57 protein-coding genes and 5 pseudogenes (2 of these 62 only partly in view) are annotated in these 57671 nt (G+C 45.6%); 43 read left to right on the top strand and 19 right to left on the bottom strand.

The window, feature by feature from the left end:
* The 5 genes in view from OVA33_RS00885 to OVA33_RS00865 are tightly spaced (at most 36 nt apart) and all read left to right on the top strand, a layout consistent with a single transcriptional unit that may run on beyond the window.
* A protein-coding gene (locus OVA33_RS00885; RefSeq protein WP_017419044.1) for a beta-ketoacyl-[acyl-carrier-protein] synthase family protein crosses the window boundary here: on the top strand, positions 1 to 294 show its 3' portion. The gene continues 906 nt to the left of window position 1, outside the view; only the last 294 of its 1200 coding nucleotides appear in the window; the start codon falls outside the window, past its left edge; it ends in the stop codon at positions 292 to 294.
* Between the two features lie 18 nt (positions 295 to 312).
* Positions 313 to 1263, top strand: coding sequence for a beta-ketoacyl synthase N-terminal-like domain-containing protein (locus tag OVA33_RS00880; RefSeq protein WP_017419045.1), 951 nt, complete (start codon positions 313 to 315; stop codon positions 1261 to 1263).
* 10 nt (positions 1264 to 1273) lie between these two features.
* Positions 1274 to 1987 carry an SDR family oxidoreductase gene (locus OVA33_RS00875; protein ID WP_017419046.1) on the top strand — a complete coding sequence of 238 codons (714 nt, stop codon included), beginning with the start codon at positions 1274 to 1276 and terminating at the stop codon, positions 1985 to 1987.
* 36 nt (positions 1988 to 2023) lie between these two features.
* Positions 2024 to 2977, top strand: a complete 954-nt coding sequence (locus OVA33_RS00870; RefSeq protein WP_025649904.1) for an ABC transporter ATP-binding protein — start codon at positions 2024 to 2026, stop codon at positions 2975 to 2977.
* Positions 2978 to 3853, top strand: a complete 876-nt coding sequence (locus tag OVA33_RS00865) for an ABC transporter permease (RefSeq protein WP_025649905.1) — start codon at positions 2978 to 2980, stop codon at positions 3851 to 3853. It abuts the gene before it with no gap.
* A 67-nt stretch (positions 3854 to 3920) separates the two neighbouring features.
* Here the strand turns inward: OVA33_RS00865 and OVA33_RS00860 are convergent.
* The 9 genes and pseudogenes from OVA33_RS00860 to OVA33_RS00820 all read right to left on the bottom strand — a co-directional run.
* Positions 3921 to 4180, bottom strand: a pseudogene (locus tag OVA33_RS00860) (TIGR01741 family protein); the annotation flags it as partial.
* A gap of 91 nt (positions 4181 to 4271) precedes the next feature.
* Positions 4272 to 4741, bottom strand: a pseudogene (locus OVA33_RS00855) (antitoxin YezG family protein).
* Positions 4742 to 4765: 24 nt separating this feature from the next.
* On the bottom strand, positions 4766 to 5236 hold the full coding sequence (locus tag OVA33_RS00850) for an immunity protein YezG family protein (RefSeq protein WP_063637017.1): 471 nt from the start codon (positions 5234 to 5236) through the stop codon (positions 4766 to 4768).
* Positions 5237 to 5269: 33 nt separating this feature from the next.
* Complete coding sequence (locus OVA33_RS00845; protein ID WP_031304524.1) at positions 5270 to 5731, bottom strand: antitoxin YezG family protein; 462 nt, start codon at positions 5729 to 5731, stop codon at positions 5270 to 5272.
* A 16-nt stretch (positions 5732 to 5747) separates the two neighbouring features.
* Entirely contained in the window at positions 5748 to 6236 is a 489-nt protein-coding gene (locus OVA33_RS00840) for an immunity protein YezG family protein (protein WP_063637039.1), read from the bottom strand.
* Positions 6237 to 6320: 84 nt separating this feature from the next.
* Positions 6321 to 6797, bottom strand: a complete 477-nt coding sequence (locus OVA33_RS00835; protein WP_032872498.1) for an antitoxin YezG family protein — start codon at positions 6795 to 6797, stop codon at positions 6321 to 6323.
* Between the two features lies 1 nt (position 6798).
* Positions 6799 to 8805, bottom strand: coding sequence for a T7SS effector LXG polymorphic toxin (locus tag OVA33_RS00830; protein ID WP_071181620.1), 2007 nt, complete (start codon positions 8803 to 8805; stop codon positions 6799 to 6801).
* A 91-nt stretch (positions 8806 to 8896) separates the two neighbouring features.
* Entirely contained in the window at positions 8897 to 9196 is a 300-nt protein-coding gene (locus OVA33_RS00825; protein ID WP_017419055.1) for a contact-dependent growth inhibition system immunity protein, read from the bottom strand.
* A 5-nt stretch (positions 9197 to 9201) separates the two neighbouring features.
* Complete coding sequence (locus OVA33_RS00820; protein WP_063637038.1) at positions 9202 to 11082, bottom strand: ribonuclease YeeF family protein; 1881 nt, start codon at positions 11080 to 11082, stop codon at positions 9202 to 9204.
* A gap of 298 nt (positions 11083 to 11380) precedes the next feature.
* On the opposite strand from OVA33_RS00820, the gene OVA33_RS00815 reads away from it, so the two are divergent.
* From OVA33_RS00815 to OVA33_RS00775, 9 genes and pseudogenes are all read left to right on the top strand, one after another.
* A complete protein-coding gene (locus OVA33_RS00815; protein ID WP_003155709.1) occupies positions 11381 to 12100 on the top strand; it encodes a YebC/PmpR family DNA-binding transcriptional regulator in 720 nt (239 codons plus the stop codon).
* A gap of 179 nt (positions 12101 to 12279) precedes the next feature.
* Positions 12280 to 12573: a hypothetical protein gene (locus tag OVA33_RS20645; protein ID WP_017419058.1), complete on the top strand. Its 294-nt coding sequence runs from the start codon at positions 12280 to 12282 to the stop codon at positions 12571 to 12573.
* A 197-nt stretch (positions 12574 to 12770) separates the two neighbouring features.
* Positions 12771 to 13640, top strand: a pseudogene (gene ant(6), locus OVA33_RS00805) (aminoglycoside 6-adenylyltransferase).
* Between the two features lie 133 nt (positions 13641 to 13773).
* Positions 13774 to 14022, top strand: coding sequence for a spore coat-associated protein CotJA (cotJA, locus tag OVA33_RS00800; RefSeq protein ID WP_003155704.1), 249 nt, complete (start codon positions 13774 to 13776; stop codon positions 14020 to 14022).
* Positions 14006 to 14269, top strand: coding sequence for a spore coat protein CotJB (gene cotJB, locus OVA33_RS00795; RefSeq protein WP_007408934.1), 264 nt, complete (start codon positions 14006 to 14008; stop codon positions 14267 to 14269). The genes cotJA and cotJB overlap by 17 nt, the downstream gene beginning before the upstream one ends.
* Positions 14270 to 14283: 14 nt before the next feature.
* Positions 14284 to 14853 carry a spore coat protein CotJC gene (gene cotJC, locus OVA33_RS00790; protein ID WP_003155700.1) on the top strand — a complete coding sequence of 190 codons (570 nt, stop codon included), beginning with the start codon at positions 14284 to 14286 and terminating at the stop codon, positions 14851 to 14853.
* 88 nt (positions 14854 to 14941) lie between these two features.
* On the top strand, positions 14942 to 15475 hold the full coding sequence (locus tag OVA33_RS00785) for a GNAT family N-acetyltransferase (RefSeq protein ID WP_063637015.1): 534 nt from the start codon (positions 14942 to 14944) through the stop codon (positions 15473 to 15475).
* A 30-nt stretch (positions 15476 to 15505) separates the two neighbouring features.
* Entirely contained in the window at positions 15506 to 15784 is a 279-nt protein-coding gene (locus OVA33_RS00780) for a YesK-like family protein (protein WP_017419062.1), read from the top strand.
* 113 nt (positions 15785 to 15897) lie between these two features.
* On the top strand, positions 15898 to 16587 hold the full coding sequence (locus OVA33_RS00775; protein WP_017419063.1) for a YetF domain-containing protein: 690 nt from the start codon (positions 15898 to 15900) through the stop codon (positions 16585 to 16587).
* Between the two features lie 32 nt (positions 16588 to 16619).
* On the opposite strand, the gene hmoA is transcribed toward OVA33_RS00775, so the two are convergent.
* Together hmoA and OVA33_RS00765 are read right to left on the bottom strand one after the other, a co-directional pair.
* Positions 16620 to 16946 (bottom strand): heme-degrading oxygenase HmoA, encoded by a 327-nt coding sequence (gene hmoA, locus OVA33_RS00770; RefSeq protein ID WP_003155696.1) that lies wholly within the window; start codon positions 16944 to 16946, stop codon positions 16620 to 16622.
* An 84-nt stretch (positions 16947 to 17030) separates the two neighbouring features.
* Positions 17031 to 17393 carry a VOC family protein gene (locus OVA33_RS00765; RefSeq protein WP_007408938.1) on the bottom strand — a complete coding sequence of 121 codons (363 nt, stop codon included), beginning with the start codon at positions 17391 to 17393 and terminating at the stop codon, positions 17031 to 17033.
* Between the two features lie 160 nt (positions 17394 to 17553).
* Here OVA33_RS00765 and OVA33_RS00760 point away from each other — a divergent pair, with 160 nt between their 5' ends.
* The 8 genes from OVA33_RS00760 to OVA33_RS00725 all read left to right on the top strand — a co-directional run bounded on the left by OVA33_RS00760 (position 17554) and on the right by OVA33_RS00725 (position 23899).
* Positions 17554 to 18420 carry an STAS domain-containing protein gene (locus OVA33_RS00760; RefSeq protein ID WP_017419064.1) on the top strand — a complete coding sequence of 289 codons (867 nt, stop codon included), beginning with the start codon at positions 17554 to 17556 and terminating at the stop codon, positions 18418 to 18420.
* Between the two features lie 281 nt (positions 18421 to 18701).
* Complete coding sequence (locus OVA33_RS00755; RefSeq protein WP_031304522.1) at positions 18702 to 19730, top strand: sulfate ABC transporter substrate-binding protein; 1029 nt, start codon at positions 18702 to 18704, stop codon at positions 19728 to 19730.
* A 15-nt stretch (positions 19731 to 19745) separates the two neighbouring features.
* Positions 19746 to 20582 (top strand): sulfate ABC transporter permease subunit CysT, encoded by an 837-nt coding sequence (gene cysT, locus OVA33_RS00750; RefSeq protein ID WP_060674487.1) that lies wholly within the window; start codon positions 19746 to 19748, stop codon positions 20580 to 20582.
* Positions 20583 to 20592: 10 nt separating this feature from the next.
* Positions 20593 to 21456 carry a sulfate ABC transporter permease subunit CysW gene (gene cysW / locus OVA33_RS00745; RefSeq protein ID WP_063637014.1) on the top strand — a complete coding sequence of 288 codons (864 nt, stop codon included), beginning with the start codon at positions 20593 to 20595 and terminating at the stop codon, positions 21454 to 21456.
* A gap of 13 nt (positions 21457 to 21469) precedes the next feature.
* Positions 21470 to 22540 carry a sulfate/molybdate ABC transporter ATP-binding protein gene (locus tag OVA33_RS00740; protein WP_021495152.1) on the top strand — a complete coding sequence of 357 codons (1071 nt, stop codon included), beginning with the start codon at positions 21470 to 21472 and terminating at the stop codon, positions 22538 to 22540.
* Between the two features lie 118 nt (positions 22541 to 22658).
* Positions 22659 to 22832: a YezD family protein gene (locus tag OVA33_RS00735; protein ID WP_003155693.1), complete on the top strand. Its 174-nt coding sequence runs from the start codon at positions 22659 to 22661 to the stop codon at positions 22830 to 22832.
* Between the two features lie 29 nt (positions 22833 to 22861).
* Positions 22862 to 23164, top strand: a complete 303-nt coding sequence (locus tag OVA33_RS00730; protein ID WP_017419069.1) for an FMN riboswitch-binding regulator RibR — start codon at positions 22862 to 22864, stop codon at positions 23162 to 23164.
* Positions 23165 to 23254: 90 nt separating this feature from the next.
* Positions 23255 to 23899, top strand: a complete 645-nt coding sequence (locus OVA33_RS00725; RefSeq protein WP_007408941.1) for a Bax inhibitor-1/YccA family protein — start codon at positions 23255 to 23257, stop codon at positions 23897 to 23899.
* 38 nt (positions 23900 to 23937) lie between these two features.
* Here the strand turns inward: OVA33_RS00725 and OVA33_RS00720 are convergent, their stop codons facing one another.
* Positions 23938 to 24450 (bottom strand): MarR family winged helix-turn-helix transcriptional regulator, encoded by a 513-nt coding sequence (locus tag OVA33_RS00720; RefSeq protein WP_017419070.1) that lies wholly within the window; start codon positions 24448 to 24450, stop codon positions 23938 to 23940.
* Positions 24451 to 24600: 150 nt separating this feature from the next.
* Between OVA33_RS00720 and OVA33_RS00715 the strand changes: the two genes are divergently transcribed.
* Positions 24601 to 25716 carry an FAD-dependent oxidoreductase gene (locus tag OVA33_RS00715; RefSeq protein ID WP_063637013.1) on the top strand — a complete coding sequence of 372 codons (1116 nt, stop codon included), beginning with the start codon at positions 24601 to 24603 and terminating at the stop codon, positions 25714 to 25716.
* 36 nt (positions 25717 to 25752) lie between these two features.
* On the opposite strand, the gene OVA33_RS00710 is transcribed toward OVA33_RS00715, so the two are convergent.
* Positions 25753 to 26823, bottom strand: a complete 1071-nt coding sequence (locus OVA33_RS00710; RefSeq protein WP_017419072.1) for a DUF3900 domain-containing protein — start codon at positions 26821 to 26823, stop codon at positions 25753 to 25755.
* Between the two features lie 164 nt (positions 26824 to 26987).
* Between OVA33_RS00710 and OVA33_RS00705 the strand changes: the two genes are divergently transcribed.
* From OVA33_RS00705 to OVA33_RS00655, 11 genes are all read left to right on the top strand, one after another.
* On the top strand, positions 26988 to 30170 hold the full coding sequence (locus OVA33_RS00705; protein WP_063637012.1) for a bifunctional cytochrome P450/NADPH--P450 reductase: 3183 nt from the start codon (positions 26988 to 26990) through the stop codon (positions 30168 to 30170).
* Between the two features lie 479 nt (positions 30171 to 30649).
* Positions 30650 to 31243, top strand: a complete 594-nt coding sequence (locus OVA33_RS00700; RefSeq protein WP_014417145.1) for a hypothetical protein — start codon at positions 30650 to 30652, stop codon at positions 31241 to 31243.
* Complete coding sequence (locus tag OVA33_RS00695) at positions 31236 to 31547, top strand: winged helix-turn-helix domain-containing protein (protein ID WP_014417146.1); 312 nt, start codon at positions 31236 to 31238, stop codon at positions 31545 to 31547. Before OVA33_RS00700 ends, OVA33_RS00695 begins: the two co-directional genes overlap by 8 nt.
* Positions 31548 to 32438 carry an ABC transporter ATP-binding protein gene (locus OVA33_RS00690; protein WP_014417147.1) on the top strand — a complete coding sequence of 297 codons (891 nt, stop codon included), beginning with the start codon at positions 31548 to 31550 and terminating at the stop codon, positions 32436 to 32438.
* Between the two features lie 14 nt (positions 32439 to 32452).
* A complete protein-coding gene (locus OVA33_RS00685; RefSeq protein WP_063637011.1) occupies positions 32453 to 33193 on the top strand; it encodes an ABC transporter permease in 741 nt (246 codons plus the stop codon).
* Between the two features lie 757 nt (positions 33194 to 33950).
* Positions 33951 to 35879: a lipoteichoic acid synthase gene (locus tag OVA33_RS00680; protein ID WP_014417149.1), complete on the top strand. Its 1929-nt coding sequence runs from the start codon at positions 33951 to 33953 to the stop codon at positions 35877 to 35879.
* A 215-nt stretch (positions 35880 to 36094) separates the two neighbouring features.
* A complete protein-coding gene (gene rfbF, locus OVA33_RS00675) occupies positions 36095 to 36859 on the top strand; it encodes a glucose-1-phosphate cytidylyltransferase (protein ID WP_052827163.1) in 765 nt (254 codons plus the stop codon).
* A gap of 6 nt (positions 36860 to 36865) precedes the next feature.
* Complete coding sequence (locus tag OVA33_RS00670) at positions 36866 to 37768, top strand: GDP-mannose 4,6-dehydratase (protein ID WP_128974194.1); 903 nt, start codon at positions 36866 to 36868, stop codon at positions 37766 to 37768.
* Between the two features lie 24 nt (positions 37769 to 37792).
* The gene (locus OVA33_RS00665; RefSeq protein ID WP_014417151.1) at positions 37793 to 38704 is read left to right on the top strand and encodes a putative nucleotide-diphospho-sugar transferase; all 912 of its coding nucleotides are present in this window, start codon (positions 37793 to 37795) and stop codon (positions 38702 to 38704) included.
* Between the two features lie 28 nt (positions 38705 to 38732).
* Positions 38733 to 39893, top strand: coding sequence for a glycosyltransferase family 2 protein (locus tag OVA33_RS00660; RefSeq protein ID WP_063637009.1), 1161 nt, complete (start codon positions 38733 to 38735; stop codon positions 39891 to 39893).
* Between the two features lie 15 nt (positions 39894 to 39908).
* Positions 39909 to 40847, top strand: a complete 939-nt coding sequence (locus OVA33_RS00655) for a putative nucleotide-diphospho-sugar transferase (protein WP_014417153.1) — start codon at positions 39909 to 39911, stop codon at positions 40845 to 40847.
* A gap of 29 nt (positions 40848 to 40876) precedes the next feature.
* Here OVA33_RS00655 and OVA33_RS00650 read toward each other — a convergent pair whose 3' ends face one another.
* Positions 40877 to 42106, bottom strand: a complete 1230-nt coding sequence (locus OVA33_RS00650) for an MFS transporter (protein ID WP_014417154.1) — start codon at positions 42104 to 42106, stop codon at positions 40877 to 40879.
* 117 nt (positions 42107 to 42223) lie between these two features.
* A complete protein-coding gene (locus OVA33_RS00645) occupies positions 42224 to 43609 on the bottom strand; it encodes a branched-chain amino acid transporter BcaP (protein WP_061861946.1) in 1386 nt (461 codons plus the stop codon).
* A 244-nt stretch (positions 43610 to 43853) separates the two neighbouring features.
* Between OVA33_RS00645 and OVA33_RS00640 the strand changes: the two genes are divergently transcribed.
* The 3 genes and pseudogenes from OVA33_RS00640 to OVA33_RS00630 all read left to right on the top strand — a co-directional run bounded on the left by OVA33_RS00640 (position 43854) and on the right by OVA33_RS00630 (position 47212).
* On the top strand, positions 43854 to 45311 hold the full coding sequence (locus OVA33_RS00640; protein ID WP_063637008.1) for a benzaldehyde dehydrogenase: 1458 nt from the start codon (positions 43854 to 43856) through the stop codon (positions 45309 to 45311).
* Positions 45312 to 45815: 504 nt separating this feature from the next.
* Positions 45816 to 46181, top strand: a pseudogene (locus OVA33_RS20640) (methyl-accepting chemotaxis protein); the annotation flags it as partial.
* Positions 46182 to 46312: 131 nt separating this feature from the next.
* A complete protein-coding gene (locus OVA33_RS00630) occupies positions 46313 to 47212 on the top strand; it encodes an SDR family oxidoreductase (protein WP_014304589.1) in 900 nt (299 codons plus the stop codon).
* Positions 47213 to 47258: 46 nt separating this feature from the next.
* Here OVA33_RS00630 and OVA33_RS00625 read toward each other — a convergent pair whose 3' ends face one another.
* Positions 47259 to 48326: a glycosyltransferase gene (locus OVA33_RS00625; protein WP_128974195.1), complete on the bottom strand. Its 1068-nt coding sequence runs from the start codon at positions 48324 to 48326 to the stop codon at positions 47259 to 47261.
* A 158-nt stretch (positions 48327 to 48484) separates the two neighbouring features.
* Here OVA33_RS00625 and OVA33_RS00620 point away from each other — a divergent pair, with 158 nt between their 5' ends.
* The 3 genes from OVA33_RS00620 (at position 48485) to OVA33_RS00610 (ending at position 52237) form a co-directional block, all read left to right on the top strand.
* The gene (locus tag OVA33_RS00620; protein ID WP_128974196.1) at positions 48485 to 50374 is read left to right on the top strand and encodes an ABC-F family ATP-binding cassette domain-containing protein; all 1890 of its coding nucleotides are present in this window, start codon (positions 48485 to 48487) and stop codon (positions 50372 to 50374) included.
* Between the two features lie 192 nt (positions 50375 to 50566).
* Positions 50567 to 50989, top strand: a complete 423-nt coding sequence (locus tag OVA33_RS00615; protein ID WP_003155658.1) for a MerR family transcriptional regulator — start codon at positions 50567 to 50569, stop codon at positions 50987 to 50989.
* Between the two features lie 63 nt (positions 50990 to 51052).
* The gene (locus tag OVA33_RS00610) at positions 51053 to 52237 is read left to right on the top strand and encodes an MFS transporter (protein WP_007408959.1); all 1185 of its coding nucleotides are present in this window, start codon (positions 51053 to 51055) and stop codon (positions 52235 to 52237) included.
* A gap of 43 nt (positions 52238 to 52280) precedes the next feature.
* Here the strand turns inward: OVA33_RS00610 and OVA33_RS00605 are convergent, their stop codons facing one another.
* Positions 52281 to 53837, bottom strand: a complete 1557-nt coding sequence (locus tag OVA33_RS00605; protein WP_012117051.1) for an ABC-F family ATP-binding cassette domain-containing protein — start codon at positions 53835 to 53837, stop codon at positions 52281 to 52283.
* A 171-nt stretch (positions 53838 to 54008) separates the two neighbouring features.
* Here OVA33_RS00605 and OVA33_RS00600 point away from each other — a divergent pair, with 171 nt between their 5' ends.
* Both OVA33_RS00600 and OVA33_RS00595 read left to right on the top strand, forming a co-directional pair.
* Entirely contained in the window at positions 54009 to 55139 is a 1131-nt protein-coding gene (locus tag OVA33_RS00600) for a DEAD/DEAH box helicase (RefSeq protein ID WP_025649931.1), read from the top strand.
* A gap of 71 nt (positions 55140 to 55210) precedes the next feature.
* Positions 55211 to 55656 (top strand): annotated as a pseudogene (locus tag OVA33_RS00595) (GNAT family N-acetyltransferase).
* A gap of 55 nt (positions 55657 to 55711) precedes the next feature.
* Here the strand turns inward: OVA33_RS00595 and OVA33_RS00590 are convergent.
* Together OVA33_RS00590 and OVA33_RS00585 are read right to left on the bottom strand one after the other, a co-directional pair.
* Positions 55712 to 56731: an NADP-dependent oxidoreductase gene (locus tag OVA33_RS00590; protein WP_017419087.1), complete on the bottom strand. Its 1020-nt coding sequence runs from the start codon at positions 56729 to 56731 to the stop codon at positions 55712 to 55714.
* A gap of 127 nt (positions 56732 to 56858) precedes the next feature.
* Positions 56859 to 57209 carry a DUF3212 family protein gene (locus tag OVA33_RS00585; protein WP_063637006.1) on the bottom strand — a complete coding sequence of 117 codons (351 nt, stop codon included), beginning with the start codon at positions 57207 to 57209 and terminating at the stop codon, positions 56859 to 56861.
* Positions 57210 to 57400: 191 nt separating this feature from the next.
* Between OVA33_RS00585 and OVA33_RS00580 the strand changes: the two genes are divergently transcribed.
* Positions 57401 to 57671: the 5' portion of a YflT domain-containing protein gene (locus OVA33_RS00580; protein WP_003155650.1), read on the top strand. Its footprint extends 77 nt past the window's final position; the window shows 271 of its 348 coding nt (coding positions 1-271); it begins with the start codon at positions 57401 to 57403; its stop codon lies beyond the right edge, outside the window.

The raw sequence follows: 57671 nt of genomic DNA, 5'->3' as shown, positions 1-57671 counted from the left end.
TTTGCAGTTAACCAATTATTTAATAAAAAAGTGCCGATGAGTTCAATTAAGTCCATGATAGGTCATTCTATGGGGGCGGCAAGTCTTCTTGAAGCGATTGTATGTTGTAACGCTGTAAAAGAAGACGTTGCACCTCCAACAATAAACTTTGAACTAAAAGATATAAATTGTGATGTGGATTGTATTCCGAATAATAAACGGTCATTTCCTATTGAGTATGCTATGAATAATTCTTATGCTTTTGGTGGCGCCAATTCCAGCATCATTTTTAAGAAATTCAGAGACAATTGCTAAAAATGGAGATGAGTAAAAATGAATATTATTGGAAGAGGTAAAGTCCTTTCTGAAACAATAAGCGTGGAGAGCATAAGAAATAACGTAGAGATAAACGGTATTCTTGAACCTGAGAATTTTGATATAAAACAGTATGTTAAATATAAAGGACTCCGTTCATTAACAAAAGCAACTAATTTAGCAATTGCATCAATAAGTGAGGCAATTACAGATGCGGGAAGCAGATACAGTGAACATTCTCCAGAAAGAATCGGTGTTTTTGTGGGAAGTACATTAAACCCTTTGGATGCCGCTTATCACTTTATGACAGATGTCTATGAAGCTTCTCCGGATTTTGTGAGTCCGGTTAAATTCTCTAGTTCCGTATTAAATAATATTTCCGGATGGGCTTCCATTGTTTACGGGATAACAGGCTTAAACTCAACTGTAATTTCAGGAAATCTTTCTGGAATAGACGCTTTGAAAATGGCAGTTTCATACATAAATAATAATGTTATTGATGTTGCCATTGTGACTGCTGTTGAGGGAAACGAAGCAGGATCCATTTATCAACAAGGGAACCTTCAAAAAAAAGTAAATGCTGTTACAGGTGCAATTTCGTTTATTATAGAAAAAGATGATAAAAACTATCCAATTATAGAAAATATAAATAGTTTCCAACATACTGAAGATAATAGAGATAAAATCATTATGAACTTAGAAAAAGATTTAAATGACGGAATAACAAAAAATTTAATTTATGGTTCAAATAATTGCAATGATGAAATCATTTTTAACTATTTAAAAAGCAAAAAATTTGACGATGAATTAAATATATTGGATATATCTCGAAGCTCCGGGATGTCCAATGCTTTATCCGGGTTTTTGAAGTTGCTGGTATCAATGGACATGGAAGGTGAAACATTAGTGATCGAGACGAATGAAGTTGGAAACGATAGCATCATTAAAATAAATTCAAAAATTAGTTGAGGATCAGATTATGAAAAAAATAGCCATTATAACGGGTGGTACCGGAGATTTAGGACAATCACTTATTGATAAATTTCATCATAATAATTATATTGTTTATTTTACGTATCTCGGAAATGTCGAGAGAGCTAAAATGATTGAAGAAAAATACCCTGGAACAAAAGCTATAAAGGTCGATGTCAGAGAATACAGCCTTGTGAAAGAATTTATCGAGCAAATATATAACACGCATGAACGAATAGATTGTCTGATTAATAATGCCGGAATTAATAAAGATAAAACAATTTCCTTTATGAATCAAAAGTCTTGGTCAGAAGTGATCGATACAAATCTGAACGGTACTTTCAATTGTTGTAAATTCGTCTCGAAATATATGATCAATCAAGGTTATGGTTCAATTATTAATATGTCCTCGGTTTCAGGTATAAAAGGTATTGAAGGTCAGACTAATTATGGTGCGGCAAAAGCAGGGGTTAACGGGCTAACAAAAACATTAGCGAAAGAGTTGGCAAAGTATAATGTTAGGGTCAATTCCGTTTGCCCAGGCTTTATAGAATCAGACATGACAAGTAATTTGGACGAGGACAGGATGATTAATCTTATCCCAATGCAGTATGTAGGAAGTCCGGATGATGTAAGTGAATTATCACTTTTTTTGGCGGAAAATAGATCCAAATACATCACTGGGCAAATGATTGCAGTTGACGGAGGACTAACAATCTAGCATAATTTAGTAATCTTACTTTTCGAGGTGAACAGAATGGGAGAAGAACAAGACATTATAACAGTAACGGATCTGCGTAAAAAATATGGATCATTTGAAGCAGTGAAAGGGGTATCCTTTTCTGTCAAACGCGGCGAACTGTTTGCATTTCTGGGAACGAACGGTGCAGGGAAATCGACCACTATCGATATTCTCTGTACGCTGATTAAAAAGACATCCGGAAAAGTGGTAATAGACGGTTATACGCTTGGTGAGGGGAAAGAGAATAATCATATCCGCAAAAAGATCGGAGTTGTTTTCCAAGAGAGCATTTTGGATGAACGATTGACCGTTTATGAAAATATCATGAACCGCGGACAATATTATCATTTAAGCAAGGCACAAGTGCAAGAGAACTATCAGTTTGTAACAGACTATTTAAAATTGGATGATATTAAGGAGAAAAAATACAGCGATTTGTCAGGCGGACAAAGAAGAAGAGCTGATATTGCCCGTGCCATCATCCATAAACCGACTATATTATTTTTAGATGAGCCTACTACAGGTCTTGATCCGCAAACGAGAGTATTTGTTTGGAATGCGATTAAAAGGCTGCAGGAAGAAACAAACATGACGATCTTTTTAACGACCCATTACATGGAGGAGGCCGCTGTGGCTGATAACGTTGTGGTCATCAAAGAAGGACGTCTGATCGCAGAGGGTACACCGAGTCAGCTGAAAGATCAATATGCGTTTGACAGTCTGCATATGATGTTTAAGCAAGGCGTTGATCCGACGGCATGGTTTGAAAATAAACAACTGGATTTTACGGTTAAAAACTCTATTTATTCTCTTCGTGTAGAGTCCACTCTCCATGCGCTGGACATTTTGAAAGGTCTTGAAGGAAAAATTGAATCTTTCGAGGTGGTTAAAGGGAATATGGATGATGTGTTTATCCATATTATCGAGGAACAAGGAAGCAGTTTGCCAGTAAAGGGGAGCATTGCATAAATGAAGTCTTTATCCAGTTTAATCAGCAGAAATATAAAAATATACTTCCGTGATCGAACGCTTTTGCTTCTTTCTTTGCTGTCAGTATTTATCGTCATTCTGTTATATGCCGTGTTCTTACAGCAGACACAGCTGGACGCCATTAAGGCCTTGGTCGGTTCGACAGATGATTCCAAAGCAATGGTGAACGAATGGATGGTGGCGGGATTGCTGTCCATTACAGCTGTGACAACGACTTTAGGCGCTTTCGGAATTATGGTGAAAGATAAAGAAAGCAAGAGAACGTATGACTTTTTAACAGCTCCTTTATCAAGGGCGACCATCCAATTGAGTTATGTCATTCATTCATTTGTCATCGGCTTGATCTTTTCTTTCATCGCCTTTTTAGGCTGTGAAATTTTTCTCGTTTCAACAGGCAGCAAGCTTTTAAGCGGTACAGATATACTTGAAGTATTGGGGATCATTATTCTTTCAGTTGCACTGTCAAGTTCCATAAATTTATTTTTAACGCTGTTTATTCACACACAAAATGCATTTTCGACGTTAAGTACGATTGTCGGAACAGCCATCGGTTTTTTATGCGGAGTATATGTGCCGATCGGCGGCGTACCGGTGTTTGTGCAGAAGATTATTATGTATTTCCCTATCAGCCACACCGCCGTTCTGTTCAGAAAAGCGTTTATGACAGACTCAGTTGATAAAGTATTTAAACATGCTTCCACAACCCAAATACAGGAATATGAAAAGCATTACGGGATCGTCTACAAGTTAAACGGCCATTTTATCAGTACGGCTGCGAGCTTGTGGGTCATTGTCATTACAGCTATCATATTTACCGTCATATCTATTGTCATATTTAAAAAACAAAATAAATGACCTCTTCAGACGATACATAACGATGTAACAGGCAGCATCCGTTTACTGGATGCTGCCTGTTTTGTTTATCATTATTCTTTTTGTGCTCAATTCTTAATTCCTCAAAGAGTTCTCGGTTTTCTCTTGAAAAAGTTTTGAAGATATCTTTACTTACACTGTATCGGACTGGTATATTTTGCGAATAAATCAGTTGACATTTGGTGTCTTGAAGTGATAGAGAACCATGGTAGAGTCATCTAATACTTCTGCATAAAGATATATTTTTGTCCATTCACAATGTATGATGTCATTTAATTTTTCACCAATAATGTGGTGCAAATCTTGCATTTGCTTAGTTTCCAACTTTTTCACCTTCAATTGTCGAGAAATCCTAGTTATAAAAAATAGCCCAGCAGGGAACTGCTGAGCCATTATTGATTTATAGACCGAAGTAGCTTATTACAAATTCTTTGTCGTCCTCATCTTCAGCAAAATCCCCAAGTTTTGATATTCCCATACCACTTGCCGTTGTGTTCCGTTTAAGTCTGAGGCGATGACATCGGTGTAATCGTAGTCAATTGAGAATTTACCGCTTCGTTCGAGATGCAAAGTGAGGTTTGTCCATAAGTCCTCGTTGTTTGTTTTAAATTCATCCCGTAACTCTTCAAAGTAATCATGCAATTCATATAGAAGTTCGTCATATATATCTTCATCAACATTAAAATGTTCAGGAATATCGTGTGAATATATATATTCCTGATTTTGTGGAGTAGTAAAGAAGAAGTAAACTTCTGAAGAATCATCTAAAATTTCGGCATAAAGAGCAACCTTCTCCCACTCAGACGGAATGATTTCATTTATTCGCTCAGCGATTTTTTGATATAGTACTCCCATCTTTTCAGTTTCCACAATATCAGAATCCTTTTTAATTTTTTATATGTTTAGATACTCTTCTATGAATTTTCTATCTTCCTCATCAGCTGGCAGTATGCCGAGATTTTGATATTTCCAAACATCTCGTCTTTGAAGGTCATCAAGTTCAGAGGATAAAACATCATCATCATTATAATCAATTGAAAACTTTCCGGTATTTTCTAATTTTAAAGTGAGATTTGTCCAAATATCTTGATTGCCTAGTTTAAATTCTTCTTTTAGTTCTTCAAAAAGCTCTTGAAGTTCAATTAGCAGTTGATCGTAAATCTCTTCGCTCACATCAAAATGTTCAGGTATATTATGAGAAAATAAATAATCACTGTTATTTGGTGTTGTAAAATAAAAGTATATATCCGCTGAGTCATCAAGTATTTCAGCATATAAAGCGATCTGTTCCCATTGAGATGGAATCATTTCATTTAGATGTTCAGCAATCTTTTGATATAGTTCACCCATTTTTTGAGTTTCCATTGATGATCCTCTACCTTTGAATTGTTGAAGCCATTATTTAATATTTAGATAATCCTTAACAAATTCTTTGTCCTCTTCATCTTCAGGGTAAATACCCAAGTTATTGTACTCCCAAATCATTTGTCTTTCGTATTCGTCCAAACTAGATTCAATAACATCTTCATAATCATAATCAATTGAGAACGTTCCATTGCTTTCAAGATTCAGTGTCAAATTTGTCCATGCTTCGGGATTATTTTCTTTAAATTCATTGTGTAACTGTTTAAATAACTCTTGAAGATCTAATAATAGTTCTGTATAAATTTTTTTACTAACTTGAAATTGTTCTGGAATGTCGTGAGAGTATATATATTCATCGTTTTCTGGTGTTTGAAAGAAAAAATACACTTCTCTGGAGCCGTCTAATATTTCTGCATAAAGAACAACTTTGCTCCATTCGGAAGGAATTATTTTTCCTATGGCATCAGTTATTTTTAGATAAGCTTTTCCTAACATCATTATCCCAACTTTATTAAATTGGATTTTCAGGATATTCTTCTGAATATTTTTTTATTAATTTTTGTAATGATGGATCCATAGGTTCTTCCCCTAAATATTTAAATTTCCAGATGATAAGCTGATCACTGAAACTATAATCTGTCTTAAACCAATCTGTATAATCAAAGTTGACAGTTAATTTTCCTGATCGTTCTAGGCTAAGAGTGAAGGAGTAAAAGAATTCTTGATCATGATCTTTGAAAACATCTCTCATTTTTTCGCTTAGTTTAAATAATTCCATCTCATTCTGATCGAATTCATTTTCGTCAATATCAAATTCAAAAGGAATTTCAAGACTGTACTTAAAATGAATAGGTTCATTTTGAGAATTATAAAAAAAGTAAGTGCCTCCGCCTGTCTCTGAAACCTGAGCATAGAACAAAAATTTCTCCCATGGTTCTGGTATCATTTCGTTAACGGTTTCAGCTATGCTTCTATATAATGCATTTAATTCATTTTCCAACAAGAATCAGCCTCCAGCATTATAATTGGTAATTTGTAAGGATCATTTGTATCAAAAAAACCCCCCAATAAAGGAGGGGGAATTTTAATTTTGAGAATTTAGATATTGTTCTAAAAAGGATTTTAAAGGTTTACTCTTAGGATAAATTCCTACATTTTTATAAGTCCAGATTGTTTGTCTTTGAGAGATGGTATATGGAGATTGAATAACGTCTTCATAATTATAATCTATCGAGAATTCTCCGCTTATCGCCAGATTAAGTGTTAAATTAGTCCATATATCTTGATTGTTTTCTTTAAATTCATCTCGTAATTCCTCGAATAAGTCATGCAAGTCAAATAACAGCCCCTCATAAATCTCCTCACTGACATGGAAATGCTCAGGAATGTTATGAGAATAGATAAAATCTTCACTATGTGGAGTATTGAAATAAAAGAAAACCTCAGATGAATCGTCGAGAATTTCAGCATAAAGAATAACTTTTTTCCATTCAGAAGGAATGATTTCGTTAATGCCTTCTGCTATCTGTTGATATAGATCACCCATTTTTTTTGTCTCCATATTAACCTCCGACCTGGTTTTTAATTCTCATAAGTTTAGGTTCTTGATCACCAATTTTATATTTCACCCTAAAAGCAGTGGGTCTTAATGAATCTCCTTTATACAATGCGTTGATTTCAACTGATACTTTTTGAGGAGGGTCTGCTTGTAAAGCCGCTGCCCAATCCTGCTCCATTTTATACCATTTCCCGCCGCTCCTATTAATCTGAGAATTCATCGGCACGATGTTGTCGAATTGGCCTGAGCCTTTGAATTGAGTGGCGATTAGGTGGCCTCCGTCGTCATCTGTCAGACGGTCTGGTTTACCTGCTTTTGACTGTGCATATTGGTTGCGTTTTGCTTCTCCCAGCTGCAAGTCTGCTTTGACACTTGTAATTCTACCATAGTTGTCAGTGGTGTACGTGTAGCCTTCTTTTGTTTTATAGATGACATTCGGCTTCAATACTTTCTTTCTGGTCCATTTCGCAAAATGCTCGCCGTATTTGACCGTTACCGGCGGTACATGCGGTGCCGGTGTCCGCCTGCCGCTTGCGGAGGTTCCGTACGGTTTCGGCAGGATGACCTTGGCGAATTTCTGAAGTCCTTCTTTAAGTGTGACCCCGTTGACAGCATTGTAAGGCACGCCCGCCGGCACTAAGTCGTGACGCGGATGATACGGGAGCATATCAGCCAAGGTGAGATCTCCGATTTGATGTAACTTGTTTTTGACACGTTTTTTTGATACTTCCATGCCTGTGTTTACTTTTTGTTTGATGTGATCAACGGTTTGTTTTGAGACTGTTATCGCTTTTTGAGCTGTGGCGGATTTGATTGCTGCTGTTTTGACTTTGGTTGTCACTTTGGCGGCTGTGCCTGTTTTTGAGACGGCGCCGACGCCTTTTGTGCCGACAACTGATGTCACAACGGTGCCCACTGCATATGACACCCATCTTGCTCTGGAGTAGGTGTCGCCATTCACCATGTCTTTTTGGTACGATTCTTCGATTGCCGCTGAAATGGCTTCATACGTTTTGATCGGGTGAGCCATCGCTCCTGTAATGGCTTCAACCGTTCCGCCCGGATCTGTGACCATATCCCACAGGCCTGTGACCGCGTCTTTTCCGGAATCATAAAGGCCGACGGCAACGCCTTTGAAACCGTCTGTAAGTTCACGCGTGTTTTCAATTTGAGTGAAGTAGCGCTGCTGTTCTTTTGTCAGGTTTTTATAGCCGATCGTTTTGGCCATTGAGTAGAATTCATCAGCATTCGCATAATCGTAGTTTTTCAGTCTTTCTTTCAGTTTTTCAATCTCCCGCTCTTTCGCTTCTTCGTTTTTAATCGTCAAATAAGCATCCGAATGTCTTGCAATCTCGCCTTTCTTCTTATGGATGTCGCTTTCTCGATACGCTTTGGCGTTGTAGTGAAGCGGCGTGGCGCTTTTTCCTTTGCCCGTGGCGTTTTGGAGCTGCTGAAAGTCGGCTTGGAGGAACTGTTCGTTTGCTTCGGTTTCTGCGTATTCTTTCGTTAGATCGTGATCAAGTTTGCCGAGTTTATGTATCGTTTTGCTTCTTTTTTTGTCAGCTGAAGAAAGCTTCTGATCTGTGCTTTCGGTTGAAAACAGATCAAGCGAGATGATGTCTTCGATCTCTCCGAGGATGGAGCGCATGTCCTTTTTCTGCTCTTCCATAATCGCCTTTGATTTACTGAGGGCGTGGGTGAGCTCATGCTCCAGAAATGATTCCTCCACATGCGAATTGGAAAGTCCGGCGTCTTCGACCTTGCCGGGAAGGCTTGTGAGAAATGCGATTTTCATATCGATCAGATCAAGCCAGCTGTCTGTGACGCCGGCGTGGTCCTTGAAAAAAGCTTTGATGTTATTTGCGCCCCGGCCTGAGAAATCATTGTCACCGAGATCAGCCATGCCTTGAAATGCTTTTTTCAGATTAACCATCTGGCCGCGCAGTTTTTTGTATTCACCCGCGCGCTGTTTGGCAGCGGCGAGGAGGCTGTTTGCTTCGAAAACTTTCATGACCATATCCTTTCATTCGGGGGTTTATAGAGGGAAAGATTAAGAAACTTATCAGAGACTGTGCAAACATAGGAATAGGGTTTCCCTGAATCTATAAAGCCTCAATATTCTTTTCGATTTTTTGAATGACTTGTCTGAGCCATAGTATTGGGGATAGTCCGTAACTATTGATATCTACACCATCTGCAGATTCTTCTATAAAATCATTTTTTTCTTCATCTGAGTAATCGCTATTTATAAACGTTTTGAGTGCTACTACATCGTTTTCTTGTTCTTTTTTAGGTATCTCTGCTAAGTATTCTCCAAGAGCTGACTCAGGAGTGTCTATATCTTGATGGAAAATCCCTCCCAAAAATTGAAATACAGGTTCAGAAATATTTGTTTCAATCATTGATCTCACCTCGTGGGATAGCCTGTTAATATAAAGCTACCATCATTTTTCTTTTTCAATATAATTTTAGCATTAGTTAAGTCAGAAATTTCGGCTGAACCTTTGGTAATTCCTCGGCCTAACACTTCTGATCCTTTATAGGAGAGTACCAAAGGTTTCTTTACATCATTATTTAACCATTTTTCTATTTTATCTTTATTATCTGATAAGGTAATATTAGCAACCTTTTCTGCAGTTGCTCTATCCTTAAAAGATGATGATCCGGATATTTTCTTGTTACTCATTTTGCTTTTTTCAAGCCTTTCCATGAGTTCTTGGTCGCTCTTACCAACATGTCTTTCTATAAGGTGTCCGCCTTTTGCTTCGTGAGCAGCTAAGCCACCGCCTGGTGCGAGAGGGGTACTATCACCTTGTTTGACATTACCTACGGCCGTACTGTTAGAAGTTTCAGACTTACTGAGCACACTCTCTTTTTTATCTTCAATAATACTTTTCAACAAAGGCGTATTCTTCACATTGTGAGTATTTTCAATATTCTGTGCTATTCCGGCAAGCGCGGGTTCGTACTTGTTTTTCGAAACGGAATTAATATAGTCATTTCCTTTTTCAATCCCGGTTTTTACATGTTTTGCAGCCGCTTTTTCTCCGGCTTCCAAGACGTTATCCACTTTGGCGGCACCTGTTTTCGCGAGTTTGCTTGAGACTTTCACAGCTGAGCCGGAACCTTTGAGTCCGACAATGCTCCCGATGGCGTAGGTGATGTAATGTGATCTTGAATACGCATCCCCGTTAACCATTTTATCATTCCATGAATCCGCCAGGTTTGTCCATATGATTTTTGCGTAGGAGGGCGTGTTCAATACAGCCGATATGGTTTTAGTGACTTTTTGTTCATCAGAGAGATGGTAAAAATCCCATGCGCCGACAGCCAGATCTTTGACGCCTGTTATGGTGTCTTTCCCGACATCATAAAGGCCGACGCCTACTCCTTTAACGATATCCCAAGCCGTTTCTCCGACTTCTTCGAGCTGTTTTGCTTGTTCAAGCTGCATCACATATTGCACCTGAGCGGGTTCAAGGTTTTCATAGCCGATCTTTTTCGCGATTTCCAAATATTCATCCGGATCGGTGACACCATCGGCCAGCTTTTTCTTCAGATCCTTGATCTCCCGCTCTTTCGCTTCTTCCTTTTTAATCGTCAAATAAGCATCTGAATGTCTTGCAATCTCGCCTTTCTTCTTATGGATGTCGCTTTCACGGTACGCTTTGGCGTTGTAGTGAAGCGGCGTGGCGCCTTTTCCTTTGCCTGTAGCGTTTTGGAGCTGCTGAAAGTCGGCTTGGATGAACTGTTCGTTCGCTTCGGTTTCTGCGTATTCTTTCGTTAGATCGTGATCAAGTTTGCCGAGTTTATGTATCGTTTCGATTCTTTTTTTGTCAGCTGAAGAGAGCTTCTGATCTGTGCTTTCGGTTGAAAACAGATCAAGCGAGATGATGTCTTCGATCTCTCCGAGGATGGAGCGCATGTCCTTTTTCTGCTCTTCCATAATCGCCTTTGATTTACTAAGGGCGTGGGTGAGCTCATGCTCCAGAAATGATTCCTCCACATGCGAATTGGAAAGTCCGGCGTCTTCGACCTTGCCGGGAAGGCTTGTGAGAAATGCGATTTTCATATCGATCAGATCAAGCCAGCTGTCTGTGACGCCGGCGTGGTCCTTGAAAAAAGCTTTGATGTTATTTGCGCCCCGGCCTGAGAAATCATTGTCACCAAGGTCAGCCATACCTTGAAACGCTTTTTTCAGATTAACCATCTGGCCGCGCAGTTTTTTGTATTCACCCGCGCGCTGTTTGGCAGCGGCGAGGAGGCTGTTTGCTTCGAAAACTTTCATGACCATATCCTTTCTTTTGTTCGATATCAAAATTTTACCACGTGAGTCGGGATATACAGTGTAGGAAATAGGTAATAAGAATAAAATGAATCTTTTGGCTTGCGACTTCCTTCCTGTATGAAGGGAGGCTTTTTATGTTTTGTACAATAACCTTCAAATTCGGCTTACTGCGCTCCGGTGATTTTAAGCGTGCCTGTTTTTTCTAATGTCTTACACTCGAAACAACCTAACCGCTGAGGTATAATAGAAGCAGAGTATTTATCATACAGATTCAATTCGTGAAAGAGAGTGGAACAAAATGGGCCGTAAGTGGAACAATATTAAAGAAAAGAAAGCATCGAAGGACGCAAATACGAGCCGGATTTACGCGAAGTTCGGCCGTGAGATTTATGTGGCGGCAAAACAGGGCGAGCCAGATCCGGAATCGAACCAGGCGTTAAAAGTGGTGCTTGAGCGCGCGAAGACGTACAGTGTGCCGAAAAATATTATTGAGCGTGCGATTGAAAAGGCGAAAGGCGGCGCGGAGGAGAACTTTGACGAGCTGCGTTACGAAGGTTTCGGGCCGAACGGTTCAATGATCATCGTTGATGCGTTAACGAATAATGTAAACCGCACGGCGCCTGAAGTGCGCGCCGCATTCGGGAAAAACGGCGGAAATATGGGTGTGAGCGGGTCTGTCGCTTACATGTTTGATGCGACCGCCGTTATCGGCGTTGAAGGCAAGACGGCGGATGAAGCGCTGGAATTGCTGATGGAAGCTGATGTGGACGTGCGCGATATTTTAGAAGAGGATGACAGTGTTATCGTGTATGCCGAGCCTGACCAATTCCATGCCGTGCAGGAGGCATTCAAAAATGCCGGCGTTGAAGAGTTCACGGTTGCGGAGCTGACGATGCTTGCGCAAAATGAAGTTGAGCTTCCGGAAGATGCGAAAGCTCAATTTGAAAAGCTGATCGATGTGCTGGAAGATCTCGAAGACGTACAGCAGGTTTATCACAATGTAGATTTAGGCGAATAAAGACAAACAGGCCGGGGCGGCATAAGTTCCGGCCTTTTTATTTTGCTTACGCGGTCGGCCTGTATCGTATGTCTCCGTAAGCAATTATTGATTATTTCGCCAAAACTGGGCGGATGCCCATACGTTTCCTTCCGGATGTCATAAACTGGACTGTAACCTATGTGAAGGAGCGATAAGTCATGAATGAAAGAAGACCGATTTACGGCGGAGGCTTTGGCGGCGGCTATGGAGGCTTCGGAGGCTACCCGGGGTACGGTTTTGGCGGCTATGGAGGCTTCGGAGGATATCCGGGATACGGTTTCGGCGGAGGCTACGGCTACCCGGGATACGGTTTTGGCGGTTACGGCGGTTTTGGCGGCTACGGCGGCTACGGAGGCTTCGGGGGATATCCGGGGTACGGTTTTGGCGGCTATGGCGGAGGCTACGGCGGCTACCCGTTCCATCATCATCATCGGGACAGCCAATATATCTGACCATTCGGGAAAAAGCACTCTTGGAACAGCAGGAGTGCTCTTCTCATGTTCTTGCAGCTGTGTTACGATTGGAGCAAAATCATCAAGTACATAAGGCTTTCTGTAAATCATGAGCAAGCTCACAAACCTTTTCTTTCTGTTGTTTATAAACTGAAAAGCATGATCTGTAAAAATCTCTTTATCGGGAGGTTTTACATGTGAGAAGTGAAGACGAAATGATGAAATTGATTCTTGATATTGCGATGAAGGACGAGAGAATCCGTCTTGTCACTTTAGAGGGATCAAGAACCAATAAAAATGTACCGAGAGACAGATTTCAAGACTATGATATTTCTTATTTTGTGACCGATATGGACTCCTTCACATCTGACGACAGCTGGCTGGATCAGTTTGGCGAAAGAATGATGATGCAAAAACCTGAAGATATGGAACTTTTCCCTCCGGAACTCGGAGACTGGTTCTCCTATCTAATGCTATTTAAAGATCATCATAAAATCGACTTAACTTTGATCCCTCTGAGTCAAACATAGGATTATTTTACACAGAGTGATGGTTTGGCGGAAATAGTATTAGACAAGGATGACCGAATCAACCATAAGATTATTGCGAGTGATGAACAATATCATATAAAGAAACCGACTCCCCGAGAGTTTGATGATTGCTGTAATGAATTTTGGATGGTTTCAACCTATGTGATTAAAGGATTAATGCGTAAAGAAATACTGTTTGCGCTGGATCATATGAATGACATTTTAAGGCCTAATGTTTTGCGTATGATTGCGTGGAATATCGGGATAGAGAATCAGTTTTCATTAAGTGTAGGGAAGAATTATAAGTATATTCAACATTACATGAATGCGAAAGATTGGGAAATCCTGCTGAATACTTATGTCGGCAATACTTATGAAAGCGTGTGGAAGGCATTGTTTGACTGCCAAGGTCTCTTCAGAGCATATTCAAAGTCAGTGGCTGTTTTATTGAGATATGAATATCCTGAATATGATCAACAAATTACGGAATATACATTGAAACATTATCAGCGCTTTCAATCAGATTTTTCATTATGATTTTTTTACTTCAAATTCCAGATGAGTTACATTGAGTCCGTTTTTAACGGGCTTTTTTATTTTCTTACAGGGCATAAATGCCGATACGGATTCATACCTATTAAGGTCATGTGTTTAGGAAAGGAGGATCGTAATGAAAGAAAATCAGCCGTTTACACCGGTCAAATCCTATAAACCCTTCCACAGCCGGTTTGATCCCTGCCCGCCGATCGGGAGAAAATATTACAGAACGCCGCCGCATCTTTATATGCGGTTTCAGCCGTATCACTTGGAGCAGTTTTCCCCGATGGAGGCATTGAGAAAAGGGACCCTTTGGAAGGATCTTTACGATTTCTATGATAATCCTTATCGGGGGGGAATCGAATATGGCGAAAAAGATTGATGATGAATACTATCGGCTGCTGGAACAAATCCAGGCGGCGGACTTTGTCTTGGTGGAGCTGACGCTTTATCTGGATACACATCCCCATGACCGTCTCGCGCTTCAGCAGTTTCATGAATATTCCCGGTACTCAAGACAGCTGAGAAAGCGGTTTGAGCCTGAGTACGGACCGCTTCTGCAATTCGGCGTGAGTCAGGTCGGCGCTCAATGGGACTGGGGCCGCGGTCCTTGGCCATGGCAAGTATAAGGAGGGATCTGTAAATGTGGGTATATGAAAAAAAGCTGCAGTATCCGGTTAAAGTGAGTACATGCAACCCGATGCTGGCTAAGTTTCTCATTGAACAATACGGCGGGGCGGACGGCGAATTGGCCGCAGCGCTCCGGTACTTAAACCAGCGCTACACGATTCCTGACAAGGTGATCGGCCTGCTGACGGATATCGGCACGGAGGAGTTTGCGCATTTAGAAATGATTGCGACGATGATTTATAAGCTGACAAAAGATGCGACCCCGGAGCAGCTGCGTGATGCAGGGCTCAGTGATCATTACGTCAACCATGACAGCGCGCTGTTTTATCACAATGCGGCCGGAGTTCCGTTCACAGCGTCTTACATACAGGCGAAGGGAGATCCGATCGCTGATTTATATGAGGATATTGCGGCTGAAGAAAAGGCGAGAGCGACGTATCAATGGATTATTGATATTTCCGATGATCCTGACCTGAATGATTCACTCCGTTTTCTGCGTGAGCGTGAAATCGTCCACTCTATGCGTTTCAGGGAAGCGGTTGAGATTTTAAAAGAAGAACGTGATAAGAAGAAAATTTTTTAAACGGCCCTCAAACATGACGGCTGTTTTTTTCCTTTCAGCGTTTGGTCTATAATAAAGGTGTCGAATATTCTGATTACAGGAGGATTTTATGACACCATTTACGATCACGGAGGAGAAGGCGGGGGCATTCCGGGTCACCTCCGCCCGGAAGGATGATGAAAAAGAGGTCATGGATCTGCTCGTGCAAGCGGCAGAATGGCTTCGCGATAAAGGGTCGAACCAGTGGAGCGGCCTTCTGCAAGGGGAAGATACCCACAATATGCGGGAGGCGATCGCCACAGGGTATGTTTTTTTATTCAGGCAGAATGAAGAGCTGGCCGGCGTCGTCATGCTGCTTCCCGAAGCAAGCGGGTGGGACAGACGTCTTTGGGGCGATGAAGGACATGAGGAGTCGGTATATCTCCACCGGCTGGCGATTAACAGGCGGTTTGCAGGCGAGAGGCTCGGCCGGACAATCATGACTTGGGCGGAGACGGGTGTGTCTTGTCCGGGAAAAACGAAAATCCGGCTCGATTGCGTGTCCGAAAACAAGGCGCTTCAGTCGTTTTACAGCGGAATGGGGTACGAATCAAAAGGACTCGCGCCGGGTTATCATTTGTTTGAAAAAAAGATGAGCAAATAAAAAGCTCCTCATGACGGAGGTGCAAAAGACATGGGGTTTTTTTATCTGATCTGTCTGGCCGCATTTTGTCTTAACTTTGCCGTATCGGCTGTGCTCCGTAAGAAATGGCCGAAAAAGATGTGGCCTGAGTGCCTTTTGGCGGTGCTGGGCCTGACTGCTTTCGGTACGGTTGTTTACAGCATTTTCGGTGTCGGCGGCTGGGAAGGAATGGGCTTGGGGCTTGCCGCGATGTTTGCGGGTTCCGGAGCGGCCGCCGGTTATGCCGCTGAGGTGTGCTTACGGGTCGTCAGATCGAATCAAAAACAGTAAGCAGAAGTGAAAAAACGCGGCCTCGGCTGCGTTTTTTTGTGTGTTGCCGGCCGCTGTATAGAAAACAGGCGAATGTCCATAATGGTAATGACTTTTAAGAAGAAGGTGCGAATATGGGACATTTACTTACAGTGGCTTGGGAGTTAGTATGCGGTTTGGGTATTTTATTTGTGATTTTAAAATTGCTTGGAAAAACTCAATTCTCGCAAATTACGCCGTTTGATTTTATTTCTGCGCTCATCCTCGGCGAACTGGTCGGAAATGCGGTGTATGATAAAAACGTCAGGATTATTGAAATCATTTTTGCTTCCCTGTTATGGGGGGTTTTAATTTATCTCATCGAACTGATTACGCAGAAAGTAAAAAGCACCAGAAAGCTGTTGGAAGGCGAGCCGAGTATTATCATACATAAAGGAAAACTGAAATATGATGTGCTGAAAAAGAATAAGCTGGACATTAATCAATTGCAAAGCCTTCTCAGACAGGCGAATTGCTTTTCCATACAGGAAGCGGAGTACGCGATTTTAGAAACAAACGGGATGGTCAGCGTCCTGCCGAAATTTCAATATGATACGACGAAAAACGGCGACATGCAAATAAAGCCGAAGCAGGTCTCTTTGCCGGTCACGCTGATTATTGACGGCGAAGTGCTGTATGAAAATCTGAAAGAAGCCGGGCTGGAAGAAAAGCAGCTGAATCAGGAGCTGAAAAAGCTGAACATCAAAAAAACGGAGGACGTGCTGTATGCGGAATGGAAGCCCGATAAACCGCTGTTTGTCCTGCCGTATGAGGAGAAAAAATAAAAAGAGCATTGCCCTGGGGCAAATGCTCTTTATTATTTTTCGTGTACGCCTGTTTTAACGGCTCTGACATGATACATACCGACATCCGTCCCAAGCATATAATCAGGTTTCGGCTTGCCTTGGTTTGCTTTGTGGGCCGCGATGTGGTCTTCGCTTTTTTCCCATTGTTTCCAATGATCTTCTGACTCCCAGCGGATTAACACGACGACTTCTTCATCACCGCGGCGGACTTTTTTTTCCAGGACCGTTACGTCTATCAAACCTTCCTGCTTTTCAATCACGCCTTCTGAACTGAAGCGTTCGATTACTTTGTCGGCATGTCCTTCTTTTACGGTCATTTTTCTGATTTGCACGAACATCTGGCATCTCTCCAATCATTTTCACGCTTTATCCAATATTTTAAATGAAAATGATTCTCAAAGTCAATTGAGATGCCTGGCGGATTACGATTTCAGGAGAAAGACATGACCATCCTCATCTTTAAATTGCACGAAGCTGCCCCATTCCATTTGTTTCGGTTCATCTAAAAAGGTGATGCCGTTCTTTTTCATTTGTTCGTATGCGGCAAAGACATCTTCACACTCAAATACGATAGAAGCCTTCATATGCTCGGCGCCTTTCATCATCGATTTCGGATAAATAACCAAATGAGTGGCGGCTCCTTTGGGCGCTACCTCAAGCCAGAAGGCGCCCGGGCCCATCGGATGCTCGGCGACGGTTTCAAACCCCGCTTTTTCCGTCCAGAATGTTTTCGCTTTTTGCTGATCATCAGTGTATACGGCGACTGTCGCGATTTTTTTGATCATCATACTGACCTCCTGTTTCATTTCTTTTATAGTGTATCCTCCTGCCGAAAAAAGCAATCAAAAGCTTTAATGTGCCGGTTTTTTTAATTTCTCTAGTGCGATCGGCGATTCCGATTTATAATTTAGACAAAAGTACATATTCTTGAAAGAGGAGACGGCAGTGAACAAAGACCAGTTACTTCATGATTATATTATTACACATTCGGCAGAGCTGACGGAAAAATGGCTCAAGCTGAGACGGAAGCTGAGAGGGCGTTTTTATTCTGCGGATCAATTAAGTGAGGAAATGAAACGGCTGCTGATCGAGCAGCATACCTTTACAAACACGGTCATCGCAAGCGCTTTTTTGGAAGATCCGGCCGTTTTTCAGCATAACAAAGAAAAATGGGCCGCACAGGTAGCGAAAAGCAGAGTGGAGCAGGACGCGGAGGTTCATGAGGTCGTTGAGGCGATCGGCAATTCAAGAACCGTCTTTTGGGAGGCGGTCACCCGTTTTATGGATGAGCATCAGGACATCGTAACAAACGAGGATGCCCGCCGCTGGAATCACCTTGTCAACAGCTCGTTCGATCAGCTGATGACGGATTTTACTGAACAGTTTCAGACATTAATGATCGCAAGGCTGTCATCTCAGCAGGAGCTTATTTCCGAATTGAGCTGTCCGGTTATTTTGATCGCGGATACGATCGGCACTCTGCCGCTCATCGGATCGATTGATACGAGACGGGCGCGCGTGATTTTGGAGACGGTGCCGGAAAACTGTGTCGCCAAACGGATCACAAACCTTGTGATCGATCTGTCCGGTGTGCCCATTGTCGATACGATGGTGGCGCAGCAATTGTATATGCTGTCGAAAACGTTATTTCTCCTCGGCATCAGAACCGTGTTTTCCGGCATTCGGCCTGATGTGGCACAGACTTCTATCCAATTAGGGCTTGATTTTTCAGAGTATCAAACTTACGGCTCCCTGGAGCAGGCGCTCGCCAGCATGGGTGTCACATGTGTGATCGAGAAAGCAAAAGCATAGAAAAAAGGTGCTCCGGCCAGAGGCGGAGCGCTTTTTTTGTCAGCGGAAAACAATTTAAATAGTCTAAAACTTAGTTGACAGCTAGGGATAGTTTGAATTATTCTTATACACATCGAACCGGCACAAATAGCTGATCGTACACAAACGAAAGCTGGCCGTTCTGCCCAAATCTGATACCGGTATAATTGCCCATCAGTCAACTGAAGGCATATTATTTCCCTTTTTTGAAAGGGGATAATATGCCTTTTTTTATGCGGAAAAAGAGAGGAGAAATCAGGCACATGAAAAAAACAGCGGCATTTTTAGTATTGATCTTATTGGCAGGGGCGCTGTCAGCCTGTCAATCTGAGTCCGGCAGCGCGTCATCAGACGGAAAGACCGTTCAGATGCTGAATGTATCGTATGATCCGACCCGGGAGCTGTATAAAGAGTATAATCAGGCCTTTTCTTCCTATTGGAAAAAGAAAACGGGTCAAGATGTAACCGTTCAGCAGTCGCACGGAGGTTCGGGGAAGCAGGCCAGATCCGTAATAGACGGACTTGACGCTGATGTCGTAACGCTTGCTTTAGGTTATGACATTGATTCGATAGCAGAAAAAGCGCGACTCATTGATCAAAACTGGCAGTCACGTCTGCCGGATCAATCAACTCCTTACACGTCAACCATCGTATTCTTAGTCAGAAAAGGGAATCCGAAGCACATCAATGATTGGGCTGACTTGGTGAAAAAGGACGTTTCGGTCATTACGCCCAACCCGAAAACATCGGGCGGAGCCAGATGGAACTATTTAGCGGCATGGGCATATGCGGATGAAACGTATCATCATGACGACACGAAAATCAAACAGTTTATGAAAGACCTCTACGGCAATGTGGAAGTGCTTGATTCAGGGGCGCGCGGAGCCACGACCAGTTTTACAGAAAGAGGGATGGGGGATGTGCTGATCGCCTGGGAAAATGAGGCCTATCTCACACTGAAGGAATTCGGCAAGGAGAAATTTGAGATTGTCAATCCTTCAATCAGCATTCTGGCTGAGCCTCCTGTCTCTGTCGTCGACAAAACCGCGGATAAAAAAGGAACAAAAAAAGCGGCTGAAGCATATTTATCCTATCTCTACAGCAAAAAAGGGCAGGAGATCGCCGCGAAGAATTTTTACCGGCCCCGCGATAAAGAGCTTCTGAAAAAGTATAAAAAACAATTCCCGCAGATTAAAACGGTGACGGTCGAAAAGGAATTCGGCGGCTGGAAAAAAGCGCAGGAAACCCATTTCAATGACGGCGGAACCTTTGACAGCATCTATGAGAAATAGAAAGAGGAAACGAGTATGAGAACGTTACTTTTCAAAAAAACAAAACCGTCCGTGATTCCGGGGTTCGGATTAACGATGGGATTTACATTTTTATATATGGCCGTTTTGGTTATCGTGCCGCTGTCCATGGTGTTTTTTCATACGATGTCAATGGGGCCCGGGGACGTCTGGCATATCATTTCTGAGCCGAGGGCCGCGGCTTCCTATCGGCTGAGCTTCTTGACGGCGGGCTGCGCCGCTTTGATCAATGCGGTTTTCGGCGTTGTCATCGCCTGGGTGCTGACGAGATATGACTTTCCGGGGAAAAGGCTGGCTGACGGCCTGGTTGATCTGCCGTTTGCGCTGCCGACCGCCGTCGCAGGCATTACATTAACGGCAATGTATTCACCGGACGGCTGGATCGGACAGTTGTTTCCTTTCCGTATTTCCTTTACACCGATCGGCATTGTCATCGCATTGACGTTTATCGGGCTGCCTTTTGTCGTCAGGATGGTTCAGCCCGTCTTAGAAAATCTCCAAAAGGAAACGGAAGAAGCATCTGCGTCACTTGGAGCTTCGAAATGGAAAACCTTCCAAAAGGTCATTCTGCCGGAGCTTTTTCCTTCTATTATATCGGGTTTCGCATTATCTTTTGCCCGCGCCCTCGGGGAGTATGGTTCTGTTGTATTTATCGCGGGCAATATGCCGTTTAAAACCGAGATTTCCCCGCTGATCATTATGACGAAATTAGAGCAATACGATTATGCCGGGGCAACAGCTGTTGCGGCAGTCATGCTTGTCATCACATTTTTCATTTTATTCATCATCAATGGATTGCAATGGCTCACCGCGAGAAAATACGCAGGAAGGTAGGGGATATGCCATGCAGCTGGAAACAGCGAAAACAGCCGCGCCTAAGCGGGAGATACGGGAATCACCCGTTGTGAAATGGGTGCTGATCTCAGCAGTTCTGCTCTTTTTGTCCATATTTTTAATCATGCCGCTTGCATTTATATTTATTGAAGCTTTTAAAAAGGGAGCGGAAGCCTATATCCTCTTTGTCACGCATCCGGATTCCCTTGCCGCGATGAAATTGACGCTCCTCGTCGTTTTCATCACGGTTCCGCTGAATACGCTGTTCGGCGTCGCCGCGGCGTGGGCTGTGACCAAATATGAATTCAGGGGGAAAAGTCTGTTTTTGACACTGATTGATCTGCCGTTTGCCGTGTCTCCGGTAATCGCGGGCTTAATCTTTGTCCTTTTGTTCGGGCTTCACGGCTGGCTTGGTCCATTTTTACTTGATCACCAGATAAAAATCGTATTCGCTGTCCCGGGAATCGTGCTTGCATCCTTGTTTGTGACGCTCCCTTTCATCGCCCGGGAATTAATACCGCTTATGCAAAGCTTAGGAAATGCTGAAGAAGAAGCCTCCGTCACGCTAGGCGCGGGAGGCTGGAGAACGTTTTGGCATGTCACTCTTCCTAATATCAAATGGGGGCTGATCTACGGCGTGATTTTGAGCGCGGCCCGGACAATCGGCGAATTCGGCGCCGTATCAGTCGTTTCCGGTCATATCAGGGGTGTTACCAACACGCTCCCGCTTCATATCGAAATTTTGTACAACGAATATCAGTTTACGGCCGCTTTTGCGGCGGCCTCCGTCATGTCGGTTTTTGCGATTGCGACACTGTTTTTGAAAAACATCATTGAATGGAAAGCCGGTTATCGTTCTGTCAAAGCCGGATGAGGAAGGAGTCATTATGGAGATTACGATCGACAGTATTTCTAAGCATTACGGAAACTATCAGGCATTGCGGGATATCAATCTTCACGTCAATAATGGCGAGCTGGTTGCGCTTCTCGGTCCGTCAGGCTCAGGCAAAACATCATTATTGAGAGTCATTGCCGGTCTTGAGCAGGCGGATGGGGGACGTGTCCTGTTCGGAAAACAAGATGTGACGGATACGCATGTGAAAAGCAGACATGTCGGTTTTGTGTTTCAGCACTATGCGTTATTCAGCAAGATGACGATTTTTGAAAATGTCGCCTACGGATTAAAAGTCCGTCCGCGAAAGCAGCGTCCCGCCAAAAAGGAAATTGCCGAAAGAGTGAGAGAGCTTCTGGCGCTTGTGAAACTGGAACCTTATGAAAAGCGCTATCCCTCGCAGCTGTCAGGCGGACAAAGACAAAGAGCCGCCCTCGCACGCGCCTTGGCCGTAGAACCGAACATTCTGCTGTTGGATGAACCGTTCGGCGCGCTTGACGCCAAAGTAAGAAAAGAGTTAAGACAATGGCTCAGACGGCTTCATGATGAATTCGGCATGACAAGTATTTTCGTCACTCACGACCAGGAAGAAGCGCTTGATGTGGCCGACCGCATCGTTATTATGAATGAAGGTGCGATTGAACAGATCGGAACGCCGCAGGAGGTGTATGATCACCCCGCAAATCCGTTTGTGTACGACTTTCTCGGCAGTGTCAACGTATTTGAAGGAAGAGTGGAGGAAGGAAAGCTGATCACCGGAAACGCGGCAATACCTGTCGGGCATGCTGATCAGGATAAGGGGATCGCTTATGTGAGGCCACACCATTTTACCGTAGAAAAAAAACCGTCCGGTCTGCATTCATTTGAAGCAAGGGCGGCTCATATTCGCGCCATCGGACCGTCCGTCAGATTGGAAGCCGTCCGTACCGACACAGGCCAGCACTTGGAGATTGAGCTCTCAAAAGAGCAATATGACGCCTTGGGGGCGGGCGTCGGTGACACGGTTTATGTCAAAGCGAAGGAAGTGAAAGTTTTCGCAAAGAAAACATATCCAAAAATTGTGTAAATGTTATTGATTTCTGAATGAAAACATAATAGTATAATTATATATTTCTTATCAGAATAGTATGAATTAAAACGCTCATTGTCAAAAGACGAACGGCCAGACATAAAGGGGGAGCATGATGACGTCCAAAGGAAACGTAGATCCGCATGTGATCGAAAAGATTATCAGCGCGCTGGAAACGCTCGATTTCGGGACAGTTCAGATTACGGTTCATAATTCCCAAGTGACACAAATTGATAAGGTGGAGAAATATCGATTTTCCCTGAAGAGCAAAGAAGTAAAACAATCTTAAAAAACAGCCAATGACAGGAGGCGGTACATATGAAGCATTCAACTGTTCCTTTCCGGGAGAGCCGGTATCTGCACCTGCCCGAAGTGCGCTTTCTGCATTGGTGCACGAAGCAATACGGCATTAACAAAGGCGTGCTCAATACAATTGACGGCTGGTTTTATGATGCGGGCGTCATTCCGATTCCCGTCAGGCGTCTTTATGTGCTGGCATTCCTCGATTTCGCGAAAACGCCGGGGAAGAAGGGGAAAATCCGATTCGGGCACGGCGGTTTGACGAAAAAACTGCATGATTTCATGGATATGCAGGAGTGCGCAGCAAAACGTCAGGCCTGACATCCTTAAAATCTTCTTAAAATCATACAAATTTCTCCCATTTTATTTATAATAGACCTATCACGATCATTTTTTGGGAGGACTTTTGACATGCAAACTGCTGCTTATGAGAGCAAACAATCTATTATGCAGCGCATTATAACGGTATTTGTGTTTACACTGTTAGTTGCGACAATCGGCCTGTATACGGGCCAGTTCATTCCGCCGGCATTGATGCTGCCGCTGTCGGTCTTAGAGGTCGTCATGATCATCGCCGCGTTTTGGCTGCGCCGAAAAAAAGCCGTCGGATATGTGTTTGTGTTTTCATTCGCTTTCATTTCCGGAATGACGCTGTTTCCGATTATCAGCCATTATGCGTCCGCAGCGGGGGCCTATGTTGTATTGGAGGCATTCGGTTCTTCGTTTGTGATTTTTGCGGTGCTCGGCACGATTGGCGCTAAGACGAAAAAGGACTTGTCGTTTTTATGGTCCTTCTTGCTTGTCGCTGTTATCGCGCTTCTCGCAGTGGGGATCTTTAATATTTTCAGCCCGCTGAATTCCGCCGCCATGATGGCGTATTCCGTCATCGGAACGATTGTGTTTTCAATGTATATCTTATACGATCTGAACCAGATCAAGCACCGGGACATCACGGCTGACCTGATTCCTTTGATGGCATTGACGCTTTATATCGACTTTATTAACCTGTTTATCAACCTGCTTCGGTTTTTCGGGATTTTAAACAGTGATGATTAACCGCGCGAAAAAGGCGCCCTGCTGAGAGGGGCGCCTTTTTATATTCTGCCGCCGGAAAACAGCAGAAGCTTATCAAATAATACTTCAAGCATTTTTGTCAATTCCGCTTTTTGTTCAGCGGTGAAGCTTTCCATGACTCCTGAAATATTGGAGAAGTGGCCGGGAAGAAACAGCATCAGCTTTTCTTTTCCTTCTTTTGTGAGTTCGATGCTGATTTTTCGTCTGTCGCCGGTATGCCGGCTGCGGTTTACAAAGCCGTCCCGTGCGAGTCCGTCGATCAACCCGGTGATGGTCGCTTTGGTGACATTGGATTTTTTCGCCAGTTCCGTCGGGCTCAGGCTGTGGCCGGGTGCGTCAAACAGAAACATTAAAATTTTGAATTTCCCTTCGGACAATCCGTGACTTGAGAAATAATGCTCCATGACCTGATTCATTTTTTTAGACATATCAAATAACGTCAAAAATGTTTTCAAGGATTCAGCATCCATATCGGCGTAAATCTCAGCGCGTCCGGCAATCTGCGAGTAATCCGGCAAATGTCTCAACTCCATTTTTGTAAGCCTCCGTACCATTTTAGTGATTCAAAGTATAAGCTTGCCGGATTCAAAAGGCAACCTATAAAGATTGACAGTTTTTCAGCCTATATAGTAAGGTGGCTAATAGTTAATGAATGATAAATAAATAGAGAAGGCGGTATCGGGATGAACCATGAAGTGAAAAAGATCATCATAGCGGGCGGAGGGATCGGCGGTCTGTCCGCAGCGATTTCTCTCGGCAGAGCGGGTTTTGAAGTGATCCTTTGCGAGGCGGCGTCCGGCATGCGAAAAAGCGGAGCGGGCATTCTCCAGCCTCAAAATGCGCTGCGGGTGCTGCGGGAAATCGGTGTGTATGATGAATGCTGCCAACACGGCTTTCAAACGGAATGGCTGAAGCAGCATGATGAAAACGGAACGCTGCAGTTTAAAGTGAGTGAGGCGTTTTTAGATGATTCATTGCCGGGGCGGAATAATATATTGCGGCAAACGTTAAACGATATCCTCAAAAAGCATGCTGAAGCGGCGGGGGTCACGATTCTTCTCGGTAAAAAAGTCGTGTCTTACGAAGAAACAGCAGATGACATAACGGTGCATTGTGCAGACGGAACCGCGATGACGGCTGACATCCTCGCCGGCTTTGACGGCATCCGCTCCGCTGTCCGCAATCAAATGCTGCAAAGAGAAGTGAAAACAGAGTATCTCGGCATGGGAGCGCACAGATTTTACATTTCTTTTCCCGAGCCGGTTGATTCAACACTGATGTATAAAAAGGGGCAGACGCAGGTCGGAGTCGTGCCGCTCTCTGAAAAAACAGGATACGTATTTATCATCCGGCCGTATGACGCTGACTTCAGGGATGACGAGGACACGCGTTTTGAAAGGGTGAAAGACTTGCTGCACGGATTTCCGGGAGTAAAGTTTGTGACAGAGAATATGTCAAAGGAATATCCCGTTTTGTTTCATAAGATTGAGCAGATGGCGGTCAAAGAACCGTGGCACAGAGGCCGCGTCGTTCTGGGCGGGGATGCCGTCCATGCAGGAGCGCCGACATTGGCCCAGGGAGCGGCGATGGCGATTGAAGATGCGATTGTGCTTAGTGAAGAACTGCAAAAACACGAAAACCATGAAACTGCATGTCAAGCATACTTCGAAAGACGGGCGGAGCGGGCATTACAGGTGCAGAATCTCTCATCTGAAATCGTCCGCCGCGAGATAAAGGGAACGCCCGGCGTCCAAGACATCATCAGTGAATGCTATCGATTGCTCAAAGAGCCTTATTAAATAAAGAAAGTCCAGAACATGGCGTCTGGACTTTTGTCAGTCTTGTTCAGATTTATTCCGTATCCGCTCAATCACCTCATGCAGCCCCTCAGGCTTGTGAAACTCCACCGGCGAACTGCCTTTTTCAAACGAGATCGTCTCCGCCTCAATGAGCGCGACATAGCGCCCGTTCACTTTTGCGAGATGGATGGATTCGCCGAAATCAGCCAGTAATCCTTTAATCTCTGTTTCTCCGACTTTCATTTTCAGCTCGGCTTCCGGCGTGTGTTCAATGATCTGCGCGGATGCCTCGATGACTTGATGGGTGTCGAGGCGCTCCTGAATTTCCCGCTTTTCACTCGCTTCCCAAATTTCAATGTCGTGCTCAAACTGCTGAAGCTCTTCGCTGTTTTCTTCAAAAGTTTCATACACGTGCTCCTGCACCATGTTCATGACTTGGCTTTTCATGATTTCCGGCATCGATTCGCCGTATTCGACAAATTTGAGAAAATCTTCGAAATAACGGGCGTGCGAGGCCTGGTGGATTTTCAGCTCATGCTCTTCCGTCATGCCTTCTTCCGGCATATACGGATATTGAATGCTTTTCATGTTTTTTGTCGTGATGGCCATTTCGACCTTTTTAATGAGAGACGAGGCGTCTGAGATGCGGGCGACCTTCGGCTCGAAATCGCATTTCATCATAAAGACGAATTTGTCTTCAAAATACTTGCGCGGAACGGCCGATGCCACGATAAAAACACCGCCGCGCACGGCGCTCGTGTCAAGGTAAGTGCGGACGAACTGCTCGCTTGCTTCGATAAATGCTTCCTTCGTATCCGCAAGTCTGGCGCGGTTGAAAAGGTTGTAATTCGGATTTGAATCAAGCTCATGGCCCGGCTCCGTGATAAAATGGCCGATTTTTGTGGGGACCTGCTCGGATTGCGGATGCCGTTCGGCTTTCCGTTTGACGATTTTCTTCAATTCCCCGTCAAGAAAATCCTTCAGCTCGCTTTTTTCAAATTCTTCCGTGTCAAGGGTCTGGAAATGTTTGAACTGTTTGTTTGCCTGTTCGTCTTTTCCTTCCACTTGAATGACATAAAACGATAAAAACTTGATTTCAAAATCCATATGTGAACTCACCTTATTTCTGTATTTAACAAGCCTCTCCAGTATAGAAAAAACCGTTATCGATCGTCAATCCGATGATTGATCCGTGACGGCGGATAATCGGCCGGTGAAAAGGGCAATGTAGTTGGAAGGAACGCATCAACGTGTTAGAAAGGGTGTTATTCATGAAGGAAACAGGTCCGATTCCGCAGCCGAAGACATTTGGCCCGCTCGGCAATCTTCCTTTGCTTGATAAAGACAAGCCTACAATGTCGCTTATCAAACTGGCAAACGAGCAGGGGCCTATTTTTCAGCTGCATACGCCGGCGGGCGCCATTATCGTCGTGTCCGGCCATGAACTGGTGAAAGAGGTTTGTGATGAAGAGCGGTTCGATAAAAGCATTGAAGGGGCTTTAGAGAAAGTCCGGGCGTTTTCCGGTGACGGGCTGTTTACAAGCTGGACGCATGAGCCTAACTGGCGAAAGGCGCATAATATTCTGATGCCGACCTTCAGCCAGCGCGCGATGAAAGATTATCATTCGATGATGACTGATATCGCGGTGCAGCTGATTCAAAAATGGGCTAGGCTGAACCCGGATGAGGCCGTTGATGTGCCTGCTGATATGACCCGCCTGACGCTCGATACGATCGGGCTTTGCGGCTTTAACTATCGGTTTAACAGTTATTACAGGGAAACGCCTCATCCGTTTATCAACAGCATGGTGCGCGCCCTTGATGAAGCGATGCACCAAATGCAGCGCCTTGATGTTCAGGATAAGCTTATGATCAGGACGAAGCGCCAATTTCATCATGACATTCAGGCGATGTTTTCGTTAGTAGACAGTATTATCGCAGAGCGCCGGTCAGGCGGCCGGGATGAAAAGGATCTGCTGGCCAGAATGCTGAATGTGGAAGACCCGGAAACGGGCGAAAAACTTGATGATAAAAATATCCGGTTTCAAATCATCACGTTTTTAATTGCCGGCCACGAAACGACCAGCGGCCTGCTTTCCTTTGCCATTTATTTTCTGCTGAAACATCCCCGTGTTTTGGATAAAGCCTATGAGGAAGCCGATCGGGTATTGACCGATCCCGTTCCTTCATATAAACAAGTGCTGGATCTTACTTATATCCGAATGATTTTGCAGGAGTCATTGCGCTTATGGCCGACCGCGCCTGCGTTCAGCCTTTATGCGAAAGAGGATACGGTGATCGGCGGGAAATATCCGATCACGCCGAAAGACAGAATTTCCGTCTTAATTCCCCAGCTTCACCGTGATAAAGACGCGTGGGGAGACAATGCGGAGGAATTTTATCCGGAGCGGTTTGAACATCCTGATCAAGTGCCTCAACATGCGTATAAGCCGTTCGGAAACGGTCAGAGGGCGTGTATCGGTATGCAGTTCGCCCTGCATGAAGCAACCCTTGTTCTGGGGATGATTCTGCAGCATTTTACCTTTATCGATCACACCGATTATGAGCTCGATATTAAACAGACGCTAACGATCAAGCCCGGCGACTTTCATATCCGGGTGCGGCCGAGAAACAAAGGAGCCGTTGCGGCAGCCCTCCCGGCGGCTGAAAAAGCGGCGGGAGATGTCGAAAAAGAAAAACGGGAAACAAAAGGCGCATCCATTATCGGGCTTGATAACCGACCGCTTCTGATTTTGTACGGCTCAGATACGGGAACCGCAGAAGGCGTGGCGCGGGAGCTTGCTGATACTGCCGGGATGCACGGCGTCCGGACTGAAACGGCGCCTTTAAATGACCGGATCGGAAAACTGCCGAAAGAAGGAGCTCTCTTGATCATTACGTCTTCTTATAACGGAAAGCCTCCGAGCAACGCGGGACAATTCGTTCAATGGCTTGAAGAAGTCAAACCCGGGGAACTGGAAGGCGTCCGATATGCCGTCTTCGGATGCGGTGATCATAACTGGGCGGCGACATATCAGGCTGTACCGAGGCTTATTGATGAGAAGCTTGCCGAAAAAGGGGCGGAACGCTTTTCCTCCCGAGGCGAAGGGGACGTCAGCGGCGATTTTGAAGGAAAGCTTGATGAATGGAAAAAAAGCATGTGGACGGACGCCATGAAGGCATTCGGTCTCAAGCTGAATGAAAATGCCGAAAAAGAGCGAAGTGCGCTGGGTCTTCAATTTGTCAGCGGGCTTGGCGGGTCTCCTTTGGCACAGACGTATGAAGCGGTTTACGCATCCGTTGCGGAAAACAGGGAACTTCAGGCGCCGGAAAGCGGCCGGAGCACAAGGCATATCGAAATCACTCTGCCGAAAGAGGCTGCCTATCATGAAGGGGATCATCTCGGCGTGCTGCCGGTAAACAGCAAAGAGCAGGTCAGCCGTGTTCTCCGCCGGTTCAATCTGAACGGGAATGATCAAGTGCTGCTGACAGCCAGCGGACAGAGCGCGGCTCATCTCCCGCTCGATCGGCCGGTCAGGCTGCATGATCTTCTGAGCAGCTGTGTCGAATTGCAGGAAGCGGCATCAAGGGCTCAAATCCGGGAAATGGCCGCTTATACGGTCTGCCCGCCGCACAAACGGGAATTGGAAGATTTTCTTGAGGAGGGCGTCTATCAGGAGCAAATCTTAACATTGCGCGTCTCGATGCTCGATCTCCTTGAAAAATATGAAGCGTGTGAACTTCCGTTTGAGCGATTTCTGGAGCTTTTGCGCCCGTTGAAGCCGCGGTATTATTCGATTTCAAGTTCGCCCCGGAAACATCCCGGGCAGGCTTCAATTACCGTCGGCGTCGTTCGCGGCCCCGCCCGGAGCGGTTTGGGTGAGTATCGCGGAGTCGCTTCGAATTATTTAGCGGACCGCGGCCCTGAGGATGGTATCGTGATGTTTGTCCGCACTCCGGAAACACGATTCCGGCTGCCGGAAGATCCGGAAAAACCGATTATTATGGTCGGTCCCGGCACAGGAGTCGCCCCGTTCCGCGGATTTCTGCAAGCCCGCGCGGCGTTAAAAAAAGAAGGAAAAGAGCTGGGGGAGGCTCATCTGTATTTCGGATGCAGAAACGATCATGATTTTATTTACCGTGACGAGCTTGAAGCTTATGAAAAAGACGGAATCGTGACGCTTCATACGGCTTTCTCCCGCAAAGAAGGCGTACCGAAAACGTATGTGCAGCACTTAATGGCGAAAGACGCCGGCGCTTTAATTTCCATCCTCGGCCGGGGAGGGCACCTCTACGTATGCGGCGACGGCAGCAAAATGGCGCCCGATGTAGAGGCAACGCTGCAAAAAGCGTATCAGTCGGTCCACGAAACAGACGAACGGCAAGCGCAAGAATGGCTTTTGGACCTCCAGACAAAAGGCATTTACGCAAAAGATGTTTGGGCGGGGATTTGACCGATTTGATGAAAAGGACTGGATGACTCCAGTCCTTTTTCCTTCAATAAAATGAATTGCTTTCCAATCGATATACATTCGGTTTGTCCAGCCACCTGGTCAAGATGTCTTCCCTGCTTGACTCCCGGACCTTCTATTTTGGTCATTTCTAAAATCTGCAGAAATTGTCATCAGAAGTGTGTCTTTAAAAGCTTTACCGCATGTTCCTCCGTTAAGCCAGAAATTCAGACAGCCATTGCATGCTATTAATTGATCATTTCATTTTGGTTGGAGATAAACTTGCTTTGTTGTTTTTTTATTTGCATGTTTATATAAAATGACGTCTCGGCTGTATTGGAGGCATACCGGCACAAGAGTCCCATCTGCTGTTTCCAGGACAAAATAGTTGCGCCTATTTTGGATAAAACCTCTTTACAAATATATGGAATTGGAATATACTCTGTTCCACAAAGTACTTTGCGAAAAGAGGAGCCTGTCTTATGTCAAATCAGAATTTTCGTGAATCAGAGATAGCCGAAAACTTATCTCATATCAAGGTCTTGACGAACTACAAGACTGAGTACTCAAGGCAAACCAGTCCATATTTCATTATTTGGGGCTGTATATGGATTATTGCGTATTCCGTTTCTTTATGTAAGGTACCTTCTGTAGTCCTCGCTTGTGTCTGGTTTATACTGGCAATAGTAGGGTGGATACTGACTTTGAAGACATATCTTAAGCAGAAACAATTTGATCCCATGCCCACTTTCTTAAAGAATCAATTAAAATATGCATGGATTGGATTCATATTAGTGATATGCATTTTTGTTTTTCTGATTTTAATGGGGTTATTGCCGCGAACAGGAGAATTTCTATCGTTTTTGATCGTTTTAATGGTGTCTATTATGTACATATTCTTAGGCATCGTGTTAACAAAAGAGATTTTTGTTATGGGATTTTGGCTGAGCATACTCGGTATGCTTACATTCTGCTTATTTCCTGATGCAATGAATATTGTTTTTGCATTTATTGGCGGAGGCAGCCTATTACTTACAGGAATGATTTTGAAAAGAAAAGGGCAAGGAAATGAGTAATGTTAATAATATCAATGATTTAATACATGCCAAAGTAAGGTTGGGAATTATGAGTTTACTGATGACTTATGATCAATGTGATTTTACTTTCCTGAAAAAGTCATTAGACATCACAGATGGGAATTTAGGTTCGCATCTGAAAAAGTTAGAAGATGCAGCTTATATAGAACTAACCAAGAAGTTCGTATCCAAAAAGCCGAAGACTATTGTTCAGATTACGAAAGAAGGGAAAGCAGCCTACAAGGAGTACATTAATACAATTGAATCCATATTTAAGATGAATAACAGCGGGGGAATGGTGTAAATGCTGCAAGTTGAACATATAAGTAAGCGCTATGGCACGACTCTGGCTTTGGACAATGTGGCTTTAACAATTCCGAAAGGAGTCTGCTATGGACTTGTTGGACCGAACGGATCCGGTAAATCTACCTTAATTAAGATCATCTCGCGCATCATCCGGGAATATGACGGTAAGGTTGAATTTGTCGGCAATGAAAATGGCAGACTGGGTTATGTTCCACAGGATATCAGCCTTGAAGAAAAATTAACTGCAAAGACCAATATGGAGTTTTTCGGAAAGGTGCATGGGCTGAATGGCTTGAAACTAAAGCAAACAACAAAAAAACTGTTAGAAGATATCGGGTTGTCAGAAAGGGCAAACGACGTTGTGGAGAACTTTTCCGGAGGAATGAAGCGCCGTTTAAATATCGGGTGTGCATTAATGCACGATCCAGACTTAATTATTCTAGATGAGCCGACGGTAGGCGTGGATCCGCAATCACGCCGCTACATTTTTAAAATCGTAAATCGACTCAAAAAAGCCGGTAAAACCATTATTTATGTGAGTCATTACATGGAAGAGATTGAAACTCTTTGTGACTATGTAGCTTTTATCGACAGAGGGCAGATTATCGATGAAGGAGAAATAAATGAACTGCTTAAACGACATGAAGAATCATCTATTATGTTTAACTCCTCATTGTCTCATGAATTAATAAAGAGCCATGGTTTTGAGTTTTCAGTCGTTAATTCAGGGCTGATAATAAAAACCCAAGAACCTTTAGAAACCATGGAGCGCTTAATTAGGATCAGTAAGGAAAACAATATTGTGCCTCATCAGTTGTTTTTATATAAGCCAAAATTAGAAGATGTATTCTTTAAACTTACCGGCACTGATTTGCGTGATGAAGAATAAAGGGGGAATTTATCATGTTACCGCTCGCTCAAATTGAAACGCTAAAACAGTTAAAGGATAAGTCTCTGTTTTTTTGGACCATTATATTACCCATTGTGTCCATCATATTGCTGATTGAGCTATTTACGACAGACAGTACAAACAAAACTTTGGTAGCTTCACAATCCGTAACCGGTATGAGTGTATTCTTTTCAACATTCATTATTATCTCCATCGTTATAAGTTTTGTAAAGGATCGGGAAAAAGGAATTGTATCAAGACTGGCAAGTACCCCTTTAAAGCCTTATAACTTCTTCTTAGGAAAAAGTACCCCTTTTTTAGTCATAACTTTTATGCAAATTCTTCTCCTGTCCGTTCTGGGAATATTTCTGTATGATATTGAAATTAATAATTTTCCGGCGTATATGTGGGTTGTTGTGTTGATATCTTTACTGGTTACATCCTGGGGAGTTGCCATTTCAATCTTTGCAAAGACTGAAAATACCGGCTTGGTCATGACAAATGTGATTGCATTAGGTACCGCTGTTGTATGTGGTTTATGGACCCCTTATGATCAATTACCAAGCTATCTTCAAACTATTGGAATGCTCTTTCCTCAGTACTGGGCGCATCAAGGGTTAATTCAATCGGTCTCGACGATATCGGGAGGAGAAAGTCTAATATGGGTAACCCTTGTTGTACTGAGCTATACAATACTGGGATTTATAGTTTCTCTAATTGGATACCGGCATTACATTAAAATGGCGAGAAATTAGACCGTTGAAGAATGGGTCATTAAAACGCAGCTGGGACTAAAAGGAGAGCGGGAAATGATAAGTGAAAAACTAAAACTGTATGTCGAGGCTCTATTTAAAAAGTATGAAAAAAACTCGTTATTGAACAGAAAAAAACGGAGCTAATTCCTTTATTGGCGGGTTTGATGAAACCAGTTCACAATTTTTTTCGCTAATGAGAAACAGAAATTTGCAAGACGCGTTAAGGACCGGTGTTGGAAAACAGTTTAAGCAGTCACAAATGCCAGCTCTGCTGCATGGTTGGATTATAAAAAACAAAAGGTATACGTGAAGAAAGCATTTTTGTATATCTTTAGGGACAGGTAAAGGACTGGATGACTCCAGTCCTTTTTTTACATCAGCCAAAAAAATCTTCAAGTTTTTCAACCCCTTTGCATACAATAACTTCAGCCCGCCTGTTGGGCGGCTGTCTTTGATATTCATTTTTCGTTTTTAGAAGTTTGTGTTATTCTTATATTTGGTATCTCCTATTTTCAGACCGGGTCTGATACGGTACCTTTTAATGCCAGAAAAAAATGTGAAACGAAGAACGGATATCCTGCGTCTAATGGCTGGCGGGATAAGATGTTCAATGGGCATGACACGAATGATAAATATATCGTTTTTTAAAATGGTGTGTTTATGGGGCTGTGTGATGCTTTCGTTTTGCTCGGAAAGCAGGAATTGAAGCAAAAAGTAAGAATACAGATTTAAAGTGTTTAGGAAAGTAGAGGTTGCCATGAAGAAATTATTTTCTTACAGACTTAGTTTTTTTGTACTGGCTATTATTTTGTTTTGGGCCAAAACGTATTTAGCCTATCATGCTGAATTCAACCTTGGGGTGAAGGGTCCGACGCAGCAGTTTCTGCTTGTGATCAATCCGTTCTCAAGCGCCATTTTCTTTTTAGGACTGGCATTGTTTGCGAAAGGCCGCAAATCAGCGATTATCATGGTGATTATTGATTTCATCATGACGTTTATTTTGTATGCAAATATCCTATTCTATCGATTCTTCGATGATTTCTTGACATTCCCGAACTTAAAGCAATCCGGTAATGTCGGAAATATGGGAGACGGCATCTTCAGCATTATGTCCGGCCATGATATTTTATACTTTGTTGATATTATTATTTTAATCGCGCTTCTGGTGTGGAGACGTGAGCTGAAGGAATTCAAGCTGAAAAAACGGTATACGTCATTAATTATCGTGACGGGTATTGTTTTGTTCTTCGTGAACCTGGCGATTGCCGAAGAGGACCGCCCGGAGCTGCTGACAAGAACGTTTGACCGCAATTACATTGTAAAATACTTAGGCCTTTATAATTACACGATTTATGACGGCGTGCAGACGGCGCAGACGGAATCACAGCGGGCATATGCCAGCAGCGATGACCTGACGAGCGTTGAAAACTACACATCCTCGCATTATGCGAAGCCGAACGCCGAGTATTTCGGCAAGGCCAAAGGCAAAAACATTATTAAGATTCACTTGGAAAGTTTCCAAACGTTTTTGATCAACTACAAACTTGACGGAAAAGAAGTCACGCCGTTCCTGAATAAACTCGCCCGCGGCGGAGAGGACATGACGTACTTTGATAACTTTTTCCACCAAACAGGCCAAGGTAAAACATCTGACGCCGAGCTGATGATGGATAACAGCCTGTTCGGACTGCCTGAAGGGTCAGCCTTCGTGACAAAAGGGGAAAACACGTATCAATCGCTTCCTGCCATCCTTAACCAAAGTGAGGGCTATACAAGCGCCGTTTTACACGGTGACTACAAATCATTCTGGAACCGTGACCAGATATACAAACATATCGGCTACGATAAATTCTTTGACGCCAGCACATACGATATGTCTGATGACAACCTTGTCAATTTGGGGCTGAAGGATAAACCATTCTTCAAAGAATCCATTCCGAAGCTTCAATCGCTGAAACAGCCGTTCTATGCGCATTTGCTCACGCTGACGAACCATTATCCGTTTACGCTTGATGAAAAAGACGCAACGATCGAAAAAGCGAAAACGGGCGACGCGACTGTGGATGACTATTTCCAGACGGCGCGTTATCTCGACGAGGCGCTTGAACAGTTCTTTAAAGATCTGAAGTCATCCGGTTTATATGACAACTCGGTGATTATGCTTTACGGAGACCACTACGGAATCTCTGAAAACCATAACCGCGCGATGAAAGAAATTCTCGGCAAAGAAATTACGCCTTATCAAAACGCGCAGAATCAGCGTGTGCCGCTTATGATTCGCATCCCCGGCAAAAAAGGCGGGGTGAACCATACGTACGGCGGTGAAATGGACGTTGTGCCGACGATCCTTCACTTGGAAGGCATCGATTCTAGGAAATATATTAATTTCGGCACCGATCTCTTCTCGAAAGACCATGATGATACGGTGGCGTTCCGTAACGGAGATTACGTCACGCCGAAATATACTTCCATCTCCAATGTCGTATACGATACGAAGACAGGAAAAGAACTGAAAGGCAATCAGGAAACGAAAAACCTGAAAGCCAGAGTCACAGAGCAGCTGAAGCTGTCTGACAGCGTGATGTACAAAGACCTGCTCAGATTCCACAAATTGAGCGACTTTACGCCGGTTGATCCGTCTAAATATCATTACGGCAAAGAAAAGCTGAATCAGGATAATAAATAATAGAAAGAGCCTTACGGAATTTCCGTAAGGCTCTTTTTTTGTGTGTATCTTCACCAATCTGAAAAAAGAGAGAGCTTTTGGTCACAAAGGGCGCCAATCTCTCATATCTTACAGTAGATTTTGAAACCGGTGATAGAGAATCGGACAAATTATCGGGTTGGTTTCTCTTATACGGGCGGTTTCGAATCCAATATTCACAGAGAAGAGGGGTAGAGATGAAAGCAGTCATTCTCTGCGGCGGAAAAGGAACGAGAATGAGCGAAATCACCAATGAACGTCCCAAACCGCTCGCCATGATAGGCGGCAAACCGATTCTATGGCATATTATGAAACTCTATCAATACTATGGCGTGAACGAATTTATCCTGCTTCTTGGTTTCAAAGGAGAGATGATTAAGGAATATTTCTTAGATTATGACTGGAAGAATCACAGCATGACGCTGGACAGCTCTACCGGAGAAGTGCGGATATTGGGAAAATCCGAGCCGTGGAAAATCACTTTTTTAGACACGGGGGAACACACGCAGACAGCGGGGCGGCTTTTACAGGCGAAGGACATCATCGGTGATGAAACCTTTCTTATGACGTACGGGGACGGACTGGCGAACATCAACCTGTTTCATCTGATCAGCTATCATCAATCAAAAGGGGCTGCGGCGACCGTCACCGGTATAGAAAAGACCTCGCAATTCGGAACGCTGACGGTTGAAGACGGTATGGCGAAAAGCTTTTCTGAAAAAACCTCAAGTGACGGCATCATCAACGGCGGATTTTTCGTGCTCAGCCCGAAGGTATTTGATTATCTGCCGAAAGACAGAGACGTCATGTTTGAAGAAGAACCGCTGAAGGAGCTGGCAAAGGACGGCGAATTGGCGGTATACCGGCATTACGGTTTCTGGACGGCGATCGATACGTATAAAAACCTGCTGGAAATCAACAAGATGTGGGACCGGGGACAACATGTATGGAAGGTATGGTGATCAAGTTTGAGTTTCTGGAAAAATAAAAATGTGTTTGTGACGGGACTTGTCCGTGACACTGTGCCCAAGTCGAACCTGTATCAGGGAGAACAAGTGAAGCAAATGAATATCGTGCACGGCGCGCTTGAAGATCTGGATGTGATTGAGCGGGCGCTGGGCGAATATGAAATTGACACGGTCTTTCATTTAGCCGCTCAGGCGATCGTCGGCGTCGCAAACCGCAATCCGATTTCCACATTTGAAGCCAATATTCTCGGAACATGGAACATCCTTGAAGCGTGCCGCAGGCATCCGCTCATCAAACGGGTGATCGTCGCGTCCAGTGATAAAGCGTACGGCGACCAGCCGACACTGCCGTACGATGAAAACATGCCTCTTCAGGGCAAACATCCGTATGACGTATCAAAAAGCTGTGCCGATTTGTTAAGCCACACATATTTTAATACGTACGGACTTCCGGTCTGTATTACGCGCTGCGGCAACTTGTACGGCGGCGGAGATTTGAACTTCAACCGGATTATTCCGCAGACGATTCAGCTCGTGCTGAACGGTGAAGCGCCGGAAATCCGCAGCGACGGCACATTTATCCGTGATTATTTTTACATCGAGGATGCGGTCGAGGCATACCTTTTGCTGGCGGAAAAGATGGAGGAGCTCAATCTTGCGGGAGAAGCGTTCAACTTCAGCAATGAGATTCAGCTGACGGTGCTGGAACTTGTAGAAAAAATTCTTAAGGCCATGGACAGTGACCTCAAGCCGAAAGTGCTCAACCAGGGAAGCCACGAAATCAAGCACCAATATTTATCAGCGGAAAAGGCGAGGAAGCTTCTGAATTGGACGCCCGCGCATACCATTGATGAAGGATTGGAAAAAACGATCGAATGGTATAAAGCCTTTTTTCAAAAGTAACAGAAACAGAGGTGAGAGAAAGACGTGACAAGCGCATATTGCACAGTTTTATCAAAAGGAAGGCTGTATCAGGCCATCGCTTTGTTCGGCTCATTGAAAGCGGTTCAGGCGGACGCCCCCATTTTTACTTTGTGTATGGATCAAGACACCTATGACGTGCTTCAGGCAATGCGGCCGGATAATGTCACCTTGATTCAGGTGTCCGCACTGGAAAATGAGGAGCTCCTTGAACTGAAGCGGACGAGGGATCAGAGCGAATATTGCTGGACGGTGAAGCCGGTATTTCTCGAATTCGTGCTGGACGGACATCCGGAATTAGAGCGTGTCACGTACATTGATGCCGATTTGTTTTTCTTCGCTGATCCGCGCGCGATTTTTGACAATCAGCCGGATTGTTCGGTGCTTCTGTCACGGGGCGATATCGTCATTCCCTCATTTGAAAAACAGGAAATCGACATGCTGCAGCGTCTTTTAGGCCGGTATAATTCCGGTTTTCTCAGCTTCAAAACCGACAGTGCCGGCACAGATTGTCTCAGATGGTGGAAAGAACGCTGCCTTGAGGAATGCAAAAATGCGCCGGGCGAAGGAAAATTCGGAGATCAAGGCTACTTGGATTACATGTCCGGCCTGTTCCCGAATGTGTGTGACATCACCACGCCCGGCGTGAATATCGGCCATTGGAATTACGGCCGCCACACGTTTTCATGGAAGGACGGGCGTCTTGTGCTCGAAGACGGAAGTCCGCTGATTTTCTATCATTTCAGCGGATACCGGATCGTTACAGCCGGCGACATTCGGCAGATTCATGAGACGGACCGGACCGACCTGCCGTTTGTCCATCAGCTTTACCAGGACATTCTGAAGCGGGTGATCGGGACGGTCAGCGCCGTCTGCCCGGAGTTCAGCGGCTTTGCATCTGAGGATGATAACAAATAAATGATCATATACAGGAAGTGAACGAAAAGTGAAGGCAAGCGTCATTGTTCCCGCATATAATTCCAAGGAGAGGCTTTATAACAGCCTGCTGACCTTGAATGAACAGGAATGCACAGAGCCGTTCGAAGTGATTGTGGCTGACAACGGTTCGGAAGACGGAACCTTATCCATGCTTGAATCATTCAGCGCGAATTTTCCGCTGATTTTTGTGAGAATTAAAGAAAACAGAGGGATCGCTTACGGCCGGAATCAGGCGGTCCGCAATGCCAGAGGCGATATTTTGATCTTCCATGACAGCGACATGCTTGCCGAAAAGGATTTGGTGGCGAAGCATATCAAGGCTCATGAGAACCGGGACGATTTAGTCGTATGCGGTATGTTCTGGAAGCGGATTTACAGCTTTTATTATGACCGTTTTGAAAAAGAGCATAAAGAGAAACTCGCCGAACTGTATGAAGAGCTGCCGGGCGATAAAGAGCCGCTCCTTGAAGAAGGTGACATCAGAGACGGAAGTTTTCTTGACCAATGCTTTGATTTAGATACCGACTTTATCCGTGTGCTGAAAAGCATTTTGGAAAAATACGGAGATGATTTGAACGGCTACCGTCTGCCGTGGCGTTTTTTCATTACGAACAATTCGTCAGTCAAGAGACAGCACGTGGCAGATCTCGGCCTGTTTGATGAAGGCATTGTCAGATACGGCTTTGAAGATTATGATCTCGGCATCAGGCTTCATCAGTCGGGAATGAGATTTCAGCTGCGGCGCGATATCATGAGCGTCCATCAGGAGCATCCGAGCAACTGCGCTTCCGTTGATGACATCAGGGCGAACATCGCGTACATGTGCGACAAGTACAATGACATTCATTCGCTTGACGTGCACCTCGCGTTTAACGGCCCGTTTGACGCGGAGTTAACCAACAGCATGATGGCAGACATCGAAGTGCTGCTTGATTATGAGAAATATGAAAGCCTGCTGCACATTTTTCTCGAACTGCTCCACGCGGTTAAAGACCGCAACCTCGACCCGGACTGGAAGACGAAAAGCCCGCGGATCACGGCGAACAGCTTCAATCTGCCGGAGGTCGGGAAGCTTTTGGCAAAAGCGGAAAAAAAGCTGGGCGTCACGCACTTTGCAAGGGCGTTCAAAGCGCTGGCTGCTGATTTACTGCATGTGGATCTTAAATAAATTGGATGTGATATGGTGAGTAAATATCATTTTTCAACCATTGTTTCCAGAACGCATATCTTTAAACTGATGCCGATGATTCATTCTCTCCATGAGCATTGCCGGGATTTTCATCTGTATGTGCTGTGTGTCGATCAGAAAGCGTATGAATTGCTTCAGCAGGTGCCGTGGGAACATGTCACGGCGGTTCAGCTCCATGAAATGGAGGACCCGGAGCTGCTTGAAGCAAAGGGCGGCCGGACGTTTCATGAATATTGCTGGACGCTGAAGCCGGCATTTCTGTTCCATGTGATGACAGAGTATGATGAAGCTGAATATTTTGCCCACTTGGACACCGATCTCTTTTTCTTCTCAGATGCGGGCGAGCTGTTTGCGGAAAAGCCGGATGCTTCCCTTTTTCTGACGGATCACCGCAATTCAGAACGGTTTGCGTCTTATTACAAGCTGACAGGGCAGTACAACACCGGGTTTGTCGGCGCGCGGAATACCGGGGAAGCGTATCGGGCGGTCTGGCAGTGGAGACAGGATTGCATCTCCTATTGTACGGTGGAGATGAATGAAGAAAAAAAGACATACGGTGACCAAAGGTATGTTGAAAAGTGGCCCGCGCAGTTTGAACACGTTCATGTCACGGAGTCGATCGGCGCGAATGCGGCGCTGTGGAATATTGAGCAATATGACGTCAGCCTGCGCGACGGGGCTGTATATGTCAATGACACCCCGCTGATTTTTTATCATTTTTCAGGCTTTACGCTCGTCACGGAGAACGAATTCAATCTGTGCTGGTACTATCACATTGATGACGAGGCGACAGTCAATATGATTTACGTGCCGTACATCAAAAACGTGAAAAAATGGATTGATGAAATTCAAAAAGCATTTCCCGATTTCAGAGACGGGTTTATTCCGAAATATGCGGTTCCTGACACCCATTTTTATACGGTTGAAACATAAAATCCCTGCCTTTTCGGCAGGGATTGTTTTTATGAATGCCATTCTTTTAATGTTTTGTCGCTCGGCAGGACAAAGGCGAGCAGACCTAAAACGGGCAGAAAGGCGACGGCTGTCATGGTCGGCGTCAATCCCGCTGAATCAATAAGAGCTCCGAGCGCAACGGCTCCGATCGCGCCCATTCCGAAGGCGAGCCCGACCGTAAGCCCTGACATCGTTCCGATTTTGCCTGGAACAAGCTCCTGCGCGTAGACAACCGTCACGGAGAAGCTGGACATCAGAACAACACCGATCAGCGCCAGTACGCCATAGGCGATGACAGGCCCCGCAAAGGGAAGGAAAATCGTCAATGGAGCCGACGCTATCATCGAAACGATGATGACGTTCCGCTTTCCGAAACGGTCTGCAAGCGGCCCGCCGAGAAACGTTCCGACAGCTCCGAAAAATAAAAAGACGAAGATGTAGCTCTGTGCCTGCTGAATGCTGACATGATAGGCATTCATCGCATAGAACGTATAAAAGTTGCCGATCGCGCTCACATACCAGGAGCGCGCGAAAATTAAGAAGATAATCATGATAAGGGCGAGAATAATCGGTTTTGTAATCACGGTCTGCACAGCGGCGGCCGGTGATTTTTTACTTACGGCGCGCAAATGAATAAGGCGGCCTTTATACCATTTGGCGATATAAATGAGAAACAGCACAGCGATTGCGGCGACAAGCGTAAACCAGACAGAGCCGAATTGACCGAGCGGAACGAGAATCAGCGCGGTAATCAAGGGCGCCATCGCCTGGCCGGTATTCCCTCCGACTTGGTAAATCGATTGCGCCAAGCCGCGCTTTTCGCCGGCGGCCATGTAGGCGACACGCGATCCTTCAGGATGAAAGACGGCGGAGCCAAGGCCGATAAAAAAGACACAGCATAAAATCGTCAGAAAAGACGGGGCGAACGCGAGACCTAAAATGCCGAGCATGCTTGCGGTGAGTCCGAGCGGCAAAGCATACGGCATCGGGCGTTTATCCGTATACCAGCCGATGACGGGCTGCATCACGGAAGACACCATATTCAGCGTAAAGGCGATCATTCCGAGCTGCGTAAATGTAAGATTCATGGAACGTTCCAAAATCGGAAACATCGCCGGAATCACCGCTTGCAGTGAATCGTTCAGCAGATGACAGATCCCGATAATGAACAAAATAGAATACATGGTTGTCTCGGGACGATGGACAGGTTTTTCTTTAAGCGGGGCGGCAATTGCCAAAGTGATTCTCCTCCTTTTTATGTAAACGAAGCATACACCATATTATTCATAAGGTGAATGAATTATCAAGTGCAAAAAAGGCTCTTCTTTCTCAAAAAGAAAAAAGAGCCTCCCTTTTTATTTATTTAACAAACTGTGTTTTCTCGAATACATCATATAAACGACGATCCCGGCGGCGATCCAGATGACAAAGGCGATCCATGTCACGCCCGGCAGGCTGCTTGCGAGATACAGGCATAAGCATGCGCTGATGATCGGCACAACAGGCACGAAAGGAACACGGAAGGAAGATTTGATCTCCGGATGTTTCTTTCTTAAAACGATAACGGCGATCGCAATGACCGTAAAGGCCGCCAAGGTTCCCATGTTGACGAGATGCGCCAAGGTTCCCAGATCAATAAAACCCGCGATCCCGGCGGCAGCGATCCCCGTCACCCATGTGTTTTGAAACGGTGTTTTAAAACGCGGGTGAACCTTGGAAAACATGCGTGGCAAAAGGCCGTCTCTGCTCATCGCAAATGTAAGGCGCACCTGAGCGTAAAGCAGAGCGAGCATGACCGTTGTAATCCCGATAATCGCGCCGACAGAAATAATGCCTGCTATCTTGTTCTGGCCGACAAATTGGAGCGCGAAAGATACCGGATCTCCGACATTCAGCTTGGTGTACGAAAGCATTCCCGTCAGGACGAGCGATACCGTAATATAAAGGATGGTGCAGATGGCAAGCGCGCCGATGATTCCGACCGGCATTGATTTCTGCGGGTTTTTCACTTCTTCCGACGCGTTTGACACGGCATCAAATCCGAGATACGCGAAGAAAACGGTCGCGGCGCTCGTGATGACGCCTTTCATTCCGAACGGCATAAACGGCGACCAGTTTTCCGGTTTCACGTAGCCGAAACCGACAATGATAAACAGCAGAATGATCGCAATTTTCATCAATACAATGACATTGTTAAAGCGGGTGCTTTCTTTCACGCCCCTTGAAACAATCGCGGTAATGACCAAAATAATGATAACGGCCGGCAGGTTGAACACGGCACCCGTTTTGCTGCCGGGTGCGGCGGTCAGCGCCTCCGGAAGATGCAGCCCGAAGCCTGCAAGAAGCGACTGGAAATAAGATGACCAGCCGGTTGCGACGGCGGCGAGCGCGATAACATATTCAAGCATTAAGTCCCATCCGATTAAAAACGCGAGACACTCCCCGAGAGTGACATATGAATACGTATATACGCTGCCTGAAATCGGAATGGATGAAGAAAATTCCGCATAACAAAACGCGGCGAGCGCGCAGGCAAGGCCCGCGAGCACAAACGACAGAATCAAAGCCGGTCCTGCGCCTGTCGCGGCCACAGTCCCGGTAATCACAAAAATCCCCGTGCCGACAACACAGCCGATTCCGAGCAAAACCAAGTCAAAAGCGCTTAACGAGCGGGACAGGCTGGTCTGTTTGCTCTGGGCCTTTAAGTCGGCCAGCGGCTTTTTCCGAAATAGTAAAGACATATGGGTCCTCCTGAAAATTCATAATATTCTTATCATTATATACACTGACGTTTGTATTATATTGTCGAAATTTCTCGCAGTCAATTAAAGAATTTTCCACTTTAAAAGGACAAAGCTAAAAAGCGTCGATGCACGGAAGGAAAGGGAATTTTATTGTGAAATAGTTCAATTTTCTCACCTTAAGACCGATACAAAAGATGACTCATCAACTAATTTCAAGTTTCGGTGAAAGGGAGATGTTTACATGTTTCAATATGAAGAACTAAATAAGCAGTTTATCGGCGGCCGATGGAGGGATGGAAGCAGCCGGAACGTATTGGAAAACAGAAATCCTTATACTCAAAAAGTCATCACCTCATTCCGAAAAGCGACGCCTGATGACGTGGATGCGGCATATTGCGCCGCGGCTCTTGCGAAACAAGAATGGGACAAAGTAAACCCTTTTAAAAAGCGGGCCATTTTGGAAAAAGCCGTTTCTTTCATTGAAGAGCACGAAGAAGCGATTATTTACTTAATCATGGAGGAGCTTGGCGGAACACGGCTGAAGGCTGAGTTTGAAATCGGACTTGTCAAAAATATGATAAAAGAAGCCGCAACATTTCCGGTGCGGATGGAAGGGAAAATTCTCCCGTCCACGATTGACGGAAAAGAAAACAGGCTGTACAGAATACCCGCCGGAGTCGTGGGGGTGATCAGCCCGTTTAATTTCCCGTTTTTCCTTTCGATGAAATCTGTTGCGCCGGCACTCGGCGCGGGGAACGGCGTCGTGCTGAAGCCTCATGAAGAAACGCCGATCTGCGGCGGAACGCTTATCGCGAAAATTTTTGAAGCGGCCGGCGTACCGGACGGGCTGCTGAATGTCATCGTGACGGATATCGGGGAGATCGGCGACAGCTTTGTTGAGCATCCCGTGCCGCGGATAATCTCATTTACAGGTTCAACCGGAGTGGGCAGCTATATCGGACAGCTTGCGGTCAAACACTTTAAAAAACCGCTGTTGGAGCTTGGCGGAAACAGCGCGCTGATCGTGCTTGAGGATGCTGATCTTGAATACGCCGTCAATGCGGCCGTATTCAGCCGGTTTACGCATCAAGGCCAGATCTGTATGTCGGCGAACCGCGTGCTCGTTCACACATCTGTATATGACAAATTTACAGAGCTTTACGAAGCGAAAGTGTCATCGCTGAAAGTCGGCGATCCGATGGACCCTGATACGGTTATCGGTCCTTTAATCAATGAGAGACAGGCGGAAGGTCTGAGACGGTCTGTCGAAAAAGCGATAGAAGAGGGAGCGGTTCCGGTGCTGTCCGGCCGATTCAGCGGAACGGTCGCTGAGCCCGTCATTTTAAAAGATGTAAAGCCTGAGATGAGCATCGCGAAGGAGGAGCTGTTCGGACCGGCCGTCTGCATCATGCCGTTTGAAACGGAGGATGAAGCGGTAAGCATCGCAAACGCGACACCGTTCGGTTTAAGCGGAGCCGTGCATACAGCAAACGTTGAGCGCGGCGTTGAGTTTGCTAAGCGGATCGAAACCGGCATGATTCACGTCAACGATACGACCATTAATGATGAACCGAACGTCGCGTTCGGCGGCGAGAAGCAATCAGGTCTCGGCAGGCTGAACGGCGAATGGAGCCTTGAAGAATTCACCACGCTGAAATGGATTTCGGTTCAGCATGAAAAACGGCAATTCCCATATTAAGAAGGAGTGAAAGAAATGAGTATACAGACGGAGCAGCACACGCACAGCCTGCTTGACGCTTTTGTCAAAGTTGCGCCTTTTTTAAACAGCCTGATCCAAGATGACATCACCATCGGAATTTATGATACAGAAAAATTAATCGTGAATATTCCGGCTAAAACGTTTTCTCTTAATGTAAAGCCGGGGGACCCGCTGCAAAAAGGGGACATCATTACAGACGCGATCCGCATGAATCAGAAGAAGACAAGCATGGTGCCGAAAGAGCTGTTCGGATTTCCGCTGATCGCCAGAGCGATTCCGCTTCATGATGAAAACGGAAAAGTCATCGGCGGCGTCGGTCTCGGCACGAGCCTTGAAAAATCAGCCAAGCTTCATGATGTCGCTGAAAGCCTGTCCGCCGTCGTGGAACAGACCGCTTCGGCGATCGCGGATATCTCAGAATCCATCAACGGCTTTTCAGCGCAGATGACCGGGATTTCCGCTCAGGCGAAACAAGTCAGTGAAAGCGCGGGAGAAATCGCCGACATTTCCGTCACTGTCAAGGGCATCTCGGATCAAAGCAATCTGCTCGGTTTGAATGCGGCCATTGAAGCCGCGAGAGCAGGAGAATCCGGAAAGGGCTTTTCCGTGGTGGCGGATGAGATCCGCAAGCTTGCCACTCATTCAAAAGACAATGTCGGCCAAATTGACCAGATTACGAAAAAAATCCACAGCCTGCTGAAAGGGCTGGAGGACTCAATTGAATCCATCAACCAGAACACGGACGGCCAAGCGGCGGCGGTTGAACAAATTTCTGCCACGATGCAGGAGATTTCAGGAAGCGCCCAGCATTTAGCGAAAATGGCTGAAAACGTGCTCGGAGAATCATAAAAAAAAAGGGAGCTTACGGGCTCCTTTTTTGTTTTCCCTTTATCAAGCGGAAACTGCACTTACACGTTTGATCCGTCATGCTAAAGGGGTACACATACGAATACATCACCAATGATAAAGGAGAGTCTTGTATGTCTGATGCAAATCTGCACAACCCGCTGACGAAATATGATCATGATGAATTTCCAAAACAATATCAAGAACCGCCCGGTTTGCAGAAAGAGATGAAGCCTGTGCCGGACTGCGGTGAAACAAGCTATAAAGGAGCCGGCAAGCTGAAGGGAAGAAAAGCCCTCGTCACCGGCGGCGATTCAGGTATCGGCCGGGCCGCCGCAATTGCTTATGCCCGGGAAGGGGCGGATGTGGCCATTAACTATCTGCCTGAGGAACAGCCGGATGCAGAAGAAGTGAAAGCGTTAATTGAAAAAGAGGGAAGAAAAGCCGTTCTGCTGCCGGGAGATTTAAGCGATGAAGCGTTTTGCGGAGAATTGGCGGAAAAAGCGTATCAAGAGCTTGGCGGTCTTGACACGCTCGCTCTTGTTGCCGGCAAACAGCAGGCAGTGGATGATATCAGCGATCTTACTACAGAACAAATCTATCAAACATTTGAAGTCAACGTATTCTCACTGTATTGGCTCGTCAAAGCCGCGCTTCCGTATCTGCCGGAAGGCGCGTCTATTATCACGACAACGTCCGTAGAAGGGTATAATCCAAGCCCGATGCTGTTGGATTATGCCGCGACGAAACATGCCATTATCGGTTTTACCGTCGGCCTAGGAAAGCAGCTGGCGAATAAAGGAATCAGAGTCAACTCGGTAGCGCCGGGGCCGATCTGGACACCGCTGCAGATTTCAGGAGGACAGCCCGGTGAAAACATTCCGAAATTCGGCAAGGAAACACCGGCCGTTCCATTACAGCGTGCCGGACAGCCGGCGGAGCTGGCAGGAATTTATGTCTTTTTGGCCTCAGAAGAATCGAGTTATGTGACATCCCAAATTTACAGTGTAAGCGGAGGAATTCCGACAGCGTAATCAAAAAGGAGCTGCCCTTCATACGGGGCAGCTCTTATTTTCGTTGTTATGTGCCGAGCACGTTTTGATTATACAGGACACTCGGATGTGACGGATGATAGGAGGCGGCTTTGTCGTTATGAATCTTCGCTTTTTCTCTGTCGCCGAGCTGCCAGTGGCAGACGCAGAGCTGCAGATGGGGATACCAGGTGGAATATTCGAGCTGGGTAAAGCCTGCATCACTGCTTTTGGCGGATAGGGCGAGCTCATACCAAAACACGCCCTGCCGGTATTGCCGTTTCTCCGCAAAATAGTCGCCGAGCCTGCAGCAGAACTCCGGACGCGGACAATCGATCAGAAATGATTTTAAGAGAGACGTCATGGCGGTCTCTTCATGGCCGACCGCCCTGTAGCAATCGGATAGATATTGGCACGTTCTGATCTCGTCTTCAATCCAGCACTGTTTTGTGGAAAGAAAATGGTGATAATACGTGATGGCGCGCTGATACTGGCCGTGATCCTTTAATTCATTCGCGAAGTAAAACAAATCGCGCGGTGTCATCGTTTCACTGTTTTCCGCCATTTTCTCATAAATCTTCAAGTTGCGGTCTGAGGGAGGCGAGTGCTTTTTCTCGGATTTCCGGTGTGTGACGGCAATATCGGTTTCTATGATGTTTCCGTATACTTCAAGATACTCATGCACGGCTCCGATCCAGCGGAACCCTTTTTCACGCTTGACGAGTCGGTTGCGGCGGTATCTGAAGCTGACCTCTCCCCGAGCATCAAAGCCGACGTGATAATACATGGATACCGCGTCCACCTCTTTTGAAAGCGACGCCTTCAGTTCAATCAGCTTTTCACGGTCCTTTTCCGTCAATATATCGTCGGCGTCCAGCCACAGAATATAATCCATTTCTGCTTTCGAAAACACAAAGTTACGGGCGGCCGCAAAGTGATCGATCCATTCAAAATCATAAATCTTATCCGTATAACGGGCCGCGATTTCTTTCGTCCGGTCAGTCGAGCCCGTATCAGCAATCACAATTTCATCCGCAATGTCTTTGACGGAATCAAGACAGCCCGCAAGCACTTCCTCTTCATTTTTCACGATAACGCACAAACTGACGCTGATCATGTCATCACCTCTTCCCCTCCAGTGTATAAAAGGAGAGGCGGAAACATTCTTCGGACAAAATGATCTCTTCCAAGAAATTTGTCTGTCCTTTTACTAGTTTTATTCCAGCGCCTGATTTAAAATGAACACATGAACTTACGTGAGGATTGATAGGGACCATGAGCATCATAAAAGCGGAAAACCTTTATAAAACATACGGAGATAAGACATTATTCGACCATATCTCCTTTCATATTGAAGAGAATGAAAGAATCGGTTTAATCGGCCCGAACGGAACGGGGAAGTCTACGCTTCTGAAAACCATTGCCGGCCTTGAATCAACGGAGGAAGGCGAGATTACGGCTTCAGGAAGCGTGCATATTGAGTTTTTGCATCAGGACCCTGAGCTTCCGGCCGGACAAACCGTACTTGAGCATATTTATTCCGGCGGATCAGCCGTCATGAGAACGATGAGAGAATACGAAAAAGCGCTTCAGGCGCTGAATGAAGAACCGGAAAATGACCAGCGCCAGAAACAGCTGCTTGATGCGCAGGCCCGAATGGACGCGAATGATGCGTGGGAGGCGAATACGTTAGCCAAAACGGTTTTAACCAAACTTGGCGTCACCGATCTGATGAAGGATGTCAGCGAGCTGTCCGGCGGCCAGAGAAAGCGCGTCGCGATTGCGAAAAACGTCATCCAGCCGGCTGACCTGCTCATTTTGGATGAACCGACAAACCACTTGGACAATGAAACGATTGAATGGCTGGAAGGCTACTTATCGCAATATCCGGGCGCCGTTATGCTTGTCACGCACGACAGATATTTTCTGAACAGGGTGACGAACAGAATTTACGAGCTTGAGAGAGGCAGCCTTTATACGTATAAAGGAAACTATGAAGTATTCCTGGAAAAACGGGCCGAACGGGAAGCGCTGGCGGAGCAGAAAGAAACAAAACGTCAAAACCTCCTGCGCCGCGAATTGGCGTGGCTCAGAAGAGGGGCGAAAGCGCGCTCGACGAAACAAAAAGCGAGAGTGGACAGAGCGGAGGCGCTCAAAGAGCAAAAAGGGCCGGCAGTCTCCGGATCACTCGATTTCGCGATCGGTTCCCACCGTCTCGGAAAACAGGTGATCGAAGCCGATAACGTCGCCATTACCTATAACGGCCAAGCGCTGATCAGCCAGTTTAATGAGCTTGTCATCCCGGGGGAACGAATCGGCATCATCGGGCCGAACGGAATCGGGAAAACGACACTTTTAAACAGCCTCGCCGGCAGAATTCAGCCTGACAGCGGCAATATCACCATCGGGCAGACGGTCCGGATCGGCTACTACACCCAGGATCACAGCGAAATGAACGGTGATATGAAAGTCATTGAATATATAAAAGAGACGGCTGAAATCGTCAAAACGGCGGAAGGCGATGTCATCACCGCGGAACAAATGCTTGAGCGTTTTCTGTTCCCGCGTCCGATGCAGCAGACATATATCAGAAAGCTGTCGGGCGGGGAAAAGCGCCGTCTGTACTTGCTGAATGTACTGATGCAGGAACCGAATGTGCTGTTTTTAGATGAGCCGACCAATGATCTGGACACGGAAACATTAAGCGTGCTCGAAGATTATATCGAACAGTTCCCAGGCGTCGTCATCACCGTATCCCATGACCGCTATTTCCTTGACCGCGTCATTGACCGCCTGATCGTATTTGAAGGACAAGGTGTCATTTCCCGTTTCCAAGGTTCGTACAGTGAATACATGGAACACGCAAAAGCGAAGAAGACGGCGGTAAAACAGCCGGCCGAAGAGAAAAAGGCGGAAGAAGAGCCGAAGAAAAAGCGCAAAAAGCTTTCATATAAGGATCAGATCGAATGGGACGGCATCGAAGACAAAATCGCCGGCCTTGAAGAAAAGCATCAGCGTCTGGAGGCGGAAATCGCTGAAGCGGGAAGTGATTTCGGAAAGATTCAAGAACTGATGGCCGAACAGGCAAAAACGGCTGAAGAGCTCGAAGCGGCGATGGAGCGCTGGACCGAATTGTCACTGATGATTGAAGAACTTGAGAATTAAGAAAAGCCGGTACGGCCCCCGAGAAGATGACGGGTCATACCGGCTTTTTTTATCTTACACAGATGTCTCCCGGCGCTTTAAAGACAAACGTTTTTGTCCAAGCAAAGTTTATCAGGCGTAAAAAAGTTTACGTTTACGTTAAGGTTCAAATGATGTATAATAGAAACAGATACGACAAGAGGGGGATTCACCTTGGAATGGATGAAGATTGATCAAGTTGCCAAGCGAAGCGGATTGACAAAACGAACCATTCGTTTTTACGAGGAGATTGGTTTGATTCCTGCTCCTAAACGGACAGAAGGCGGCGTCCGGCTTTACTCTGAAGATGATATGGAGGAGCTCGAAAAAGTAACCAGCACAAAAGAAGTGCTCGGTTTTTCCCTTCAGGAGCTTCAGCAGTTTATGGAGATGAGCCGTCAGCTGGAATTAAACAAAGAGGGGTACTTGTTGTCACTGGATCCGAAGGAACGGAAAGAAAAGCTGGAAGAGATTCAGCACGCTTTGAACCACCAGCTTGAGATGATTGATGAGAAGATCAGCACATTTCAGCATTTTAAAACGCGCCTTAACGGAATGAAAGAAAAAGCTGACCGCGCCATTCAATCAATCGAATGATTTTGCTGTAAACGCTATGGATATAGCGTTTCTTTTAATGGATGAAACAGGAGGTTTGGTCAAATGGATACATCATCACAACAGAAAACAGGCCTATTCAGCCAGCCGAAAGCCGTTTGGGCGGTTGCGTTTGCCTGTGTGATTTCCTTTATGGGAATCGGTCTTGTCGATCCGATTCTTCCGGCGATCGCCGCACAATTACATGCTTCACCTAGTGAAGTATCTCTGCTATTTACAAGTTATTTGCTCGTTACCGGTTTTATGATGTTTTTCTCCGGCGCGATTTCAAGCCGGATCGGCGCAAAATGGACGCTGCTTCTCGGACTTATTTTTATCATCGTGTTTGCCGCTCTCGGCGGAAGCTCAAGTTCAATTGCTCAGCTTGTCGGCTATCGCGGCGGCTGGGGGCTTGGGAATGCTCTCTTTATTTCAACCGCGCTTGCCGTCATTGTCGGGGTATCTGTCGGCGGCAGCGCCAAAGCCATTATTTTGTATGAGGCTGCACTCGGCTTGGGGATTTCCGTCGGGCCGCTTGCAGGCGGAGAGCTTGGCAGCATTTCATGGCGCGCTCCGTTCTTCGGAGTGTCTGTCCTCATGTTCATAGCGCTTTGCGCGATTTCACTCATGCTGCCGAAGCTGCCGAAACCGGCAAAACGCGTCGGTGTGTTTGATGCGATGAAGGCGCTCAAATATAAAGGCCTTTTGACAATGGCAGTATCTGCATTCTTATACAACTTTGGATTTTTTATTTTGCTTGCTTATTCTCCGTTCGTGCTGGATTTAGATGAACACGGCCTTGGATACGTCTTCTTCGGCTGGGGGTTATTGCTGGCAATTACGTCAGTCTTTACGGCGCCGCTCGTGCACAAAGCGCTGGGAACAGTGGGTTCGCTCGTCGTTCTCTTTATCGCCTTTGCGGTCATTCTCATCGTCATGGGGATCTGGACTGACCATCAGACGTTGATCATTACATGTATTGTTGTCGCCGGTGCTGTTCTCGGTATGGTGAATACGATCATGACAACCGCTGTAATGGGTTCTGCACCGGTTGAACGTTCAATCGCGTCTTCAGCCTACAGCTCAGTCCGTTTTATCGGCGGTGCGCTCGCTCCGTGGATTGCGGGAATGCTGTCAGAACACTTCACTGCAAGCACACCATATACAGTAGGCGGGATCGTCGTTTTTGTCGGCATGCTTGTCCTTCTCATGGGACGCAAACATCTCGCCGGAATAAAAGCCGGACATTAAGAAAAAAAGGAACTTCCGCACAGGCGGGAGTTCCTTTTTGTGTTTACAGCACTTTCGTCGTCCAAGATTCACAATTCCATGTTTCCGTCGCGATATCCATGTAGAACTCGGGTTCGTGGGAAATCAGCAGAATGGAGCCTTTGTATTCTTTCAGCGCGCGTTTCAGCTCTTCTTTCGCATCGACATCCAGGTGGTTTGTCGGTTCGTCAAGCACGAGCAGGTTTGTTTCTGAATTGATCAGCTTGCACAGTCTGACCTTCGCTTTTTCTCCTCCGCTGAGAACGGAGACGCGGCTTTCAATGTGTTTGGTCGTCAGGCCGCATTTGGCGAGGGCGGCGCGGATTTCGTACTGGGTAAAGGAAGGAAATTCGCTCCACACTTCTTCGATGCACGTATTGTTATTGGTTTCTTTCACTTCCTGCTCGAAATAGCCCGTGTATTGATGCTCGCCCCGTTCCACCGTGCCTTCCAGCGGCTGGATTTCACCGAGCAGGCTTTTTAACAGCGTCGTTTTCCCGATGCCGTTTGCGCCGTACAGGGCGACTTTCTGTCCGCGCTCCATTCTGAGATTGAGCGGGCGTGACAGCGGAGTATCGTAGCCGATGACTAAGTCCTTCGTTTCAAAAATGAGCTTGCCTGACGTTCTCGCAGGCTTGAAATGGAATTCCGGTTTCGGTTTTTCGGCCGCCAGTTCGATCATATCCATCTTATCAAGCTTTTTCTGGCGGGACATCGCCATATTTCTCGTGCTGACGCGCGCTTTGTTGCGGGCGACGAAATCTTTCAGCTCAGCCACTTCCTGCTGCTGTTTTTTGTAGGCGGCTTCGAGCTGCTGTTTTTTCACTTCGTATACTTCCATGAATTGATGATAATCACCGACATAACGCGTCAGCTCTTGGTTTTCCACATGATAAATCAAATTGATCACGCTGTTTAAAAACGGAATGTCGTGAGAAATTAAGATGAACGCATTTTCATATTCCTGCAAATAGCGTTTCAGCCATTCAATATGCTGTTCATCAAGGTAGTTGGTCGGTTCGTCCAACAGAAGGATTTCCGGCTTTTCCAAAAGCAGTTTGGCGAGCAGCACTTTCGTCCGCTGTCCGCCGCTTAAGTCTGTGACGTCGCGGTCAAGGCCGACATCCTGCAGGCCGAGGCCGCGGGCGATTTCTTCAACTTTGCTGTCAATCACGTAGAAATCATTGTTTGTCAGGGCGTCTTGAATGACACCGACATCTTCAAGCAGCTGCTCAAGCTCATCAGGGTCCGCTTCGCCCATTTTGTTGTAAATCTCATTCATTTCCTCTTCCATCGCAAATAAGTAATGGAACGCATCTTTCAGCACGTCGCGGATCGTTTTTCCTTTTTCAAGCACGGTATGCTGATCGAGGTAGCCGACGCGCACATTTTTCGCCCATTCAACCTTACCCTCATCAGGCTCAAGTTTTCCGGTAATAATATTCATAAACGTTGATTTACCTTCGCCGTTTGCTCCGATTAAGCCGACGTGTTCCCCTTTTAAAAGACGGAACGATACATTGTTAAAAAGCGCACGGTCACCAAAGCCGTGGCTTAAATCTTTTACGGATAAAATACTCATCATTACACCTCTATCGTTATCAGACACGCTTTATTTATCATGTGTCTTTCTCATTTATGATTATAAAGGAGGAGACCGTTTGTTAAAAGGCTTGGAAGGAAAAAGAAAATTGCGTTTGGCGCGTGCATTTGAGATACTATGGAGTAGATTTTAAGAATTGAGGAGAACGACATGACCCAAACATGGCCATTTTTACAGCATACACAACCATTTATCGCCGAAAACTGGGAGGCCTCAGGCTTTCAGGAGCCGACCGTCATTCAGGAAAAAGCCGCTCAGGTGATTATGGAGGGGAAAGACGTCATCGCCGAATCCCCGACGGGAACGGGAAAAACATTGGCGTACACGCTTCCGGTTCTGGGGCGAATCAACCCGGAACAGAAACATCCGCAAGTGATCATTTTAGCGCCGTCCCGCGAGCTGGTGATGCAGATTTTCCAAGTGATTCAGGAGTGGAAAAAAGGCTCTGATCTTCGCGCTTTGTCTTTGATCGGCGGAGCAAACGTGAAAAAGCAGGTGGAAAAGCTCAAAAATAAACCGCATATCATTGCGGGCACACCGGGCAGGGTGCTCGAATTGATTCAGGCGAAAAAGCTGAAAATGCATGAAGTCAAGACGATCGTTCTTGATGAAGCGGATCAGCTCGTGACAAAGGAACACCGCGAAACAATGAAAAAAATCATTAAAACGACGCTGAAAGACCGCCAGCTTTTAAGCTTTTCCGCTACGCTGCAGCCGGAAACAGAACAGGTGCTGAATACCATCGCACACGAACCGGCCGTTTTGAAAGTGGAGCGGAATACGGCGGAAAAAGCACGGGTCACGCATCAATATCTCGTCTGCGATCAGCGAGATAAAGTAAAGCTATTGCAAAAGCTGTCACGGCTGAACGGCATGCAGGCGCTCGTGTTCGTCAGAGATATCGGAAATTTAAGCGTCTATGCGGAAAAACTCGCCTATCATCACGTGGATCTCGGCATCCTGCACGGAGAAGCGAAAAAAATGGAGCGGGCAAAGATATTATCAGCGTTTGAACGGGGAGAATTTCCGCTGCTTCTGGCGACTGACATTGCGGCGCGCGGACTTGATATCGATGATCTTCCGTACGTCATTCACGCGGACATACCGAATGAAGACGGATATATCCACAGATCCGGCCGGACGGGCCGGGCCGGTAAAGAAGGAACCGTACTCAGCCTTGTCACGCCGATGGAAGAATCCAAACTGAAAAAAATGGCCAAATCACTCGGAATTGAGCTGAAAGAGGCCGTTTATTCAGGCGGAAAACTATCTGAGAAATAAGAAACGGAGGGCGGGAAGCCCTTCTTTTTTTGTTGTAAAATAATAGAAAAGGTTCAGGCGGGGGCGGGAAGATGGTTTCAATAGACAGATTTCAAATATTGAAGGAACCCGAGCTGAAAATACTTGAACACTGGTTTAAGAACGATAATATCAAACGGAGAATGGATGCGATGCTGCCATTAGACGCGTGGTATGCACGATTGAATAAAGATGAAGACGATACTGTCATTATGGCATATGACGGGGAGTGTCCGGCAGGCATGGACTCTATAGAGTTTGTGGATGAGCGGGCGTATATCGGGTTGATCGTCAATCCTTTATACCAGCTTCAAGGGTACGGAAAACAGATCTTGCAAAAACTGCTGACTGATCCTGGGTTTACCAGCGTGGGGAATGGGCGGCAAGCATCGAAAAAGACAATCAAATCAGTTTAGCCTGCTTTCAAGCAGCGTGATTCACTTTGGAAGATACGGAGCCGGATGAAGACGGCTTTCTTACTTTGATTCTTCGCGGCTGATCCCAAATAAACAGAAAAGGAGGGGACAAAGCCCTCCTTTTTTTTCATCATCATGTTAACTTAGATCACTGACTTTGATGATCTGTTTGCCTTTATTTTCTCCTTTAAACAGGCCGAGGAACGCGTCAGGAATATTGCTGAATCCTTCCGTAATCGTTTCTTCATAATGAAGCTTTCCGTCCTTGAGCCATTCGGCCAATTGTTTCGCGCCTTCAGAAAAGCGGTCAGCATAATCACTGACGATGAATCCCTGCATCAGCGCTTTTGTTTTGATCAGCTTCGGCTGGACGCGGGGGCCCATGTCTTCTTCTTCACTTTCGGTATTGTACGATGAGATCGCTCCGCATACCGGAATGCGGGCGAATTCATTCAGCAGGTTTATCACCGCATCTGAAATCGATCCGCCGACATTGTCAAAATAGACATCGAAGCCGTCAGGACATGCCTGTTCCAGCGCTTTTTGAATATCATCCGCCGTTTTGTAATTAATGGCTTCATCAAATTGAAGCTCCTCTTTCAAATACGCGATTTTTTCATCAGATCCGGCGATGCCGACAACCCGCGCGCCTTTGATTTTGGCAATCTGTCCGACTGTTGAGCCGACGGCGCCCGCCGCGCCTGAAACGACGACGGTTTCGCCTTTTTTCGGACGGCCGATGTCGAGCAGCCCGAAGTAAGCGGTCAGTCCGGTCATCCCTAAAATGCCGAGATACGCCTGGGCGGGTGCGATATCCGTATCCAACTTGCGGAGGGCGGACTCATTAACGGCTGAATATTCCTGCCACGCGAGATTTCCGATCACAACATCTCCTTTTTTCAGCTGATCGCCGTCTGTCAGAACCTCGGCAATCACTCCGCCTGTTATGGCTTCATCTAAAGCGAAGGGCTCTACATATGATTTTGTATCCTGCATCCGTCCGCGCATGTACGGATCAACGGACACATAACTCGTTTTCACTAGCACTTCGCCGTCTTTCGGTTCGGGCACGGCAATCGTTTCAAAGCGGAAATCGTCATGGGCGGGAACGCCTTTGGGGCGTCTTGCCAATTGAATTTGCTGCTGATTATTCGGCATACTGAATCCTCCTTCAAGATAAGTGGTTGTTCCAAATGTAACACGAACCATTTCCCGATTACAAAATCAAACCGTCAGCGGTCATAAAAAAAGAAGGGCCAGGGCCCTTCTTTCCTTATATGCATATTTAATAGAATAACCGGTACACATCGGTGTTTTTCTCATGTTCCAAATATTCATAGGCATTCGTTTTTGAAGAATGAAGCATGTCAGCGGTAATCACGGGCTGAAGCGCGGTCAGATAAGAACCCAGCCTATTTTCAATTTCTGTCGGCAGAACGGATTCGATATCACCGATATTGATAATGATAGAGAAAACGAAATCAATATTAATATGAAAAGCATCTTCAGCAAAGGCCGTAAGCTCTTTTATTCCATCCTGGCAGCGGGTATGCCGGCGGAATACCTGCTTCACTAAATCACTGACAATCCAAGCGTTAAATCGCTGTTCCGGTGAAAAGTAATGAATAGGAACCACCTCCCTGCTTAATCGGCTCATGAAGATTTTTATTTTTCTGATAAAAGTAGCTTTCCCTACTGTAACATGTCCCGCCAGAAAATATCCACCGACAATCTGCCCGTTTTTTCACGGAACTCTCTTTCTTTTGTTTGACCTTTGGTTGAGCGGGTAAACATCCAATATACAAAAACAAAAGGGAGGACTTATCAATGAAACCGGTAGTAAGAGAATATACAAATGATCAAAAACTGATGCAGGACGTAAAAGAGCTTCAGCAATTGGGTGTCGCAAAAGAAGACGTATATGTGCTTTCTCATGATGACGACAGAACGGACCGCCTGGCAGATAATACTGATGTCAATACCATCGGAGCGAAAGAAACGGGCATTAAACACGCAGTCGGCAATATGTTTAATAAAAAAGGCGACGAGCTCCGCAACAAAATTCACGAAATCGGCTTTTCAGAAGAGGAAGCATCAC

It is taken from the genome of Bacillus sp. KICET-1, from assembly GCF_027721405.1.
In the GTDB taxonomy this organism is placed as follows: domain Bacteria; phylum Bacillota; class Bacilli; order Bacillales; family Bacillaceae; genus Bacillus; species Bacillus velezensis.
Note: the sequence above shows the minus strand (reverse complement) of the source record. Positions and strands in the feature narration are given on the sequence as shown.

Excerpts from the sequence above, each read along its gene's own strand:
- OVA33_RS00830 (WP_071181620.1), bottom strand. The coding sequence starts at position 8,805 with ATGAAAGTTTTCGAAGCAAACAGCCTCCTCGCCGCTGCCAAACAGCGC.
- OVA33_RS00865 (WP_025649905.1), top strand. The coding sequence starts at position 2,978 with ATGAAGTCTTTATCCAGTTTAATCAGCAGAAATATAAAAATATACTTC.
- OVA33_RS00775 (WP_017419063.1), top strand. The coding sequence starts at position 15,898 with ATGGGACATTTACTTACAGTGGCTTGGGAGTTAGTATGCGGTTTGGGT.
- OVA33_RS00590 (WP_017419087.1), bottom strand. The coding sequence starts at position 56,731 with ATGCCGAATAATCAGCAGCAAATTCAATTGGCAAGACGCCCCAAAGGC.
- OVA33_RS00820 (WP_063637038.1), bottom strand. The coding sequence starts at position 11,082 with ATGAAAGTTTTCGAAGCAAACAGCCTCCTCGCCGCTGCCAAACAGCGC.
- OVA33_RS00630 (WP_014304589.1), top strand. The coding sequence starts at position 46,313 with ATGTCTGATGCAAATCTGCACAACCCGCTGACGAAATATGATCATGAT.
- hmoA (WP_003155696.1), bottom strand. The coding sequence starts at position 16,946 with ATGTTCGTGCAAATCAGAAAAATGACCGTAAAAGAAGGACATGCCGAC.
- OVA33_RS00705 (WP_063637012.1), top strand. The coding sequence starts at position 26,988 with ATGAAGGAAACAGGTCCGATTCCGCAGCCGAAGACATTTGGCCCGCTC.
- OVA33_RS00875 (WP_017419046.1), top strand. The coding sequence starts at position 1,274 with ATGAAAAAAATAGCCATTATAACGGGTGGTACCGGAGATTTAGGACAA.
- OVA33_RS00870 (WP_025649904.1), top strand. The coding sequence starts at position 2,024 with ATGGGAGAAGAACAAGACATTATAACAGTAACGGATCTGCGTAAAAAA.
- cotJA (WP_003155704.1), top strand. The coding sequence starts at position 13,774 with ATGAAAGAAAATCAGCCGTTTACACCGGTCAAATCCTATAAACCCTTC.
- OVA33_RS00600 (WP_025649931.1), top strand. The coding sequence starts at position 54,009 with ATGACCCAAACATGGCCATTTTTACAGCATACACAACCATTTATCGCC.
- OVA33_RS00780 (WP_017419062.1), top strand. The coding sequence starts at position 15,506 with ATGGGGTTTTTTTATCTGATCTGTCTGGCCGCATTTTGTCTTAACTTT.
- OVA33_RS00720 (WP_017419070.1), bottom strand. The coding sequence starts at position 24,450 with ATGGAGTTGAGACATTTGCCGGATTACTCGCAGATTGCCGGACGCGCT.
- OVA33_RS00735 (WP_003155693.1), top strand. The coding sequence starts at position 22,659 with ATGACGTCCAAAGGAAACGTAGATCCGCATGTGATCGAAAAGATTATC.
- cotJB (WP_007408934.1), top strand. The coding sequence starts at position 14,006 with ATGGCGAAAAAGATTGATGATGAATACTATCGGCTGCTGGAACAAATC.
- OVA33_RS00835 (WP_032872498.1), bottom strand. The coding sequence starts at position 6,797 with ATGGAGACAAAAAAAATGGGTGATCTATATCAACAGATAGCAGAAGGC.
- rfbF (WP_052827163.1), top strand. The coding sequence starts at position 36,095 with ATGAAAGCAGTCATTCTCTGCGGCGGAAAAGGAACGAGAATGAGCGAA.
- OVA33_RS00845 (WP_031304524.1), bottom strand. The coding sequence starts at position 5,731 with ATGTTAGGAAAAGCTTATCTAAAAATAACTGATGCCATAGGAAAAATA.
- OVA33_RS00620 (WP_128974196.1), top strand. The coding sequence starts at position 48,485 with ATGAGCATCATAAAAGCGGAAAACCTTTATAAAACATACGGAGATAAG.
- OVA33_RS00685 (WP_063637011.1), top strand. The coding sequence starts at position 32,453 with ATGTTACCGCTCGCTCAAATTGAAACGCTAAAACAGTTAAAGGATAAG.
- OVA33_RS00815 (WP_003155709.1), top strand. The coding sequence starts at position 11,381 with ATGGGCCGTAAGTGGAACAATATTAAAGAAAAGAAAGCATCGAAGGAC.
- cysT (WP_060674487.1), top strand. The coding sequence starts at position 19,746 with ATGAGAACGTTACTTTTCAAAAAAACAAAACCGTCCGTGATTCCGGGG.
- OVA33_RS00605 (WP_012117051.1), bottom strand. The coding sequence starts at position 53,837 with ATGAGTATTTTATCCGTAAAAGATTTAAGCCACGGCTTTGGTGACCGT.
- OVA33_RS00680 (WP_014417149.1), top strand. The coding sequence starts at position 33,951 with ATGAAGAAATTATTTTCTTACAGACTTAGTTTTTTTGTACTGGCTATT.
- OVA33_RS00625 (WP_128974195.1), bottom strand. The coding sequence starts at position 48,326 with ATGATCAGCGTCAGTTTGTGCGTTATCGTGAAAAATGAAGAGGAAGTG.
- cotJC (WP_003155700.1), top strand. The coding sequence starts at position 14,284 with ATGTGGGTATATGAAAAAAAGCTGCAGTATCCGGTTAAAGTGAGTACA.
- cysW (WP_063637014.1), top strand. The coding sequence starts at position 20,593 with ATGCAGCTGGAAACAGCGAAAACAGCCGCGCCTAAGCGGGAGATACGG.
- OVA33_RS00610 (WP_007408959.1), top strand. The coding sequence starts at position 51,053 with ATGGATACATCATCACAACAGAAAACAGGCCTATTCAGCCAGCCGAAA.
- OVA33_RS00690 (WP_014417147.1), top strand. The coding sequence starts at position 31,548 with ATGCTGCAAGTTGAACATATAAGTAAGCGCTATGGCACGACTCTGGCT.
- OVA33_RS00755 (WP_031304522.1), top strand. The coding sequence starts at position 18,702 with ATGAAAAAAACAGCGGCATTTTTAGTATTGATCTTATTGGCAGGGGCG.
- OVA33_RS00730 (WP_017419069.1), top strand. The coding sequence starts at position 22,862 with ATGAAGCATTCAACTGTTCCTTTCCGGGAGAGCCGGTATCTGCACCTG.
- OVA33_RS00825 (WP_017419055.1), bottom strand. The coding sequence starts at position 9,196 with ATGATTGAAACAAATATTTCTGAACCTGTATTTCAATTTTTGGGAGGG.
- OVA33_RS00645 (WP_061861946.1), bottom strand. The coding sequence starts at position 43,609 with ATGTCTTTACTATTTCGGAAAAAGCCGCTGGCCGACTTAAAGGCCCAG.
- OVA33_RS20645 (WP_017419058.1), top strand. The coding sequence starts at position 12,280 with ATGAATGAAAGAAGACCGATTTACGGCGGAGGCTTTGGCGGCGGCTAT.
- OVA33_RS00710 (WP_017419072.1), bottom strand. The coding sequence starts at position 26,823 with ATGGATTTTGAAATCAAGTTTTTATCGTTTTATGTCATTCAAGTGGAA.
- OVA33_RS00765 (WP_007408938.1), bottom strand. The coding sequence starts at position 17,393 with ATGATCAAAAAAATCGCGACAGTCGCCGTATACACTGATGATCAGCAA.
- OVA33_RS00785 (WP_063637015.1), top strand. The coding sequence starts at position 14,942 with ATGACACCATTTACGATCACGGAGGAGAAGGCGGGGGCATTCCGGGTC.
- OVA33_RS00695 (WP_014417146.1), top strand. The coding sequence starts at position 31,236 with ATGAGTAATGTTAATAATATCAATGATTTAATACATGCCAAAGTAAGG.
- OVA33_RS00725 (WP_007408941.1), top strand. The coding sequence starts at position 23,255 with ATGCAAACTGCTGCTTATGAGAGCAAACAATCTATTATGCAGCGCATT.
- OVA33_RS00640 (WP_063637008.1), top strand. The coding sequence starts at position 43,854 with ATGTTTCAATATGAAGAACTAAATAAGCAGTTTATCGGCGGCCGATGG.
- OVA33_RS00850 (WP_063637017.1), bottom strand. The coding sequence starts at position 5,236 with ATGGAAACTCAAAAAATGGGTGAACTATATCAAAAGATTGCTGAACAT.
- OVA33_RS00740 (WP_021495152.1), top strand. The coding sequence starts at position 21,470 with ATGGAGATTACGATCGACAGTATTTCTAAGCATTACGGAAACTATCAG.
- OVA33_RS00715 (WP_063637013.1), top strand. The coding sequence starts at position 24,601 with ATGAACCATGAAGTGAAAAAGATCATCATAGCGGGCGGAGGGATCGGC.
- OVA33_RS00700 (WP_014417145.1), top strand. The coding sequence starts at position 30,650 with ATGTCAAATCAGAATTTTCGTGAATCAGAGATAGCCGAAAACTTATCT.
- OVA33_RS00880 (WP_017419045.1), top strand. The coding sequence starts at position 313 with ATGAATATTATTGGAAGAGGTAAAGTCCTTTCTGAAACAATAAGCGTG.